At 67.3% G+C, this 52,846-nt stretch carries 64 protein-coding genes and 1 pseudogene (1 of these 65 cut by a window edge); 33 read left to right on the forward strand and 32 right to left on the reverse strand.

What is annotated here, in order from left to right; all coding sequences use genetic code 11:
• Positions 1-371: 371 nt before the first annotated feature.
• The 9 genes from JAN5088_RS15870 (at position 372) to JAN5088_RS15905 (ending at position 5,998) form a co-directional block, all read left to right on the forward strand.
• On the forward strand, positions 372-710 hold the full coding sequence (locus JAN5088_RS15870) for a DUF1419 domain-containing protein (protein ID WP_055683820.1): 339 nt from the start codon (positions 372-374) through the stop codon (positions 708-710).
• On the forward strand, positions 707-925 hold the full coding sequence (locus JAN5088_RS15875) for a hypothetical protein (RefSeq protein ID WP_144431860.1): 219 nt from the start codon (positions 707-709) through the stop codon (positions 923-925). The genes JAN5088_RS15870 and JAN5088_RS15875 overlap by 4 nt, the downstream gene beginning before the upstream one ends.
• Before the next feature lie 64 nt (positions 926-989).
• Positions 990-2,843 (forward strand): ParB/RepB/Spo0J family partition protein, encoded by a 1,854-nt coding sequence (locus JAN5088_RS15880; protein ID WP_055683822.1) that lies wholly within the window; start codon positions 990-992, stop codon positions 2,841-2,843.
• 62 nt (positions 2,844-2,905) lie between these two features.
• Positions 2,906-3,511 (forward strand): hypothetical protein, encoded by a 606-nt coding sequence (locus JAN5088_RS15885; RefSeq protein WP_144431861.1) that lies wholly within the window; start codon positions 2,906-2,908, stop codon positions 3,509-3,511.
• Positions 3,504-3,773 carry a zinc finger domain-containing protein gene (locus tag JAN5088_RS15890; protein ID WP_055683823.1) on the forward strand — a complete coding sequence of 90 codons (270 nt, stop codon included), beginning with the start codon at positions 3,504-3,506 and terminating at the stop codon, positions 3,771-3,773. Before JAN5088_RS15885 ends, JAN5088_RS15890 begins: the two co-directional genes overlap by 8 nt.
• Positions 3,770-4,132, forward strand: coding sequence for a hypothetical protein (locus tag JAN5088_RS15895; protein ID WP_055683824.1), 363 nt, complete (start codon positions 3,770-3,772; stop codon positions 4,130-4,132). Before JAN5088_RS15890 ends, JAN5088_RS15895 begins: the two co-directional genes overlap by 4 nt.
• 438 nt (positions 4,133-4,570) lie before the next feature.
• Positions 4,571-4,738, forward strand: coding sequence for a hypothetical protein (locus tag JAN5088_RS18955; protein ID WP_158448498.1), 168 nt, complete (start codon positions 4,571-4,573; stop codon positions 4,736-4,738).
• A gap of 71 nt (positions 4,739-4,809) precedes the next feature.
• Positions 4,810-5,115, forward strand: a complete 306-nt coding sequence (locus JAN5088_RS15900; protein ID WP_055683825.1) for a helix-turn-helix transcriptional regulator — start codon at positions 4,810-4,812, stop codon at positions 5,113-5,115.
• 1 nt (position 5,116) lies between these two features.
• Positions 5,117-5,998, forward strand: a complete 882-nt coding sequence (locus JAN5088_RS15905) for a reverse transcriptase family protein (protein ID WP_055683826.1) — start codon at positions 5,117-5,119, stop codon at positions 5,996-5,998.
• Between the two features lie 202 nt (positions 5,999-6,200).
• Here the strand turns inward: JAN5088_RS15905 and JAN5088_RS15910 are convergent, their stop codons facing one another.
• A complete protein-coding gene (locus tag JAN5088_RS15910; RefSeq protein WP_055683827.1) occupies positions 6,201-6,437 on the reverse strand; it encodes a hypothetical protein in 237 nt (78 codons plus the stop codon).
• Between the two features lie 85 nt (positions 6,438-6,522).
• Entirely contained in the window at positions 6,523-6,948 is a 426-nt protein-coding gene (locus JAN5088_RS15915) for a thermonuclease family protein (protein ID WP_055683828.1), read from the reverse strand.
• A gap of 508 nt (positions 6,949-7,456) precedes the next feature.
• Here JAN5088_RS15915 and JAN5088_RS15920 point away from each other — a divergent pair.
• From JAN5088_RS15920 to JAN5088_RS15945, 6 genes are all read left to right on the forward strand, one after another.
• Complete coding sequence (locus tag JAN5088_RS15920) at positions 7,457-7,813, forward strand: single-stranded DNA-binding protein (protein ID WP_055683829.1); 357 nt, start codon at positions 7,457-7,459, stop codon at positions 7,811-7,813.
• A gap of 50 nt (positions 7,814-7,863) precedes the next feature.
• Positions 7,864-8,247: a TSCPD domain-containing protein gene (locus tag JAN5088_RS15925; protein ID WP_055683830.1), complete on the forward strand. Its 384-nt coding sequence runs from the start codon at positions 7,864-7,866 to the stop codon at positions 8,245-8,247.
• Positions 8,244-8,570 carry a hypothetical protein gene (locus JAN5088_RS15930; RefSeq protein WP_055683831.1) on the forward strand — a complete coding sequence of 109 codons (327 nt, stop codon included), beginning with the start codon at positions 8,244-8,246 and terminating at the stop codon, positions 8,568-8,570. Before JAN5088_RS15925 ends, JAN5088_RS15930 begins: the two co-directional genes overlap by 4 nt.
• A gap of 522 nt (positions 8,571-9,092) precedes the next feature.
• Complete coding sequence (locus tag JAN5088_RS15935) at positions 9,093-9,998, forward strand: ArdC family protein (protein WP_055683832.1); 906 nt, start codon at positions 9,093-9,095, stop codon at positions 9,996-9,998.
• Positions 9,999-10,048: 50 nt separating this feature from the next.
• Positions 10,049-10,396 (forward strand): hypothetical protein, encoded by a 348-nt coding sequence (locus JAN5088_RS15940; RefSeq protein ID WP_055683833.1) that lies wholly within the window; start codon positions 10,049-10,051, stop codon positions 10,394-10,396.
• Positions 10,393-10,614, forward strand: a complete 222-nt coding sequence (locus JAN5088_RS15945) for a hypothetical protein (protein ID WP_055683834.1) — start codon at positions 10,393-10,395, stop codon at positions 10,612-10,614. The genes JAN5088_RS15940 and JAN5088_RS15945 overlap by 4 nt, the downstream gene beginning before the upstream one ends.
• Positions 10,615-11,040: 426 nt before the next feature.
• On the opposite strand, the gene JAN5088_RS15950 is transcribed toward JAN5088_RS15945, so the two are convergent.
• The 4 genes from JAN5088_RS15950 to JAN5088_RS15960 all read right to left on the reverse strand — a co-directional run bounded on the left by JAN5088_RS15950 (position 11,041) and on the right by JAN5088_RS15960 (position 13,169).
• Entirely contained in the window at positions 11,041-11,250 is a 210-nt protein-coding gene (locus JAN5088_RS15950) for a hypothetical protein (protein WP_055683835.1), read from the reverse strand.
• Positions 11,251-11,279: 29 nt separating this feature from the next.
• On the reverse strand, positions 11,280-11,432 hold the full coding sequence (locus tag JAN5088_RS18960; RefSeq protein WP_158448500.1) for a hypothetical protein: 153 nt from the start codon (positions 11,430-11,432) through the stop codon (positions 11,280-11,282).
• A gap of 253 nt (positions 11,433-11,685) precedes the next feature.
• Positions 11,686-12,306, reverse strand: coding sequence for a hypothetical protein (locus JAN5088_RS15955; RefSeq protein ID WP_158448501.1), 621 nt, complete (start codon positions 12,304-12,306; stop codon positions 11,686-11,688).
• Between the two features lie 116 nt (positions 12,307-12,422).
• Entirely contained in the window at positions 12,423-13,169 is a 747-nt protein-coding gene (locus tag JAN5088_RS15960; protein WP_158448502.1) for a ParA family protein, read from the reverse strand.
• 709 nt (positions 13,170-13,878) lie between these two features.
• On the opposite strand from JAN5088_RS15960, the gene JAN5088_RS15965 reads away from it, so the two are divergent.
• From JAN5088_RS15965 to JAN5088_RS15980, 4 genes and pseudogenes are all read left to right on the forward strand, one after another.
• On the forward strand, positions 13,879-14,454 hold the full coding sequence (locus JAN5088_RS15965; RefSeq protein ID WP_055683838.1) for a helix-turn-helix domain-containing protein: 576 nt from the start codon (positions 13,879-13,881) through the stop codon (positions 14,452-14,454).
• Positions 14,441-16,873, forward strand: a complete 2,433-nt coding sequence (locus JAN5088_RS15970) for a relaxase/mobilization nuclease domain-containing protein (protein ID WP_055683839.1) — start codon at positions 14,441-14,443, stop codon at positions 16,871-16,873. Before JAN5088_RS15965 ends, JAN5088_RS15970 begins: the two co-directional genes overlap by 14 nt.
• Positions 16,866-18,509: pseudogene (locus JAN5088_RS15975) on the forward strand (type IV secretory system conjugative DNA transfer family protein); the annotation flags it as partial. The gene JAN5088_RS15970 and the pseudogene JAN5088_RS15975, both read left to right, overlap by 8 nt.
• A gap of 737 nt (positions 18,510-19,246) precedes the next feature.
• Positions 19,247-20,005, forward strand: a complete 759-nt coding sequence (locus JAN5088_RS15980; protein ID WP_082430060.1) for an ATPase — start codon at positions 19,247-19,249, stop codon at positions 20,003-20,005.
• A gap of 12 nt (positions 20,006-20,017) precedes the next feature.
• Here the strand turns inward: JAN5088_RS15980 and JAN5088_RS15985 are convergent, their stop codons facing one another.
• The 16 genes from JAN5088_RS15985 to JAN5088_RS16045 all read right to left on the reverse strand — a co-directional run bounded on the left by JAN5088_RS15985 (position 20,018) and on the right by JAN5088_RS16045 (position 35,457).
• On the reverse strand, positions 20,018-23,395 hold the full coding sequence (locus JAN5088_RS15985; RefSeq protein WP_158448503.1) for an HsdM family class I SAM-dependent methyltransferase: 3,378 nt from the start codon (positions 23,393-23,395) through the stop codon (positions 20,018-20,020).
• Positions 23,396-23,849: 454 nt separating this feature from the next.
• Entirely contained in the window at positions 23,850-24,920 is a 1,071-nt protein-coding gene (locus JAN5088_RS15990; protein WP_055683842.1) for a TrbL/VirB6 family protein, read from the reverse strand.
• Positions 24,921-24,929: 9 nt separating this feature from the next.
• Positions 24,930-25,337, reverse strand: a complete 408-nt coding sequence (locus tag JAN5088_RS18965) for a hypothetical protein (RefSeq protein ID WP_158448504.1) — start codon at positions 25,335-25,337, stop codon at positions 24,930-24,932.
• Positions 25,337-25,543, reverse strand: a complete 207-nt coding sequence (locus JAN5088_RS18750; RefSeq protein ID WP_144431863.1) for a DUF4177 domain-containing protein — start codon at positions 25,541-25,543, stop codon at positions 25,337-25,339. The genes JAN5088_RS18965 and JAN5088_RS18750 overlap by 1 nt, the downstream gene beginning before the upstream one ends.
• Positions 25,524-26,525, reverse strand: a complete 1,002-nt coding sequence (locus JAN5088_RS15995) for an ATPase, T2SS/T4P/T4SS family (RefSeq protein ID WP_055683843.1) — start codon at positions 26,523-26,525, stop codon at positions 25,524-25,526. Before JAN5088_RS15995 ends, JAN5088_RS18750 begins: the two co-directional genes overlap by 20 nt.
• Positions 26,525-27,955 carry a TraB/TrbI/VirB10 family type IV secretion system protein gene (locus JAN5088_RS16000; protein WP_055683844.1) on the reverse strand — a complete coding sequence of 477 codons (1,431 nt, stop codon included), beginning with the start codon at positions 27,953-27,955 and terminating at the stop codon, positions 26,525-26,527. Before JAN5088_RS16000 ends, JAN5088_RS15995 begins: the two co-directional genes overlap by 1 nt.
• Complete coding sequence (locus tag JAN5088_RS16005; RefSeq protein WP_055683845.1) at positions 27,952-28,686, reverse strand: TrbG/VirB9 family P-type conjugative transfer protein; 735 nt, start codon at positions 28,684-28,686, stop codon at positions 27,952-27,954. The genes JAN5088_RS16000 and JAN5088_RS16005 overlap by 4 nt, the downstream gene beginning before the upstream one ends.
• Position 28,687: 1 nt before the next feature.
• A complete protein-coding gene (locus JAN5088_RS16010; RefSeq protein ID WP_055683846.1) occupies positions 28,688-29,341 on the reverse strand; it encodes a VirB8 family type IV secretion system protein in 654 nt (217 codons plus the stop codon).
• A 22-nt stretch (positions 29,342-29,363) separates the two neighbouring features.
• Positions 29,364-30,179, reverse strand: coding sequence for a type IV secretion system protein (locus tag JAN5088_RS16015; RefSeq protein ID WP_199502169.1), 816 nt, complete (start codon positions 30,177-30,179; stop codon positions 29,364-29,366).
• Positions 30,179-31,324, reverse strand: coding sequence for a lytic transglycosylase domain-containing protein (locus tag JAN5088_RS16020; protein ID WP_055683847.1), 1,146 nt, complete (start codon positions 31,322-31,324; stop codon positions 30,179-30,181). Before JAN5088_RS16020 ends, JAN5088_RS16015 begins: the two co-directional genes overlap by 1 nt.
• Positions 31,317-31,457: a hypothetical protein gene (locus JAN5088_RS19115; RefSeq protein WP_199502176.1), complete on the reverse strand. Its 141-nt coding sequence runs from the start codon at positions 31,455-31,457 to the stop codon at positions 31,317-31,319. Before JAN5088_RS19115 ends, JAN5088_RS16020 begins: the two co-directional genes overlap by 8 nt.
• 5 nt (positions 31,458-31,462) lie before the next feature.
• Positions 31,463-33,826, reverse strand: a complete 2,364-nt coding sequence (locus JAN5088_RS16025; RefSeq protein WP_055683848.1) for a VirB4 family type IV secretion/conjugal transfer ATPase — start codon at positions 33,824-33,826, stop codon at positions 31,463-31,465.
• Positions 33,816-34,094 carry a VirB3 family type IV secretion system protein gene (locus tag JAN5088_RS16030; protein WP_055683849.1) on the reverse strand — a complete coding sequence of 93 codons (279 nt, stop codon included), beginning with the start codon at positions 34,092-34,094 and terminating at the stop codon, positions 33,816-33,818. Before JAN5088_RS16030 ends, JAN5088_RS16025 begins: the two co-directional genes overlap by 11 nt.
• Before the next feature lie 13 nt (positions 34,095-34,107).
• Positions 34,108-34,398, reverse strand: a complete 291-nt coding sequence (locus JAN5088_RS16035; protein ID WP_082430061.1) for a TrbC/VirB2 family protein — start codon at positions 34,396-34,398, stop codon at positions 34,108-34,110.
• On the reverse strand, positions 34,395-35,024 hold the full coding sequence (locus JAN5088_RS16040; protein ID WP_055683850.1) for a lytic transglycosylase domain-containing protein: 630 nt from the start codon (positions 35,022-35,024) through the stop codon (positions 34,395-34,397). Before JAN5088_RS16040 ends, JAN5088_RS16035 begins: the two co-directional genes overlap by 4 nt.
• A 49-nt stretch (positions 35,025-35,073) precedes the next feature.
• The gene (locus JAN5088_RS16045; RefSeq protein WP_144431864.1) at positions 35,074-35,457 is read right to left on the reverse strand and encodes a hypothetical protein; all 384 of its coding nucleotides are present in this window, start codon (positions 35,455-35,457) and stop codon (positions 35,074-35,076) included.
• A 171-nt stretch (positions 35,458-35,628) separates the two neighbouring features.
• On the opposite strand from JAN5088_RS16045, the gene JAN5088_RS16050 reads away from it, so the two are divergent.
• Positions 35,629-35,916 (forward strand): hypothetical protein, encoded by a 288-nt coding sequence (locus JAN5088_RS16050; RefSeq protein WP_233489825.1) that lies wholly within the window; start codon positions 35,629-35,631, stop codon positions 35,914-35,916.
• A 3-nt stretch (positions 35,917-35,919) separates the two neighbouring features.
• Here JAN5088_RS16050 and JAN5088_RS16055 read toward each other — a convergent pair whose 3' ends face one another.
• Together JAN5088_RS16055 and JAN5088_RS16060 are read right to left on the reverse strand one after the other, a co-directional pair.
• Positions 35,920-36,924: an alpha/beta hydrolase family protein gene (locus JAN5088_RS16055; RefSeq protein WP_055683852.1), complete on the reverse strand. Its 1,005-nt coding sequence runs from the start codon at positions 36,922-36,924 to the stop codon at positions 35,920-35,922.
• Complete coding sequence (locus JAN5088_RS16060; protein ID WP_144431865.1) at positions 36,917-38,512, reverse strand: RcgA family putative transporter; 1,596 nt, start codon at positions 38,510-38,512, stop codon at positions 36,917-36,919. The genes JAN5088_RS16055 and JAN5088_RS16060 overlap by 8 nt, the downstream gene beginning before the upstream one ends.
• A 155-nt stretch (positions 38,513-38,667) precedes the next feature.
• Here JAN5088_RS16060 and JAN5088_RS16065 point away from each other — a divergent pair, with 155 nt between their 5' ends.
• Together JAN5088_RS16065 and JAN5088_RS16070 are read left to right on the forward strand one after the other, a co-directional pair.
• Positions 38,668-38,865, forward strand: a complete 198-nt coding sequence (locus tag JAN5088_RS16065; protein WP_055683853.1) for a hypothetical protein — start codon at positions 38,668-38,670, stop codon at positions 38,863-38,865.
• 305 nt (positions 38,866-39,170) lie between these two features.
• The gene (locus JAN5088_RS16070; protein ID WP_055683854.1) at positions 39,171-39,776 is read left to right on the forward strand and encodes a recombinase family protein; all 606 of its coding nucleotides are present in this window, start codon (positions 39,171-39,173) and stop codon (positions 39,774-39,776) included.
• A 162-nt stretch (positions 39,777-39,938) separates the two neighbouring features.
• Here JAN5088_RS16070 and JAN5088_RS16075 read toward each other — a convergent pair whose 3' ends face one another.
• Positions 39,939-40,367 (reverse strand): MerR family transcriptional regulator, encoded by a 429-nt coding sequence (locus JAN5088_RS16075; RefSeq protein WP_055683855.1) that lies wholly within the window; start codon positions 40,365-40,367, stop codon positions 39,939-39,941.
• Positions 40,368-40,451: 84 nt separating this feature from the next.
• Here JAN5088_RS16075 and JAN5088_RS16080 point away from each other — a divergent pair, with 84 nt between their 5' ends.
• The 5 genes from JAN5088_RS16080 to JAN5088_RS19475 are packed head-to-tail and all read left to right on the forward strand — an operon-like array spanning position 40,452 to position 44,046.
• Positions 40,452-40,877: a hypothetical protein gene (locus tag JAN5088_RS16080; RefSeq protein WP_055683856.1), complete on the forward strand. Its 426-nt coding sequence runs from the start codon at positions 40,452-40,454 to the stop codon at positions 40,875-40,877.
• The gene (gene merF / locus JAN5088_RS19120) at positions 40,874-41,092 is read left to right on the forward strand and encodes a mercury resistance system transport protein MerF (protein WP_055683857.1); all 219 of its coding nucleotides are present in this window, start codon (positions 40,874-40,876) and stop codon (positions 41,090-41,092) included. Before JAN5088_RS16080 ends, merF begins: the two co-directional genes overlap by 4 nt.
• Positions 41,089-42,495 carry a mercury(II) reductase gene (gene merA / locus JAN5088_RS16090; protein ID WP_055683858.1) on the forward strand — a complete coding sequence of 469 codons (1,407 nt, stop codon included), beginning with the start codon at positions 41,089-41,091 and terminating at the stop codon, positions 42,493-42,495. The genes merF and merA overlap by 4 nt, the downstream gene beginning before the upstream one ends.
• Positions 42,496-42,506: 11 nt before the next feature.
• Positions 42,507-43,862, forward strand: coding sequence for a dihydrolipoyl dehydrogenase family protein (locus tag JAN5088_RS16095; RefSeq protein WP_055683859.1), 1,356 nt, complete (start codon positions 42,507-42,509; stop codon positions 43,860-43,862).
• 49 nt (positions 43,863-43,911) lie between these two features.
• Entirely contained in the window at positions 43,912-44,046 is a 135-nt protein-coding gene (locus JAN5088_RS19475) for a hypothetical protein (protein ID WP_267885393.1), read from the forward strand.
• A 43-nt stretch (positions 44,047-44,089) separates the two neighbouring features.
• Here the strand turns inward: JAN5088_RS19475 and JAN5088_RS16100 are convergent, their stop codons facing one another.
• The 7 genes from JAN5088_RS16100 to JAN5088_RS16130 all read right to left on the reverse strand — a co-directional run bounded on the left by JAN5088_RS16100 (position 44,090) and on the right by JAN5088_RS16130 (position 48,529).
• Entirely contained in the window at positions 44,090-44,881 is a 792-nt protein-coding gene (locus JAN5088_RS16100) for an acetyltransferase domain-containing protein (RefSeq protein WP_082430063.1), read from the reverse strand.
• A gap of 36 nt (positions 44,882-44,917) precedes the next feature.
• Complete coding sequence (locus JAN5088_RS16105) at positions 44,918-45,304, reverse strand: SpoIIAA family protein (protein WP_055683861.1); 387 nt, start codon at positions 45,302-45,304, stop codon at positions 44,918-44,920.
• Positions 45,305-45,320: 16 nt separating this feature from the next.
• Complete coding sequence (locus JAN5088_RS16110; protein ID WP_055683862.1) at positions 45,321-46,235, reverse strand: cation diffusion facilitator family transporter; 915 nt, start codon at positions 46,233-46,235, stop codon at positions 45,321-45,323.
• 18 nt (positions 46,236-46,253) lie between these two features.
• A complete protein-coding gene (locus JAN5088_RS16115; protein ID WP_055683863.1) occupies positions 46,254-47,006 on the reverse strand; it encodes a transglutaminase-like domain-containing protein in 753 nt (250 codons plus the stop codon).
• 71 nt (positions 47,007-47,077) lie between these two features.
• On the reverse strand, positions 47,078-47,404 hold the full coding sequence (locus JAN5088_RS16120) for a YnfA family protein (protein ID WP_055683864.1): 327 nt from the start codon (positions 47,402-47,404) through the stop codon (positions 47,078-47,080).
• 20 nt (positions 47,405-47,424) lie between these two features.
• Positions 47,425-48,039: a cation efflux transmembrane domain-containing protein gene (locus JAN5088_RS16125; RefSeq protein WP_055683865.1), complete on the reverse strand. Its 615-nt coding sequence runs from the start codon at positions 48,037-48,039 to the stop codon at positions 47,425-47,427.
• A gap of 61 nt (positions 48,040-48,100) precedes the next feature.
• Positions 48,101-48,529, reverse strand: a complete 429-nt coding sequence (locus tag JAN5088_RS16130) for a MerR family transcriptional regulator (RefSeq protein WP_055683866.1) — start codon at positions 48,527-48,529, stop codon at positions 48,101-48,103.
• A gap of 175 nt (positions 48,530-48,704) precedes the next feature.
• Here JAN5088_RS16130 and JAN5088_RS16135 point away from each other — a divergent pair, with 175 nt between their 5' ends.
• The 6 genes in view from JAN5088_RS16135 to JAN5088_RS16160 are tightly spaced (at most 31 nt apart) and all read left to right on the forward strand, a layout consistent with a single transcriptional unit that may run on beyond the window.
• Entirely contained in the window at positions 48,705-49,292 is a 588-nt protein-coding gene (locus tag JAN5088_RS16135; protein ID WP_144431867.1) for an SCO family protein, read from the forward strand.
• Positions 49,289-49,714, forward strand: a complete 426-nt coding sequence (locus JAN5088_RS16140; RefSeq protein ID WP_370736423.1) for a disulfide bond formation protein B — start codon at positions 49,289-49,291, stop codon at positions 49,712-49,714. The genes JAN5088_RS16135 and JAN5088_RS16140 overlap by 4 nt, the downstream gene beginning before the upstream one ends.
• A complete protein-coding gene (locus tag JAN5088_RS16145) occupies positions 49,711-50,370 on the forward strand; it encodes a DsbA family protein (RefSeq protein ID WP_055683867.1) in 660 nt (219 codons plus the stop codon). The genes JAN5088_RS16140 and JAN5088_RS16145 overlap by 4 nt, the downstream gene beginning before the upstream one ends.
• A 31-nt stretch (positions 50,371-50,401) precedes the next feature.
• Positions 50,402-50,863, forward strand: coding sequence for a copper chaperone PCu(A)C (locus JAN5088_RS16150; protein WP_055683868.1), 462 nt, complete (start codon positions 50,402-50,404; stop codon positions 50,861-50,863).
• Entirely contained in the window at positions 50,863-51,492 is a 630-nt protein-coding gene (locus tag JAN5088_RS16155; protein WP_055683869.1) for an SCO family protein, read from the forward strand. Before JAN5088_RS16150 ends, JAN5088_RS16155 begins: the two co-directional genes overlap by 1 nt.
• Positions 51,489-52,846: the 5' portion of a M23 family metallopeptidase gene (locus JAN5088_RS16160; protein WP_055683870.1), read on the forward strand. The gene runs 10 nt beyond the window's last position; only the first 1,358 of its 1,368 coding nucleotides appear in the window; it begins with the start codon at positions 51,489-51,491; its stop codon lies off the right edge, out of view. The genes JAN5088_RS16155 and JAN5088_RS16160 overlap by 4 nt, the downstream gene beginning before the upstream one ends.

Consider the following 52,846-nt stretch of genomic DNA (forward strand, 5'->3'; position numbering starts at 1 on the left):
AGAAGAGGCTTAGGAGACCCCCGCTCGCGGGGGTCGCGACGGCAGGGGGATTCGGACAAGCCGAACGCCCCTGCCCTTGCTGGTCCTCGCCTGCGGCTCGTCCGTCCGGGAACCGCCGGTTCCCCCACGCAAGGCCCCCGAGCGGCGTCAGGGGGGGTGTCCCCAACGACGGTCCCTCCCTTCGGTCGGGCTGCGTCGCCGGGTGATCCCCCTCCCCCCCCTTCCTTGTCGGGAACCTTGCGTGGGCCCCCCTCCTGCCCTCGCCGGGAGGCAGAGCTTCAGGAGAGGGCCGCGTTGCGGACCTCACCCGAAGCCCTGCCCCGATTTTCGGCACCAAGACCGAGAACGCGGCTCACCACAAAGGAAGAAAGATGGCTTGTTTCCAGAACATAGGGGAAGGCGTGGCCGACCGGGCCGCAACCTTCGCCCTGTTGAACCGTGGCTACGAACGCCACCAGCGCAGCGCGGGCCAGTGGTTCGAGACCACCCCCGAGATGTGGGAGTATTTCCTGAACATCCTGCCGCCGGTCAACTTCACCGGATCGGCGTTCGTCATGTCCGAGGCGGCGACCGAGAGCCTGTCGGATGCGTGGATCATGGTCGGCAAGAGGGCCTTCTGCCTGACCGTCCGCCACACGTCGCAATCGGACTTAATCGCCATGGTCGGGGCCTTCAAGGCGCATGTCCGAAAGCCGGAGGCGGTCGCATGAGCCGGGCCATGTGGACGCTCACCATCGACCACCCGGACCTGACCACCACCGAGGAGGTCCATGCCGAAAGCGAGGGCGTCCTGCGGATGCTGGGCCGCGCCCACCACCGGCAGGCGCAGATCGTCCCGGACCTGACCCTGACGGACCCGCAGGGCCACGTCGTCGCCAAGCTGGACCATTGGGCGACCGACTGGACCGACCAAGAGGGCGCTTGAGCCCGCGCCCCGTCCCATGCGGGCGGGGCACCCCCCAACCTCACCACCGACAAGGATCATCACCATGACCGACCAGACGAAGATCGCCGCCACCATCGAGAGCGTTCCCTTCGCGGACCTCTACCTGTCCGACCTCAACCCTCGCACCGTCGTCGCCGAGAGCGGCATCGAGGCGTTGGCCGAGAACATCCGCCGCCTCGGGCTGATCCAGAACCTCGGGGGCCTGCGCGACGGCGACGGCCCCCGCGTCGGCATCGTCGCGGGCGGGCGCCGTCTGCGGGCGCTGGCCCTGTTGCAGGACGACGCGCGGTTCCAGACCGTCGCCGTCCAGATCGCCCCCAACGCGGAGACCGCCAGCCTTTGGGCGACCTCCGAGAACGGCCAGCGCGAGGACCTGCATCCCGCCGACGAAATCAGGGACTACGGCGCGATGGATCGCCGGGGCGTGAGAGTCGCGGACATCGCCGTGGCCTACGGCGTCACCGAGAAGCACGTCTATCGCCGCCTCGCGCTGGCGGGCCTCCCCGAGCCCGTGCTGGACGCCTTGAAGGCCGGGCAGATCGGCCTGTCCCACGCCGCCGCCTTCACCGTGGGCGACGACGAGGCGCTTATGATCGAGGTGCTGGCGCGCGTCATCGAGGAGGCCAAGAGCCGGTGGGGCGGGCTGTCGGATCACCAGATCAAGACCATGCTGCGCCCGAACGCCGTCAAGGGCACCGACCGCCGCGCCGCCTTCGTCGGCGTGGACGCCTACAAGGAGGCCGGGGGCCAGATCGGGGGCGACCTGTTCGCGGACGAGACCCTGTTCGATGATCCGGCGATCCTGGACGACGTGTTCGCCGCGAAGCTGGACCGGTTGGCCGAGACCTTCACCGGCCCCGACGGCTGGAAATGGGCCGAGACCCATGGTGACGACTACCTGCCCTACGGGTTCATGGACGAGCGGAAATTCGGCCGCATCTGCGCCGCCCCCGGCGACATGACCGAGGACGAGTCCGAGCGTTACGACGAACTGGCCGAACTGGCGAACGGCGACGTGCTGGACGACGCGGGAGCGGCCGAGCTGGAGGCGTTGCAGCGCAAGGCCGATGGCGTGTTCACCGCCGAGCAGAAGGGCCATGCGGGCGTGATCGTCTACGTGCGGCGCGACGGGACGGTCGAGGTCATCGAGGGGCTGGTGAAGCCGGAGGACCGCGCCGAGGCGGTCGCGGCTGGCATCCTCGCGCCGTCGCATCACGCTAAGGACAAGGCGGAGGCCGCGCCGAAGTCGCCTATTTCCGACAAGCTGCGGGCCGATTTGGAGCGGATCGAGAAGGGCGCGCGGCAGACGGCCCTCTTGAGCGATCCGAAGCTGGCGCTTCACCTTCTGGCGTTCCACCTGTCGGGCAGGATGGGCTACGGCTACGCCTTCGGCCTGACCGTGAACCCGCCCGCGAACGCGCCCGAGACCGAAACCGGCTTCGCGCTCGACAAGCGCCTGTCGTCCATCGCCGACCGCCATGAGGCGGGGTTCGGATCGGAAGCCGCGAAGGACTTCGCCGCCTTCCGCAAGCGGGGCGACAAGAAGGTCATGGAGGCGCTGCACGGCTACGTCGTGAGCCTGTTGACGGTCCCGGACACCGAGTTGGGCGCGATGATCGACAAGGCCACCGCGCGGCGCACCCGCGACGTGTGGACCCCGACCGCCGAGAACTTCTTCGGGCGGGTCGGCGGTCCCTACCTCGAAACCCTGTGGCGCGACCTTCTGGACCTCGCGGAGGACCACCCGACCGCCACGACCTTCGCCAAGTTGAAGAAGGGCGAGAAGGTCGAGAAGTTGCACGACCTGTTCAACGACGCGGGCGTCCGAGCGGTCCATGGCCTGACCGAGGCGCAGCAGGACCGCATCGCGGACTGGCTTCCCGAAGGCATGGCCTGACGCCACCGGGGCGGGCCTCGCACCCGCCCCACCCCTCGCCACCCGAACCGAGGAACTGGACGATGCGCTTCAAGAGCTACCCCCGCAGCCCGTTCACCGACACCGCGCGCAAGCGCGGCCACCTTCGGCGCAAGCAGGCCGCCGAGCGCGAGGCCCTGCCGCTGTTCAGCGCGCAGATCGCCGCCGCGCAGCCGGGCGAGGACGAGGCGATGCAACGCCGAGCCGTCGCCTGGAGCCGAAGCCAGCAGGAAGACCGGGACCGCCGCGCGGGGAACTGGCGCCGTGCCCGTCGCGCCATCGCCGTCCGTCCCGCGCGCGAGCGGACCCTGATACGCCGCGCGTGGGACCGCGCCCCGTTCCCCGCCGATCCGAGCTACCTGCTCGACTTCCTCACCCAGATCGACCGAGGCCGCGTGGACCTCGCGGACGCGCTCTATGCGAGCCGGACCGATCCGTCCGGGCGGCGCTACGACCGGCTCACAATGCGGCCGGACCAGTTCGCCCGCCTGCGCGCCTTCGCCGACAAGCATGGTCCGGCGTGGCGGGACGCCATCGCCGACCTGTGGGACCGCAACCGCGAACCGGCATGGCTGACCAGCCTGCGCGTCTCGCATGGGCGGCACTGGCTCGCCCGCGTCTCGCTTGAGGACGGGCGCGTCCATGTCTGATTTCACCGCCTACCCGCACCCGGTCCTCGCCGTGCCCTGCCCTGACTGCCGCAGGCGGGCGGGGGCATGGTGCCAGCGCCCGTCCGGGCACAAGGCGAGCGACTTCCACCTCGCGCGGAAGGCCGAGGCGGATCGCGCCTTCATCGAGCGGCACGGACCCGATGCGAGCATCGTCAGGACCGCGGGCGGCTGGAGCATCGACCCGCGCGGGCGGGTCGGCATCCGCCCGACGCCCGAGCCGCGCCAAGGAAACCTGCTATGACCCGGACGCCCGGCACGCGGCTCGAATGGCACGACCTCGCGGGGTGGATGACGGCGACCCTCATCATCGGTCGCAGGCGGGCCACGCGCAGGATCGAGCCGTGGACCCGACACGTCGCCGCACTGCCCGCCGCAATGATCGCGCGCGAGGCCGATGCGGACCTGCTGCGCGAGGTCCGCGACCTCTTCCTGCGCGGGCCTTCGGGGCTGTGTCAGCCCCTTCGCGGGCATCGGGCCGAGGCCCCGCAGACCGCCCTCATCGTGGCGATCAACAACCGCCTGGCCGTCATCGCGCGCGAGGCGGACAGGATCGAGCCAGGCCCGAACTGGTTGGCGATCCACGGAGCGGATGGCACATAGAATCATCGCGCGGACGGCCATGCCGCCGCGCTTCCCCTATTCCTTGTGGTGAGGAATCCCTTGGCCCCGCTCCGGCGGGGCCTTTTTTCGCTATACGCAGACAGGCCAATTTATACGCTACTGGCTTAAATATCTCTGTCAGGGATATTGAACCTCCTTGGGTTCTGGACTATATTCGCCTTGTTGGGACGCTGGAGCTTCGGCAAAGGCCCGGAACAACGCCATTGAACTCAGGATCGGTTCGCCGGTCCGCGGGAGGGCATCGTGTCCTCCTACCGCCTGCCCCTCAGACGGCCGCCGTGTCGCCTGGGAGGGGGCGGCCCCCCCGGGATGGCCCGGGGGGGCCGCATATCGGACGAAAGGGGAAGTCTCTCCGAACCTCTGTTGGAGATGGCCCCCGGCGCACTTCCGCGACCGGGGCCAACAGAGGAGGCCAGCATGGCCCGAGAGACCAACGAGACGACCCCGCGCGGGACAACCGCCGATCCCATCAAGACCCGCAAGGGTTGGGACCGGCGTCTGCTAAAGGCGACCTTCTGGGGCGTCTGGGTGATCGAGAAAGGCTTTCGCCTGATCGCCTGGGCGTTCGGGGAGGGCGGTGGATGATCGGGGCGACCCGGCCATCTCGCCCAGAGGCTAACCGCGCGTCCTAAGTGCTCCGTAGGAAAGGGAAGAACATGTTGGGCGAGGCGCTCCGACTCATTCGGGTCTTCCACGACATGAAGCAAATTGAACTGGCCAAGAAGCTCGATGTGTCGCAGTCGCACCTGTCTGGGATTGAGCGCGGTGAGAAGATCCCGAGCCAAGACCTCGTAGCGAAATATGCGGACCTCTTCGATCTCCCGGTCAGTTCCATCTGGTTTTTCGATGAGAGCCTACGCGAGGGGCCGTCGCCAACTCGGATCGAGAAGGCCCGCGGCGTGATCGCAGACAAAGTCCTCGACTTCCTGCGCATCGTTGAGCGCCGTCGCGAGGCGCCCTAACATGCCCCGCAGCGCCAAGAGCTATGCCCTTGACCAATGCGCGCTCTATCGCTGCACTACCCGCAAGCGGCTCTTCAGGCTCTTGCAGACCAGTCCGACCAAGTACGCCGAGTTGCTTGCCGCACCGAACCTCTACCGCCCTATCACGAAGACAAAGAAGAACGGGGAGCCCCGTCTCGTTCATGCGCCGCGCCACGACCTCAAGCGTATTCAGAAGCGGATCAGCGAACTTCTGATGCGCGTGACGCCGCCGGAGTTTCTTAAATCTCCGGTGCGGGGGCGGTCGAACATAGACAACGCGGCGGCGCATCGCGGGGCGGCAGCGCATCGGCTGCTCGATATCGAGGACTTCTACCCGAACTGCACAGCCTCTAAGGCCTCGTGGTTTTTCGGAACCGTCCTGAAATGTCCGCCCGACGTGGTCGCGGTACTGACGTGGCTGACGACGAGACAGGGTTCGTTGCCACAAGGCAGCCCGGCCAGTCCGATCCTCGCTTACTATGCTTATCAGAACATGTGGGGGGAGATCGATGCGATCTCGCGCGCGGCGGGCAACACGCTGACGGTCTACGTCGATGACGTTACTCTGTCTGGCACCATGGTTCGGACAGAGACGGTCTGGGCGATCAAGGAAGCGCTTGCCAAACATGGCCATCGCACGAAGGAGCGCAAGGAAGAAGCGCATCTCGGCACGCCCGTGGTCGTGACGGGGGTAGTTCTACGCGATGAGGTGCTGCTCCTTCCCAATGTGCAACACTTGAAGCGTCACCGCGTCCGCAAGGCGCTCGAACGCATGCCGGAGGGACCGGAGCGGGAGCGCGCGGAAGCTGTCCTACAAGGCCATGAGGAGACAGAACGCCAAATTCTCGCGCGAAACACGTGACAGCACTAACCGGGTGCGCCCTAGCAGCACGGGACGGTTGAACGCCCAGCTTACGGTGTCACACGTTTCGATAGCATGGGCTCGCATTTTTGGAACGATATACGGACGGGGCTTAGACCCATTCGGAACGTCAAGATTGGTCCATGTTCGGCTTTCTGTATCCGACGGCGCGGCAGTCTGGCGAAGCGATCGCGCCAAGGACTTACCGCCGCGCATCCCCCTCCGGTTCGATCTTGTCGAACATTCTGTCGAGCAGGCGCAGCTCGGCCGCTTCGACTTCCGGGAAGAGTTCGAGCTGGCCCGGCAGACGCTCGAAGACCGTGCCCGGCTCCGCATCCTTGAGCAGGGCCAGCAGCTTCTCACGCGGATGGCGCAGGGCGAGGGCGGCGCCGCGCCTGGCCTTCAGAGAGGCCACGACGCGCCGGTGCGCGATCTTCACCGCCCGGCCTTCGTTGCTCCGGGCGGCCCATTCCGAGATCGAGGCCCTGCTTCGCCCGCCTCCGGTCCACCGTCTCGCGGGTCCATCAGCACCATCCCGTGCGACGGCCACCGTCATAGGCTCGCGCGAGACCTTCGCCGATCAGAACGTCCTTCACATCGGAGCCACCGATGAACAGGCGGGCTAAGCCCCGGTCATACCGATCCCGACCCGGCAGGACGATGAGATCGACCACGCGGCCCGAGTCGATCAGATCCGTCAGCCGCGCCGCGGCCGTCTCGCCGAGGGCGCGTTCATAGTCGCATCGGGGTTTCCACGTCTCGGGGGTATCGAATCCCACGAGGCGATAGCGTTCGCCGCGCACGTCGATCGTGTCCCCATCGACCACCCGCACCATCGACGGAGCGACAGGCTCCGCCCCGAGGCTTCCGGCGAACAGGCAAGAGGCCAAGACCACCAGCGCGAGACGCACGCGCCGGAACCGGCACCACCCGTCGAGCCGCATCGTCATATCGCCCACCTCCCGCCGCTCCCGGCTGTGTCGAGTCCCATCCGCCGAACCGGCATCCGATCCCGCCCTCCTCGTTCTCGCCATCGTGCAGACGACCAGGCACGAAGACCCGCCGATCCGCTTCGTTCACGCACCCCAGGCGACCGTCTTCGATCAGAAGTCCTCCCGTTCCGGCTTCGCCCGCCGCCCCGATCATCCTCGCGACTTGGCCTCCGCGATAGCTGACGGGGGCCGCCGACGTGCCTGTCCAGACCCGGCCACCAAATACAGAGCATCCCGGTTCCCATTCGTCTCCTCGGACGTGTTTCTCATCACGGAACATCGCTCGGGGGGCTCTTTGCGCCCGGCGTCCTTCGGACACCTTCAAGCAAAAATACGGTTTCCACACAAGATACCAGTCTGCTAGCATCCTTATAATCTTGTGCGAACCCTCCGCATTTTCCCTTGAGCGCATCGCCCCCCGGCGTGCCCGTTCTTCATCGAAACACTCAAACCAAGGAGACAGACCATGAGAACCTTCGCACAATTCGAGATCATCGGCCGGGTCGGGAAGCACAAGGACGTCGGCGGCACCCTCCGGGTCAGCATCGCGGCCGAATACGGCCGCAAGGACGACCGGGGCGACTTCCAGTCGAAGCCCTACTGGAACGAGGTCACGATCTTCAACGAGAACGTCGCCAAGTGGGTGCGCGAGAACACGCAGCCCGGCGATGTCGTCCGGGCCTTCGGCACCGTCCGCCAGACGCAGTGGGAGAACAAGGAGGGCGGGACCGAATACGGGATCACCATGGCGGCCGAGGACTTCGACAACTTCAGCCAGGACGAGCGCCGCCGGCAGGCCCGCAAGGGCGACCAGGACCAGTGACGGCCCGGGCGGGCTCCGGCCCGCCCAACCATCCGCCGCAGGAGAGCGCCATGACTGCCTACAAGAAGACGCCCGAGCCCCGGCACGACCTTCCCGACCGGCGCCTCTGCGAGACCCGCCGCGTCTCGACGCCCGAGGGCCACACCATCCACCTGACCGTGGGCTACGACCCAAACGAGCCGGACCGGCCCCGCGAGGTCTTCTACTCCGGCGGCTTCCGCTCGGGCTCGCAACTGGAGTTTCAGGTCCAGGACGCCTGCGTCCTGATCTCCCTCCTCCTACAGCACGGCCTCACCCCCGGCGCGGTGCTGAAATCGCTCGCCAAGACCGAGCAGCCCGGCCTCTGGACCGAAGGTGACGAGGAACCCGAGGCCGAGACCGTCCACGCCAGCCATGTCGGGCTCATCGTCGCCGAGCTGGCGGGCGCGGCATGACCTCCGGCTTCAAGGCGAACGTCGTCTTCGAGGCCGATCTGCCCGAGCGCCTCGCGGCAGGAGCCGCAATCGTCGTTTCCTGCACGGTGGCCCCGACGCGGCGCAGCGGCGGCTACAGGGGCGAATGGACCGTGCAGGTGGTCATGCCATCCGGTGAACGCCAGCAGCTCGTGACGCAGCGCACGCCCAGCGAAGCGCGGATCATCAAGACCCTAGCCGGCTTGGCCTCCCTGCTTTCCGACGCCGGTTGCTCCACCGTGAACATCCCGTTCCGAGCGGGCGGCGGCGCGACCAACAGCATCGAGTCCGCAGCGACGAGCTGACCCAAGGCCCCTGCCCTACCGGGCACCGGGCTCTAGTCGTCCCTTCGGTCCTTCCGGAGCCGCGCGCCCCCGTCCTCCCTGCCCCGGCGGCCCGCCGCTGACGCGCCGGCCTTCCGCCCTGCCCCGTCTCCTACGGAGCCGCGTCCTGGCGGGCGGGGCATGGTCGGCCGCGGCCGCGTGTCTCCGCCCTTCGGGTGACGATCCCTGGGGCACCCCGGACCCGGCCCGCGCGGCGCGCGGGCCGGCCGGGATCCTCGTGGGCCTTCGGGGTTCGGGCAAGCCGAACGCCGCTTCGGCCGTCCAGGGTGGAGGCGCAGCCTCCCCCCTCGGACAAGGGGTCGGGACGGGGCCGTGTCCTCGCGCGTCGCGCTGCGGGCCGCACCACCCCCGTCCCTCTCCCCTTGTCTCGCCCCCCTCCGCTCTCGGCGAGGCCAGGTTTGCAGGACAGCGGCGCCATGCGCCGTGCCTCCAAACCCGACCCACAGGGGCATCAGACCCCACCGACACCACAAGGAGAGACCCATGGCGAAAGAGCGTTTCGACATCCGGCAGCACGTCACGGATACGATCATCGCCCAGATCGAGGCGGGCACGCCCCCGTGGCGTCAGCCGTGGACCGGCGCGCGCACCGTCGCGGGCTTCCCGCTGCGCCACAACGGCGAGGGCTACAAGGGCGTCAACATCCTGATCCTATGGGCCGCCGCCCATGCCAAGGGCTATGCGTCCGCCCGCTGGATGACCTTCAATCAGGCCAAGGAACTCGGCGGCATGGTCCGCAAGGGCGAGCGGGCTGCGAAATCCGTCTTCTATGGATCGGTCGAGAAGGAGGACGACAAGGCCGAAACGGGCGAGGGGGCCGCGCGCCGCATCCACTTCGCCAAGGTGAACAACGTGTTCAATGCCGACCAGATCGAGGGCCTGCCCGAAGACTACTACGTCCGGCCCGAGCCGCCCCGCGACCTCGGGACCGAGGCCGACCCCGCGCTCGACGCATGGTTCGCCGCGACGGGGGCGCAGATCGAGACCAGCGCCGAGCCCCGCGCCTACTACCGCCCGTCCACCGACCACATCCACATGCCCCCCGTCGAGACGTTCCACAGCGCCGCCGGATACTACGGCACCCTTGCTCACGAGGTGACGCACTGGACCGGCGCCGAGAAGCGGCTGGACCGGATCAAGCGGTTCGCGGACCGGAAAGCCTATGCGTTCGAGGAACTTATCGCAGAACTCGGGGCCTGCTTCCTTGGCGTGCAACTTGGGATCGAGCCGCAATTCGACCAGTCCGCCGCCTATGTCGAGGGATGGCTGGACGCCATGAAGGCGGACCGCGACGTGATCTTTCGCGCCGCCGCCGAAGCCCAGAAGGCCGTCGATTTCCTCAACGCCAAGGCGAAGGCCGAGGACGACGGCGGGAGGGCGGCCGCGTGAGCGGCCCCCTGCCCTTCCCCAGCACCCCCACCGATCCGAAAGGAACGCCCATGACCATCGGCGAACTTGAGAAGCGCGCGGGCGTCGGCCCCACCATCGAGGACCGCGCCGCGTTCTGGAAACCCTTCCACCGCCTGCCCGCGACGGAGGTGATCGACGCGGGCGCGCGCGCCCTGCGCGGCGCCGCCCTGCTGGCCGAGCTGCCCCACGCCGGCACCCTGACCACCGAGCAGCGGATCGCGCTCGCCCGCTACGCGGTCTTGCGCGGACCCGACTGGAAGGAGGCGCTGCGCGGCGACTGGATGGCCGCGCGCAGCGAGCCGGCCCTGCACCGCTTGCGGAACACGCACGGCCCCGCGTGGCTGGCGGGCCTGGCCATGCCGGAGGCGCGGCCATGACCTCGAACCTGTCCGACCTCATCAACGAGACGCCGCGCGACCTCCTGACCGGCGAGCCCTATCCCGAGCCGACCGAGCCGCGCCCGGACGACGCGGAGATCGAGGCCATGCTGTTCGACCGCGCCTGCACCGCCACGGACGGATGCGAGGGCGTGGACCCGGACGGCACATGCTACCACGGGCACCCGTCCTGGCTGTTGCGTCTGGGTATCCTATGACCAGATGATCCCCAGAGGCCGGACGCCTCCCCGTCCGACGCTTCCACAGGCCCCCGCCCGACCTTCTCGGGCGGGGGCCTGCGTCTTGCGGGGGCGAAGAACGCGGCGGGCCAGTCCGCCGCGCTGCGCGTGCCGCCCTGGCCCGCGCGGCGCTCCGCGCCGCCCCAGTTGCCCGAGATTCGGCGTTCTGGCACAAGGGTCTGGAGAGGTGGGCGAACCACCCCGAGAGGCGGCGCATACGGGCACGCATATCGCGGCGGCGGCTGACGCCTGCCGCCGCGACTTCCGGTCAGGTGCAGGTGAACATCATCGGCTGGCCCAGCTCGACGGGCCGTGCCGCATCACCGACTTCCACGACCACGCTCGAATGGCTGCGGAACCCGTCCAGCAGCGCGGCCCACGCCCCCGGCCCCGCCTCGGCCTTGCCTACCCGGCCGTGGACCAGCTCCGCCTGGAGAAGGTCGCGGGCATGGACGCATCGACGTTGCCCCCGAAGTTGACTAGGAGGCCCGTCTGCGTCGTGCCGCCATAGACGTTGTTCGGATCGCAGACGAGCGCGAGCGACATCCCGCCATCCCGCGCCTGATAGAGGTCCAGGCCACGCTCGATCCCGTGTTCCCAGGCCGCGGACCGCATCCTCGGCGCACAAGCAGAACAGGCCCCCGTCATTCATAGATCACGTCCGACCGGGGGCCGTCCTTCCACATCGGAAACTCCCCCCCTTCCTTCCAACGATAGAGCCAGCCCACGACCGCCCGCGTCCGGGCGTCCCGGATGCGCTTGATCGCCCTTGCTTCTGTTCTGATCTTGCGTGGCATGGTTTTCCCTCATCCTCCGATGCACGGCAGGGCCTCCGGACACCGCACCACGCCATCGTGGATGCAGCGGTCAGGCCCCGCCTGACCGCCTGCCGAGCGGCGAGCGTGAGAGGTGGGGGGTGAAGCGAAATAGACAGGGGTGGTGCGGCCCGCAGCCGAAGGCGAGGACACGGCCCTGTCTATTTCGCTTCAGGGGGGAGGAAGCCTAAACTCCTCCCCCCTTTGTGGTATGGCTGGACAATCCGCTACGAGCTTATCGCCTCTGCTGGCGCAGCTCCTCGATCACGTCATCGAGGACGGACCAGAACAGGGTCTCGAATTGGCCTCGGACCATCGCGGCGTCCGACTTCACGCGCAGCGGATCGTGCACGTCGCGCATCGCATCAAGCATGTCGGCCGGGACATACTTGGTCGTAGAATAGGCCACCGTCATCGGCACCCTGTCCCCTTCCGGCATGGGCACGAATTCCGGGGTGGGATCGAAGCGTTTCATCGCTCGGCGCCCCGCGAGCGCCAGGACATCGCGCTGCGGCAGACCCCTCGCCACGAGAGGCTTCATCGCCTCGACATGCGCGGTCGTGACCGAGACCTTGAGCGACACCTTCCGCTTCTCGCCCGGTGGAGTGTCGTCTGCCGCACCATCCTTCGATTGCGCGGGGGCGGCATCCGGATGCTCTGCTTTCGCACGCTTGCCGGGCTTCGCAGCCGGTCGCGGGTTCTCGGCCTTCGTCTCCGGGATCGGATCGGGCGCCGTCTCGGCAGGTTCCATGCCCTGATCGGTCGCGACCTGATCGGGTGACGGTTCGGACGTCAGCGAAGCCGCTTCACCTTCGCCCGCAGGTGGCGACGGCTTCACGGGGGGGGTATCGTCCACAGGGGGTATCCGAACGCTCGCCGGCATCCCGTTCGGCAATGGCGGCCGTTTGGCCTGAAACGTGTGGGCATAGGCCGGATCGCGGCCTTCCACCTTCGGACGTCCACGACGCGGCATCAGATTTCCCCCATGATCTCATCGAGGATGTCGGAGGCTTCCTGCACCGCCTCATCGAAGTGCTTGACGTGGGAGCGTTCGAGACCGTTCTTCGAGGTCCGCTTCGCTTCCGCCAGATTGTGCAGGAACCCACCGGCCGCCGCGTCCAGATGTTGCTTGCGGAACATGAAGTAGGTCGGAAGCACGGGGAAGTTCTCCACGGCCAGCGTCTCGAATTCCTTCTCGGTCACGGTCGGCTTGGCCGTCGCACCCGAAACGACGACCCGAAGCGGAGGAGCAAGCTCCGGCTGGTCGATCCGATCGAGAAGGCCGGAATACCAATTCACCGTGTCGATCGTGATGAGATAGTCGGTCTTGCCGAGCTTCATCGGCACCACGAGAACGTCACTCTGCGCGGCCAGCTCGTCCGCCCAGGCTCCCGCTGCCCCTTGGGTGTCCACGAAGATCAGATCGACCTCTCCGGCTTCGTATGCCTCGTTCGCCGCCGCTTCGAGGTCTTCGGCGAATTCGAGCTGCCGGTAGGTGACGAGGGGCTCGTCTCTGGCGTATTCGTCCAGCCAGCGATGAAGGCCCTGCTGCGGATCGGCGTCGAGCGCTAGGCACCGCTTCCCCCGAGAGACCGCCGCGCTCATCAGCGCCTGGGTCAGGGTCGTCTTTCCGGCCCCGCCCTTCCGGGTCATCACCGTGATGACCTTCATGTCGTCGTTCGCCACCCGCTCATCCTCCACCGTCGAATCTTTCATCATCGACCCCAGTTCCGCCATGCGTTATCCGTCATGCGTCGTCCGTCGTCTGCTTGCCGTCATGCGTTCGACGTCACGCACCGTCCGCTTTCCGTCATCAGTAGCGCGTCGTCCTTCTTCCGTCACGCGCTTTCCGTTCTCTTTCTTCCGTTGTGCTTTAGGCGTCACGCGCCACGCGCCTTCCGCTACCTGCCAAGCGTTCCGCGTCGTCCGCCAAGCGTTGTCCGTCCTCCGTCCTCCGTCCTCCGTCATCCGCTGTCCGTCTGCGGTTAGGCGTCATCTTCCATGCGCTTTTTTCCCTCTGCTTTCCGTCTGCCGTCTTCCGTCATCCGCTGTCCGTCTGCGGTCATTCGTCTTCCGTCATCCTTCGAGATTGAGGACCGAGATCGTCGTTTCGGCGAGGATGGGTGATCGGATAGCCAGTAGGCGCCCGGAGAGGCGCTGGGAGGGGTGCTACAGCAGCAAGTCGATATCGCTTGGGGGTAGGGGTGCTCTTGAGAGCATAGGTGGCCCCAGAAGGGATAATCTGTCGGACCTTCAGCTTCGCTTTCGGTCGGTCTCACCCGCCGGGTTCGACGCGCGGACCCCTGGTCGGGGTCCGCTTCGATGGACTTACCTTCGTTTAGGCTTCGACACTCGCTGCCATCTTCGATTGCGTCGAAGCCTAAACGAAGGTAAGAGACTGGCAGGAAATAGGGGTTGTTTGTTCGCTATGCCTTCGCGCCGCCGCCTCACGCTCGATGAACGTCGCGCCATCGTCCGCGAAGCGGCGAAAGGCGTTGCAGCAAAGGAGCTTGCGGCGAAGCACGGCATCACGACGCGCACGGTCCACTACACGCTGAAGCGCGAAACAGACCGCCGCCGCGACGCCTCGCATCGGAGCGTCACGTTCTCCGTGACGCTCACGCCAGAGGAGGCGATGGCCTTCGATGCGGTCCTCACCCGGCACCAGATCGCCACCAGAGCCGATGGATTGCGCCGGCTGATCCGCGCATCGAACGGGGTGTTCCAGCCCGACGAGCACCTGGCCGAGGAGCTTCAGGGCTTCCGGGCGTCCCTCAACCGGGTCGGCAACAACATCACGCAGATCGCGAAGCGGTTGAACGAGGCGAAGCAGAAGGGGATCGCACCCGCCTTCGGCGTCGCGAGCCTGGACCAGATCAAGGGTCTAGCGATGTTCATCCGGTCCTTCGCCAACGAGATCGACCTGCTCGCGCAACGTCGGTCCAAGAGGATGACGTTGGCCGCGAACGCGGCCCTGGAGGAGCTGGCCGATGGCGCGGACTGATGCCGTCACCGCCGTCACGGGCGAAGTCTTCCGGGAGGGATGGAGCAAGGTGCGCGGCTCGACCCAGGGGCTCGGGTCCAAGCAACGGCAGATGGTTCGTGCGGCGCGCGGACACCGCGCGGCGGTCTTCAAGGCGATCCGGGGCGGCGGCACGCACACGAAGGCGCAGCTCGCCCGCCAGCTCGAATACCTGACCACCAAGTCGTCGCACATCATCGACAGCACTGGTGGATTGGACGGCAAAGCCACGCTGACGCGCCAAGAGATAAAGGACGTGGCGAACGAATTCTCGAAGAGGTGGGGGGAGGGGTTCAATCCCAAGCTCGGCCATACGACCCACATGCTCCTGTCCTATCCCGTCGGGACGAAGGGCGAGCATGTCCGCGACATCACGGCGGCCGTCGCGGAACGGTTCTTCCGAAACGAGCAGGGTCACTTCGACTACCTGATCGCCGTCCACGAGGACCGCGATCATCCCCATGCCCACATCGTCCTCAATCGACGGTCCGAGGAGGGCGAAATCTTCTACCTCGGGCGCGATCACCGCTTCAACTACGACGACTTCCGCTTGGCGATGGTGGAGGAGGCCGACAAGGTGGGCGTCCGCCTGGAGGCGACCCGCAGGGTCGATCGCGGCGTGCTGACATACCCGGCCCGCACGGGCGAGGTGTATGCTGCGAAGGAAGAGGGGCGTGCCCCGGTCGAACGCGAGCGCGTCGGCGAGGATCTGGCGCGCGCGGCGGCCGAGATCGCCACCGCCTCGAAAACTTACGGAGCCCTGTCCGCCGAGGCGTCGGTCGCAGGGCGGGAAGACATCGCGGACGCCTTGTTCCGCGCCGGGGAAATCCTCGCGCGCAAAGGTCAGCTCGAACAGACAGGAGACATCTACATGGCCAGCTTTGACGAGATGAAGACGGAACTCGCCGAGCGCAGCGAGCGCGTCGAGGCGATGGTGCGGGGACTCCCCGAGGCCGAACGGCCCGCGATGGAGGCGGAGGTCAACAAGCTCTACGCGGACATGGCGCACTTGCAGCCGATGGGAGTCCGGTCCCCCACGCTCACGCAGGCCCCGAGCGACACGGGCGTCTACAGCCAGGCGAACATCAACAGCGAGCTGACGGATCGGCTGCGCGAGCCCGAGACCCGCGCCCAGATCGAGACGGCGCTGCGCGGCACCGGCATTTCCAGCGAAACGGTCATCGCCCGCGTCGAGCAGGGGGCGAACAACGCCGCCCTGGAGCGCGAATGGCTGGCGCAGGACATGGAGAAGATCGCGCAGACCGATGGGCTCAACCTCGAGCGGCGCGAGGACGTGCGGATCGCGGCCGACAAGCTCGACGCGGTGCATGTGAAGCTCGGGACCGCCCTGGAGCGGGCCGAGGTGCTGCGCGACGACGGCGTGGTCGACGTCGAGGACCGGCGAGACTTCCACTACGACCGTCAGAGCGTGGACGACGTGAGCCGGGCCGTCCGCCAGGAAATGCGCCGTGACGGGGCAGGCGAGGCCCAGATCAACGAGCGCGGCTTCGAGATCGAGGCGCGCGCCGAGGCTCGGATCGAGCAGGAGCAGCGGGACTACCTGCGCGAGCGGCCCGAGATCATCGCCGCGCCCTCCGCCGTGCTGACCGACGAGCCGTTCGGCCGCAACGTGACCGACCGCACGGCCTTCGAGCGGGTCGCGCAGGAGACGGACGCGATCATGGCGCGGGCAGGTGAGCGCGAGAGCGTCGAGGATGCCGTCGCCCGCGATTTCAAGGACCGCTACCCGGACATGCCCGACCACCTCGCGCGCGGCCTCGGGCGGACCTACGCCCAGGCCGAAGACGTGCGGAACGACGAGGCCGTGCGGCGGGTGGCGTCCGAGCGGACGGACAGCCTCACCGAAGCGGACGGCCGTGCGGGCACCGACGCGCCCGCACGTCTCGCCACCGTCGAGGAACATCGCGACCTCGCCCGAAGCATACTGGCGGCCGAGCGCGCCGAAGACGCCCGGATGCAGATGCGGGAGGACTATGCCGGCGAGAAGGCGGAAGAAGACTGGCGCGGCGGCGAGGCCGATGACCGCGATAGCGAAGACCGCCGGCGCACGATCAACGACGTGGTGGCCCGAGAGCGGACGGACCCGATCCACGCCTCCATGCCCGACGCGGAGAGCAAGGCGGCCTTCCGCGGTGCGGTCGAGGGCGAGCTGTCCGACGAGCGGTTGGAGCGCCTGAAGGAGGGCGATGCCGACGCACTGGACGGGATCATAGACGACCGGCTGGACCGTCTCTACGCCGCCAAGGCTTACCTGCAATCGGACGCGACCACGGCGCATAGCGAGGCGCTGGACGAAGTGACCACGGAGATTTCCGAGGAGGTGGTGGAGGCGCAACGGCTCAAGCACGCCCACAGCGAGAAAGGAACGACCCATGGATAAGGGCAAGATCGCCGTCGGGGTCGTTTTGCTGACGCTGGTGTTCGCCGCGATGGGCTACGTCGCCGCGACCGCCTACCTGACCTTCCGGGACTACGGCATCCGGGCCGAGATCGACTTCTCCTGGGTCGCGCGAAGCTATCTCGACTGGCGGATCATCCGCCCGGACGACTTCCAGATGGTGAACCTCATCGTCGGAGGGTTCACTGCGGTCGGTCTGCTGGCGAGCGCGGCCTTGTCGGGTCAGGCGCTCACCCGGTTCGGGCAGACGCGCTTCCAGAAGGCGGCCGAGCTGAAGCGCAACGGGTTCATGGGCAAGCCGGGCACCGGCTTCGCGCTCGGGAAGATAAGAGGGGCGAAGGGGAAGGCCCAGCTTCTCAGCTCGAAGGTGTTCCCTCACGCCCTGGTCGTCGCGCCGACCGGCCGAGGCAAGACGTCCGGCTTCGCCATTCCGAACCTCCTGTTGTGGAAGGGCAGCACCGTGGCGCTCGACGTGAAGGGAGAGCTGTTCACGGAGACGTCGCGCCACCGCGCCGCGCATGGCGACGCGGTGTTCAGGTTCGCACCGACCGATTGGGCGGACCGCCGGTCGCACCGCTACAACCCGCTGCTTCGCATCTATCAACTGGACGACCCGGAGCAGCAGCAGATGGAGCTTCAGCTTCTCGCCACGCTGTTCCTCCAATCGGAGAACGACAAGGTGAAGGGCCTGCTGGAGGGCGGGATCGAGCTGTTCGTCGCAGCCGGCCTTCTGGCCTTCGAGCGCAAGAAACCGACCTTGGGCGAGATCTACCGGATCGCGTCCGATGGCGGTGACAAGCAGAAGGCGTATTTCAATCTCTCGACCAAGGTGGAGAACGAGGCGGCGAAGCGGATCTTCGTCCGTCTCGCATCGACCAACAACGACACGCTCACGTCCTACCTGTCGCTGTTGATGACCTCGGGCCTCAATCAGTGGTCCAACCCGGCGATCGACCGCGCCACGGAGGTCAGCGACTTCGACTTCCGCGACATCCGCAAGAAGCCCATGTCGGTCTACCTCGTCGTCGCTCCCAACATGGTGAAGCCGCTCGCCGCGCTGATCCGGCTGTTCTTCTCCGACCTCATCGCGTCGATCCAGACCAAGGAGCCGGGGGAGGGGGAGCCCTGGCCCGTGATGATCCTGCTGGACGAGTTCAACCGTCTCGGAAAGATGCCGATCGTCGTGGAGAGCATCGAGACGCTGCGATCCTATCGCGGCCACCTCGCGGTCATCACCCAGACGATCCCGGCGCTGGACGAAATCTACGGCGAGAACACCCGGCGCGCGCTCCAAGGCAACGCCGGCGTGAAGCTCTACCTCACGCCATCCGACGAGAAGACCGTCGAGGAGTTGTCGAAGGCCGTAGGCAAGACCACGAAGCGCGTCGTGACGCGCTCGCGGTCCATCGGCCGCAACCCTTTCGAGGGGCGCAGCATGTCCGAGCGCACGGAGGAGGTCGCGCTGTTGACCGAGGACGACGCGCGGCGGATGCCGCTCGATGACATCATCGTCGTCGTGGACGCGCAGATGCCGATCCGGGCGAAGCGCATTCAGTATTACGACGATCCGATGTTCCGGAAGATCCACGGCGCGCAGAAGGGCGAGCTGCCGCTTCCTCTGGTGAACCTCGCACGAAAGGGCGAGGACGGGGACGACAAGGACATCGGAGCGGGCAAGCCGTCAGAGGGCGGCGGCCCAACCCAAGAGCCGGCGCTGGCCGCGAAGGCCGAGCCCGCCGAGCGCGGGGCGAATTCCGCACCGATCACCAGCACGGACGCGCCCATGCCCGGAGAGGAGGACGCGCCGCGACCGAGCGCGGAGCCGGAGCCCATGCCAGCCCCCGCGCCAGGAGCGCCCAGCACGCCGGCCGCTGCCGAGCCGGTGCCCATCGCAACGGCGACCGTCTCGGCAGGAGGCGGCGCGGTCCGGATCAATTCCCGGCGGGCGAAGCAAGGCACGAAGACCATCGCGGCCGCGCGTGACGGTGGCCAGCGTGAAATGGACCTCGCCGTGCAACAGAACCTCGATCTTCGCCAGATCGCGGCGTCGGCGGACGCCGAGGCCGTCGTCGCGAAGGGGATCGCAGACTTCACCAAGCTGGAGGCCATCCTGACCGAACGGCAGGGCCGCAAGGAAGGTATCGAGACAACCCGTCCGAGGCCCCGCGTCGTGAAGGAAAACCCGGAGTTCATCGACCGCCAGCGCCAGGTCCTCGATGCCCGCCGCGCGGAGGGAATGAACATGATCGTCCTCGGGGAAGACGGCCGCATCCTCAAGATCGCGCCGGACGGCACGGAGACGGACGTGACGGCCGAGCTGGACCGTGAGGTCGAAAGCGCGGGCGGCATGAAGGCGTGAGCGACGGCCCACGTCCCGTTTTGCATGTCGTCGCCGGTCCCAACGGATCGGGCAAGTCCACCCTGACGGCAGGCGGGGCCTTGGGCGCGGGGCGGATCATCGACCCCGACGCGATCGCGCGCAGGATCGACCCCAAGCGGCCCGAGGCGGCGTCCGTCGCCGCCGGGCGCGAGGCGATCCGCCAGCAATCCGATGCCATCGCGGCCCGCGAGAGCTTCACCGTCGAGACGACGCTTTCCGGGGCCAGGACGATGAAGTTGATGGACGAGGCCGGGGAGGCGGGGTTCCGGGTCGAGCTGCACTACGTCAGCACCGGCGATGCGAGGATGAACGTCGGGCGGGTCGCGAGCCGTGTCGAGCAGGGGGGGCACCACGTCCCCACGGAGGACGTGCTGCGTCGGTTCGCGCGCTCCACGGAGAACCTTCCACGCGCGATCGCCAAAGCCGATTCCGCTACCCTCTATGACAGCTCCGGACCGGCCTACACCCGACCCGTGGCCGATCTGGACCGGGAGGGTTTCGCTTTCACGGAGACGGCCCCCGCCTGGGCCAAGCAGGCGGCTGGCGACGCGGCGCGGATCTGGAAGGCAGAGGCCGCGACGGTGAAGGAAGAGAGTGCAGCGATGATGCGTGAGGCCGAAGCGGACCACGCCCAGGGGAACATCACGGCCGAGGAGCTGGCAGACCTACGAGAGTTCCAAGCGACCCGCGACAGCCAGGCCGACCGCGACGGCCCCGGCGGCTTGCGCGAATAGCCTTCACCACGACTATCCGTAGCGGTTCACGTCTCCATGGTCGGCGTAGAGCTGCACCCGGAGGCCCCGCTGGGCGATCATGGGGCGCATCTGCGACAGGATTGGATCGTCCGTCATCGCGTCGATCATGTGATCCCGATGTTCGTCCGAAATCCCGCAGTGATCCGCGACGATCCGGTCGAGATCATAGAGCGCCTGCTGGTATCGCGCAGTGAGGTCGTCATCGGTCAGCGATCGGATGGCGGCGACGACCGCATCGAGGTTCGTTGGCACGGCGAGGCCCAGCACGTCGTCGCGGCATAGCTCCGCTTCTGGGTCGTCCTCGACGCGCCGCGCAAGATCGAACGCGACGAAGGTGCGGAGGGCCGCATCCGGCAGCTTGAGCCGGAAGAACAGATCGGAGCTGTTCACTTCGTTGCCGCTTTCACGGATGTGCAGGACCGGCACGGGCGTTTCGGAGACGTCGTTGAGGTCGATGCCCGCCACGAGCGGATCGCCGTCCACGACGAGCCGATTGACGGTCCGACCGTCCTCCGCGCCTTCCGCGATCAGTCGGTCGATCTCGCGGTAGCGGTCCGCGATGTCGCTGTCCGCGTTCATCACCGCTTCGCCGGCCGCACGCAGCTCCTCCAGACGTTCCAACGTCCTATCCGGCGGAATTGGGAGGAGCGTCAGTGTGCGTTTATACCAGTGGCACCCGAGGTCTTCGATGATGGAAGATCGAAGGATGCGTGCAGCGTAGAATTGAACCACGCGGCTAAGGAGATAAGCGTTCAGCGGGAATGTTTCGGTCAGCTCGACAATATGAGCCGTGTTCTGAAATCCCGACCCCGCGACGATTGGAGCCGCTGTTGGAAGCTGTGAGATTTCCCGCAAGGCGTAGGTGTTTCGATAGGTGAGTTGGTCCGCGTATGTGTAGATGTAGCGTGTGCTTTCCCTACGCGCAGTTGGAGACCACCGCCCCATTGGTTCGCCGAGAAGCCCTTGTGGGAAGATGTTCTGGCCTTTGTAGAGGTCGATGCAATCCGTCTCGCCTTCCTGACAAAACGCGGCGCCACCACCCAACTTTACGCCATAGTTGAACAGAAGCTCCGGACGATAGGCATACCGCTCACCGTTCGGCTCTTTCTCCCGGACCTCCACGATGCGGCCACGGTCGCGACGTGCCCAGACGACCCGCACGATCTCGCCCAGTCGGGGCAGCTCCGCCATCGAGGCCAGGGCCTCCGGATCGCCGGCGCCGAACTTCGTCAGCATCGCGTCCGCGCTGTCGTCGTTGGATCTCATCGCGGCCACCCAGGCGGGCAGGGCGATCGGTGCCGGCGTGTCCCCGTCGCCGCCAGCCCCACCGTCCCCAACTCCTTCCACGGGCGCTGTCACGGCGGGACGCAGGGCTTCCGGAAGATAGGCGAGCCTGTCGATCTGACATCGGCGAACCGTCGTCCGCGTGGCCCGGCCGAAGTCGATCACGTCGTCCACGAGCGCGGTCGGGCCGAGTTGGAGCATTTCCACTTCGTCGTCGGGCGAAGGTTCGGAACGCTCGATCACCATGATGATCGTCGCTCGCTTTACGCCCCGGAAGGTGGACTTCCCCAACCCTTCGAGGTCCGCCACGAGCTTGATGCGATAGCCTTCGAGAATCCGCCGAAGCGGCCCCGCATAGGCCGCTTCCGTCATTCCAATTGGCACGATGAAGGCAAGTCGTCCGCCCGGCTTCACCCACTGCCGCAGCGCCCGGTAGATGAAGTAGATCGACGTGTCGGTGTTCTTGAACGCGACCTCCGAGTAGGCATCGCCCACGCCGCCCGCGCCCGTCCTTTCGGAGCGAATGTAGGGCGGGTTCATCACGACTAGGTCATAGTCCCGTTGCGCCACCGCCTCGAACCCTGGCGGGATCAGAGCGCCCCCGCCGCGCTCACCGTTCACCAGGCGGAACGTCATGCCGGTTTGCGCGGCAGTCCCGGCCTCGTTCCCTTCGCCGAAGGCTCGGCCCATCGGATCGAGCGAGGACCATCCGCCATGAAGCGGGAGGCTCGGGAGGATGGCGCGAGCAAAGTCGCGCGTCTCTTCGACCGTCTTGCCACGAACCACGTCGATCAGATGCCAGAAGATCTGAATCTGCGCCAAGGCGATGGAGAAGGACGAAATGTCCAAGCCGTGCAGGCGCGCCACCACGGCGCGCACGTTCTCGGCGTTTACGGCCCCGGCGTCCGCGAGCTGACGAAGGCGCTGCACCAGGGCCTCCACGAGGAACGTGCCGGTTCCGCAAGCCGGATCGAGAATGTCGTCGTTGCCCGACCAGCCGGCCGCTTCGAGCATGAACCGTGCCACCTCGGGGCGGGTGTAGACTTCGCCCAACCGGCGACGCTGTGCGACGTCGAGATATTGGTCGTAGACGCCAGACAGAACGTCCCCTTCGACCGTCTTGAAGTTCCATCGCGATAGGATGAACGCTGATCGTTCGAGGGCGGTCGAGAGGGCGGGATCGTTCCGGGCGATCGCCCAATCCAGAAGGTTCGCGTCGAAGATCGAACGGAAGACCCCTTGGGCGTGACGGTAGGTCTGACGCATCAACTCTTGCATCGGCAGGTCGAAGTGTTCCGCGAAGCGCCAGAAGACGTCGATGCCGCCGTTGGAGATGTAGCGCACCTTGAAGAGGCCGTAGTCCTCACAGAACCGGATCGTCAGCATCCGGGAGAGGATCAGCGAACCCGTTTCGTAGGCGAGCGACTGGAGCAATCGGGCGTTCGGCTTCGACTTGTCCTTCTCAACCTTCAGAAGGCTCGCACCCTCGACACCCTGCCGCTCGCCGTAGTGCTGGAAAAGATCGTGTTCGAGGCGCAGCGCGTAGATGTAGGGACCGAGATCGGCCATCACGTCCTGTCGGCGGCGCTCATAGTCCACCACAAGGCCCTCATCGAGGGCTTCGCGGTGGCGCCGCTCGACCATCCGCTCGAACCGGATCGGGCGCTGTTCATCCGTCCAATCGAAGACGGCCTGACCATAGTCAGCAGTCATGGGTTCGAGGAGGCGGGACGCCTTCTTGAGGTCCGCGATACCCCTCGTCTCGATGATCTCCCTGACCGCCTCACGAAGAAGCTCTGCGGCTTCGCGCACCGTGTCGGAGAACTGCCCGCGCGTCTCTGGCTCGACGGGGAGGAAGGAGAAGGGCGTCTCGTTGCGTCGGAACCGTTCCAGCTCCGCCTCCAACGTCAGATGCTCCGCTGATAGGACGCCGAAGCAGCTCGCGAACGCTTCCGGGTCCGAAAGCTCTGGCCACGTCCATGATTTCGTGATCGCGGCGGCTAGGCCCGCCCTTGGCGCCAAGGACTTGGCAAAAGCGGCGCGGTCCGACACATCGAGGCGAGTGACGACGGCCTGGTCGATCAAGTAGAACCACTTCGTCCCCGCCTGGACGTAGGCCCTCTTCTCGCGGAGGATCGGAACGGGCGCCGCCTGAACTTGATCGTCCTTCTTGACCTCGAAGACCGCGATCGCATGGTTCGGGCCCTTCAGAACCTTCCCGTTTTCGGTGCGGTAGATCGCAAGGTCGGGCCGCTTGCGGGAGCCGTCCATCTTCGAGTCCACGACGACCTGACGATCTTGCAGTCCGACCCCATAGGTCGATCGCACGAGGAGATCGCGGATGTATCCGTAGAGGTCCGGCTCGCCGGCGTCGTTCGCAGTAATTTCACGGATCTTCTTCGCTAGGCTGGCGGTGCTCGGCATATGGTCCTTCGCCTTGTGGTAATCGTTCGATCACAGGTGATCGACCGGACATGACGGAGCAAGGCGAATCGTGGCGCCCGGTGGAGAAAGGCCCGCCGATGGCGGGCCTTTCTCGTTAGCGGCGGAGCCGGTTCGCTCGATCCTGCATCCGCTGGATCTTGGCCCCGGCACCCTCGGCGGGAGGCGGCGGAGGTGCCTCTTGCTGGGTCGGACCGGAAGGACGCGAGAACATTTGACCGGCCATCGACCGACCGCGAAGTCCGATGAGTTCAGGATAACTCGCGGTGCCATACTTCTGCCGCGCAACGGCCTGATTGCTTCCCGTAAAGCCACGACCAAGATCGACGGCACCACCGAGACCACTCGACAGAGCAGGCATGACGATGTTCCCCGAGATCGCCCGAACGAGGAAGGGGGTCGCAAGGATGAACCCCTTCGCCATGAAGACCATCATGAAGAAGGGCACGACGGCGCCGATCGTGCCGATGGCGTCAGCCGTCGTAAGTCGAGCGATCAAGGAGTTCGACACACCAATGATCGTCGCGAAGACTCCAGCGATGATGATGGGGTAGATCGCGAACGAGATCAGCGCCGAGAGCCAGCGCGCGAAGTAGTCCTTCGTGACCTCAAAGAGGGTCAGGAAAATCATGATCGGTGCGAGACCAATCAGGAGAGCGATCATCAAACGAGCCGCGATCAAGAAGAACGCCGCGAGGCCGCCGAGCAGCGATAGAAGAACCGTTCCGACAACGGACATGAAGCCGCCCGCTACCCAGTTCATTTCTTCACCGATGCCATTCATATATTCGGCGAATTTCTCTATTACCCTATCAAACTCTTCGGCAAAGGTGCCAGAAGGTCCTGGTGTTCCGCCACCGACGGATGCGACAAGTGAGCCAGCGATACTGTCGATGCCATTCAGAATCGCCGCGGAGAAGGAGTTGAATTGCGCCCAGTTCGTCGCAAATAGGCCGACGAGAGCGAGTTTGACAGCAAGCCAGAAGGCCGTCCTCCCGTCCATCGACCTGACCTGGAAAGCCATGTTGATGAAGACGAGGATGACGAGGAGCGTCATCGTAACGATCAGCACTGTCCCAACAGTTGAGGCGACGGCTCCGAATTGGGTTTCAGCGGCGTCTTCAAGATAGCTGTCAGCCGTCTCTACGAAGAATGTTACGATGCTCACTTGCTGCCCCTATTTCCACGTTCCAGCCGCGAGACAGATTTCGCGCGCGGTTCCACGATAGGCTTGGATTGTGTTGTCGTATGCCCTGCCATGTTCGCGAAGTTCGTGACGGTCCTCTATACCGGCGTAGTGTTCGAGATAATATTGAACAACGGGTTCCCACGAGGGATAGCGTTGCTCGCACCCGCAAGTGCCGCTTTCCACCACGTTATTGAACGTATATGCGCGATACATATCGCGGATAAAGATGACGCGGTGAGCGTCACGGAAGTCCATATTTTCAATAATCACCGGATCGGATGGCCGATTGGGGCATGACGCCGGGGCTTGATCCGCTGGTTCTGGAACAAGTTGAGCCGCAGCCGGGGACAAGCTAGCGACAAAAATTAATGACGTAAGGATGCTGTGTCTCAACATCAGGCCGCTTCTTCCGAGGCATCATGACCCTTTATCGTTTCCCGCTTCATGAAGACGAGAAACCCTTGCGGCTTGGCGTTGTGGGGGACAGCCGATACAACTTCCCATCCCATCGCACCCCATTCCCGTAGGGTATTTTCCATCTCGGCTGCTCCTTTCCGGCTTCCAACATCGAAGGTCAGCACCTCATGCTCGAACATCTTCATGGCCTTTCTCCTCATCGCTTTGGCCGGGCAGGTAGAATTCCGTGATGCCTCGATCGCCCAGGTTCCGGCCTGCCTGGATGATGACGTCGATCGAGCTTTCGATGTATCGTATCATATCCTGATAGGTCATAGGCACGTTCGTCTTCAGCGCGGCGATCGCCAGCCGTTGCACGGCGAGCTGCGGCGTCTCGGCATGGAGCGTCGTCATGGAGCCGCCATGCCCCGTGTTGATCGCCTCCAAGAAGGTCATCGCTTCCTGGCCCCGCACCTCGCCGAGGACGATCCTGTCCGGTCGCATCCGCAACGTCGAGGTCAGAAGCACGTCGGCCGACTGCATCGGCACGTCGCGGTTCGAGATCAGCGTCACCACGTTGGGTTGTTCGGGGATCAGCTCGGCCGCCTCCTCGATGGTGACGATCCGCTCCTCGGGAGGAACGTAGGACAAGACCTTACGGGCCGCGACCGTCTTTCCGGTCGAGGTGCCGCCCGAGACGATCATGTTGAGCTTGTGAGCGACGCAGAAGCGGACCGCTTCGTAGATGTCGCCGTCCCGGACGACCTTCCGCAGCTTGAGGTTCTGCGCCCGGCGTTCCTCTTCGAGACTGCGTTCCGCCCCGTAGAGCCACTTGAGTTCGATCCGGTCGAGCGGCAGGGTCGAGAAGAATCGGAGGGCGACGGAGTGTCCCTTGGCAACCGCCGGCGGCAGGATGACCTGCGCCCGGATCGGACGGCCCTTATACTCGATGGAGACCGAGACGATGGGCTTCTCCTTGCCGACCCGCGTGTCGGCCGCCGACGCGATCTGGCTGCACAGATCCTTCACCTCGACCTGGGAGAGCGAAACGTCGAGGGACCGCATGAAGCGGTCCCCCTGATACTCGCCCCAGACCTTGGCGTCAGGGTTGATGCAGATTTCGATTACGTCGTCGGTGATCGCACCGCCCAGCTTGTCGAGCGAGGCTTCGAGGTAGGAGGAGGCCATCAGAAGATCTCCAGATCGCGGTCCACCATGACGGAGATCGTCGCACCCTGATCGACGTAGATGACAGGTCCGAGGGAGAGTTGATCCGACAAGGCACCCCGGCTCGCGTTGCGGAAATCGTCGCCCACGTCGGACGCCACGTCCGATCCCGCTCGCGAGTTGATGGAGCCGGCCGCCGCGTCCGTGCCCCCGGAGATGAGGGAGATAAGGGCAGAGCCCCCGAACCGTTGCCGCGCGCGGTTGTCCACGAAGCCGGTGACGCCGGAGCGGCCGAGTTCGTCGCCGCCGAACGAGCTGATCGTGACCGACTGGTTCGACGGCAAGATGATGCGGTCCCATCCGACGGTGACACGCTGTTCACCGACGCTCGCACCGCTGCGGTATCGGCCGATGAGCCGCGCGCCGCGGGGGATCAGCGTCCGCGCGCCGTCGAAGGAATGGACGTCCTCGGAGATCGTCGCCCGGACCTGACCGGGGCTTGAGCTGTCGATTGCGGTCTCAAGCACCGCCTGGATCATCGTCCCTTGGGGAACCGTGTTCGACGGGTTCGCGATCACCTCGGCCTGCGAGACCTGGGCGGGACGAGCGCCGTTGAAGACGAAATCCGCCCCTTCGCTGAATATGCGATCTTCGAGGCCACCCTCGCCACCTCCATCGCCGCCGCCGAAGGCGATCGTCGGGGAGTCGATGCGAGCCTGCTGGAACGCCGCTTCCTCGGCCCGCCTCCGCTCCAGCTCGGCGATCCGGGCGGCCTCGTTCTCGCGAAGCCGGCGCTGGCGCTCCGCTTCCTCGGCCGCGAGCAGACGTTGCCGTTCACGCTCCGCCAGTTCCTCTTCCGTGGGACCGGACGGGATCGGCGCCGGGGGCCTGTTCTGGGCTTCCAGTCGCGCCGCGTCGAGGTCCAGGCGAAGCTGGCGAAGCTGACGATCGCGCGCCGACAGTTCCTCTTGGAAGGCGGACTGCGCGTTCTCGGACGACGCCTGCAATGCCGAAATCTGCGCGGTCAGGGCCTCGATGGCGTCGGCCGCAGCCGTGTCCTCTTCGACCACCGGCTCCGGGGCGTTGCGGATGGCCTCGATCTCGGCCTGCAACGCTGCGAGCTGGGCCAGGAGTTCGGCGTTCGGCTCCGCCGGCGGTGCCTCCACGACGACGACCTCCGGCTCCGGGGCAGGGGCGGGAACGAAGGGCTCGATGGCCCCGAAATCGCCGCCGTCCGTCTGGAATTCGTCCGGGGTGGCCGTGGGCATCGGCACCTCGGGATCGTCCTGTAACGCGAGATAGGCCGCGGCCCCCAGACCACACAGGACGATGACGCCGAGGATCGCCACGACGGGGTTCGGGCGGTTCGGGCCGCCCGATCTTGTATTGCCGCCGCTGCCTTCGAGTTCCCGCAGGCGGCGTTCGATTTCCTCGTTGCTCGTGTCGCTCACTTGAAGACCCCCCCGGTGTTGGAGGCGAAGTCCTGCGCGGAGATGCCCCTGCCATTCATGACGATGCAGACGACCTCATCCCCGAGCCGCAGCACCCATTGCTCACTGACGCCCGAGACGCGCAACACGCCGTCCTCGACCTGCTGGCTGTTGACGGTCCGCTCACGTCCGTTGCGGTAGCGGAAGACCGCGGGAACGGGCGAGTTCGGAGCGAACCGGAAGTAGGTGAACGTGCCATCGTCCCACACGGAGACCGGCGTGAAGTCGAAACTGTCCGAGGCCGAGTAGTTGTAGTTCGGGGCCTGCTGCGCGACCGCCGCGACGCGGCGGGCGGCCTGTTCCTGCGGATAGCGAAACTGGACGACGTAGAAGGTCGGCGAGGCCGATTCCGTGACGTGGAAGTAGTAGCTGCGCCGGTTGGTGTAGACCGTGATGTTGGTGCTGACCGCGCGCGCGTTCGGCTTCACCGCGAAGGCGCGGCCACCCGGCACCCCGTCGAGCTGAAAGCCTTCCGTGTCGCCCGCGATGATCGAGCGGATGGTTTCGCCCTGGCCGAATTCGATGGAGGTCACATGCGTCAGGCTCACGCTCAGCCGATAGACCTGGCCCTCCTGATAGGTGGCGACCCGGACGCGCTGATCGTTCGGCCCGGCGCGCGGGACGTATTCCGCGAGCGCCGGAAGGGTGCCGAGTCCGAGGACGACGGCGATCGTCGTGGCGAGAGCCTTCATCCTAGTTCTCCCTGCGGTCGGAGCTGATCGCGTATTCCGTGACGGTGAAGCCGAACGGGTTGGTCCAGACCTCATCAATCGACCGGCGTTCCTCGGGCCGAAACTCGAAGAGCATCGTCGCGGTGAAGAGCCCGTTCTGGACGCCCTGCGGCGAGGTCAGGCGCTTTCGGATGCGCGCCTGCGCGCGGTTCGAGCTGATCCGCTGGATCGACAGCACTTCCACATCGAGGCGCGCTTGCGGGCCGTAGAGGTCCGGCGGATAGGCGTCGTTCGCGCTGTCCCAGGTTCGGCGAAGCGACGCTTCCGCCGCCCCGTCAGAGCGTTCGAGGATGCTGCGAACCCGCAGGTCGTTGTCGAGCTGGTTGTAGGTCTCGCGGTCGACCACGTAGCGGTAGACCATGGCCTCGATGACGGCCTCGTTGGCTGTGATCGAGCTGGCCCCGACCGAGGCGTTCGGCAGCGCCATGCCCGTGTTCGGATCGTAGGGCACCACGACCGGGGGCGGATCGACGTCGAGGACGGAGACGGCAGCGGCCGACAGGCATCCGACGACGCCGAAGACCAGACCGGCGAGGCCGAGCTTCTGCCAGAGCCGTTCCCGGCGCCGCGCGCCGTAGATCAGCTCCTCTTCGACTATTTCCTGTTCGTGCTTCACTGATCCGCCCCTTGTCCTCGATTCAGTCCGCCGAGAGGTCCGGCAGGGTGAAGTCCATGAACTGCTGTTCCTCGGCGATCGTCGCGGCGTCGATGACGCCCATCTGGCCCGCGCCGACTGTCTGCACGGCTTCGAGCTGCCACATCGCCACCATGGCGATCGCCAGCTCCGCCGTGACGCGGGTGTTGAGGTCCACGCTGTCCTTCAGCTCCTCCATGTCGCCGATCATGCCGACGAGCCGGTCCACCCGTTCGAGCGACTGGCCCGCATCCGAGTAGCTGTTCTGCGCGGCGGCGGACGTGACGGCCCCGGTGGTCGCGGCCTGCGCCGTGCGCTCCGCGCCGGGGGTGCCGCTCGACGCCATTTCCGAGAGCGTGTCCTCATCGAAGCCCGCCTCAGCCAGCACCCGCTCCATCTGCGTCCTGATCTCGCTGGATCCACTTCCCGAGAGGCTCGACCAGTCGCCCGACTTGATCGCATCGACCGTGGCGAGGATGTCACCAAATTCCTGATCGAGGATGCCGTTCAGCTCATCCTCCATCTCGGTGCGGATGATCTCGGGCAGCTCCATCAGGCCGGTCAGGGCCGCGTAGGTTTCCTGAAGCTGGGCATACTGTTCGCGAAGCGTGTCGAGCTGGGCGAGAAGCTGGGTGATCTGTTCGTTCTGCAACACCTCATCGGTGAGCATCTGACGAAGCTGCTGGATTTCCTGCGCGATGTTCTGGGTGTCCACCGTGGGGACGCCCTGCGCCGACGCCGGCAACGCCATCGCGCCGAGGACGACGGCGGCGGCCGTCGATCGAAGAAGGGTCGGGATCGTAAAGCGACGGGTCGTCATCAGAAGTCCTCCAGGGTGAAGTCCATGAATTCCTGTTCCGCGAGCTGTGCCGCCGCGAGCGCCACCTGTTCGGCGCTCAAGGGCTTGGTCCGCGAGGCGAGGAGGCGCGTGCGCGCCGCGATCAGGCGGACCAGTTCGGCCCGCGCGTAGGTGTTGAGCGCCATCGACTCTTGCAGGTCGGTGGTGGTGCCGATCCGCTGGACGATCCCGCGAACCCGCTGCGCGGCCATCTGGACCGACTGCATCGAGTTGTTGCCATAGAAGCTGGCGCCGGCCCCGGTCATCGAGAGGGCGGAGTTCGCCATCAGCGCGGGGTCGATGGTTCCGAGCGCGTCGATCCCGCCGACGCGCGCGAGGTATTCGTTGTATTTCTGCGGGATGACCTGGACATAGTGCTGCGTCTCTTGGAACGGCGGCACGCCCGAATACTCGATGATCCGGCCCGGCCCGGCATTGTAGGCCCCGAGCGCGTAGATGATGTTCCCGTCGAACATCGCGAGCATCCGAGCTAGATACCGCGCGCCGCCTTCCACCTGGAGGTATGGGTTGTCGTAGTAGGCGGGGTAGATGCCGAGATCGCCGGCCGTGCCCGGCATGATCTGCGTCAGGCCGAACGCGCCCACGGGCGAGCGTGCGCCGATGGTGAACCGGCTTTCCTGCCAGATGAGCGCCTGCAACAGGCACCTCCACTGGACGACGGACAGGCCCGCCTCGCCGACCCCCGCGTAGCCGTGGGTGTCCTTGGCGACCTGGATGATGAGCTGTTCGATGTTCAGCGCCGCGTCGCCGAACATCTGTTCCCCGGCGGGGTTCGTGTCCACCGGGGCGTAGAGCGCGTCGGCCGAGGCGGCGGGATCGCCGTCGCCATCCTCCATCGACGTGACCATTTCAGGGATGCCGCGACCCCCGAGGGAGGTCTGCGCGTCGAGGATGCGTTCGAGGACGGCGAGCTGTTCGCGCTCGATGTCCTCGATCTGCGACTGAATCGCCACCCTTTGCTCCTGACGGGCGATGTCCGCTTCGCGTTCCGCGTTCGCCGCCGTGTTCCGGACGATCAGGCCCGCGTCCACCGTGGGCACGCCCTGCGCGAGCGCGGGCAGCGCCAGCACGAGGCCGATCGCCGTCAGCGAGCGGAGGCTAGCCATCGACCGGACCCCCGAGCGGGGTGAAGCTGCAATCCCCACCGTCTTCCATGGGCAGGAAGTTGAAGCAGTTGGCCTCAACCGGCTGATAGGACGCGCAGCCCGCGAGCGCGGCCGCGACGACGATAAGCGCCATGATCCTCATTCTTCGACCCTCCAGAAGTCCTTGCGTTGTCGGTAGTCCGCGCCCACCAGTTCCTCGCCCTTCTCCATGCCGCCGAGGACGGTCAGGAGGGGGCCGAGAGGGCTAAGGTCCGCGTTGACCACGACGGAACCCTGGTCGTCGCGCACGAGGGCGAGACGGGAGTTGCTGCCCGTGTTGAGCAGCACGTCCAGCTCCTTCCCGTGCAGGTTCAGCATCGCGTAGTCGGATGCGCTCGCCCGGATGTTCGGGAGCAGGATTTGCGTCGGCACGGCTTCAATGATTGTCTTGCCGGTCCGCGTCTGTTCGAGCTGGGAGGCATACTGCGTCATCATCACGACGACGGCGTTCTGCTTTCGGGCCGTCACCAGCCAGTTCGAGAGCCGTCCCGCGAAGTAGGGGTTGTCGAGGGCCTTCCACGCCTCGTCGATGACGATGACGGTCGGCTTGCGGTCCTCGATCACCCGCTCGACGCGGCGGAAGATGTAGGAAAGGACGGCCATCCGCTCCTTCTCGCTGTCGCTGTCGAGGATGCCCGTGAGGTCGAAGCCCACCACGTCCCCGTCGAGCGAGAAGGTGTCCTGCGCGTTCTGACCGAAGATCCAGCCGTAACGTCCGTCCGCGGTCCATTCCCGAAGCCGATCGTGGAGATCGCCGCCATCGTCGGCCGAGACGAAGAGCGAGGCGAGGTCCGACCAGTTCCGAAGGTCCTCCGAGGCCGTCGCGTTCTGACGGATCACCTCCTGGATAATGTTCGTCTGCGCGGGCGTCAGCGGCTTGTCGGAGCGGTGGATCAGCGCCGCGAGCCAGTCGGAGAGCCACGCCTGGCCGCGTTCGTCCGTCTCCGTCTGGAGCGGGTTCAGGCCGGTGGCCGACCCCGCCTCGATCGCCGCGTAGCGCCCACCGTTCGCCCGGACGGCCATTTCCAGCGCCAGGCGGTAGTCGAAGACGAAGACGCGCGCGCCGGCCCGGCGGGCCTGCGTCATCAGGAAGGCGGAGATCGTGGACTTGCCCGATCCGGGACGCCCGAGGATCAACGTGTGACCGCTGGTCGGCTCCTTCGTCGGCGAGCCCTGTTCGTGGTAGCTGAACCAGTAGGCCGACATATCCGGCGTCGGGAACATCGTGATCTCGGTGCCCCAGGGCACCTCGTGGCCGCGCTTGCCGAGCGGCGAGCGATGGAAGGCCGCGAAGTCGGCGAAGTTGTGGTTCGTGACGGCGGCCTTGCGGCTCCGCTTGGCCCCGTTGCCGGGGTGCTGCGCGAAGTAGTGCGTCTTGGCCGCGAACGCCTCGGAGACGAGGTTCACGCCTTCCGTGGCGGCGGTGTTGCGGACCTCGCCCGCGATGCTGTCCAGGCGTTCGAGCGTGTCGGCGAAGACCGTCACGCTCATGTGGTGTTCCCCGAAGGAGAGGCGCTTCGATTCCAGATCGTCCAATGCGTCTTCGAGTTCGGCCGCGAGGGACCGCGCGCCGTCGTCGGAGGCGCGGCGCAGGCGTTGCTCGCGCTTGATCCGGCTCGCCATCAGGTTCGAGTTGATCGGCGTGAAGCTGTGCGTCACGACCATATCGACGGGCAGGTTCAGCTCATCGAACATCGTGCAGGACGTCTTCGGCGGGTAGTTCTTGATCGCGAAGCTGGTCCCGAAGCGGCGGCCCACGGCCCCGTCCGAAATCTCGAAGACGCGGCCCCGGAAGGTGACGCGCGTGTTCGACACGTCGTCGGAGAGATAGCCATACTTCGAGCGACGGTAGAGCGGGAGTTCCTGGCCCGTGTTGAGCCCCCCGAGAAAGCCCAGCAGCTCGCCCTTCTCGGCCGAGAGGAGGCGCGGGTCCATCGAGGCGAAGGTCGATTGCAGGAAGCCCACGACCTCGCCCAGGCGGCGCATCCGCTTCTCGGTCTGGTCGCGCAGGGCCTTCATCGACTTCTTGCCCGAGAACGGCACCTTGGAGCCGAGCGGCGGGCGATGGATCACGGTCAGGGTCAGCGTCTTGTCGCGCAGGTCGCTGCGGAGCAGGCCGTCCATCCAGCGACGATCGACGGCCGCGGCGAAGTCGTCGCCCGCGATGGGGGCGAGGTCCGGGTCGATCGCCTTGGAGACCTTGTGAACGTAGAAGGCGAATTCCGGGCCGATCTGGGAAATGATGGACGCGAACAGCGAGCGCGTCCGGTCTAGATAGTCGTCGTCCATGGTGGAGCTGTTCACGCCCTCCAGGCGGATGCACTGGAACAGCTCGTTGCCGCGCAGCCGGACCGTCACGTCGTCCGCGAGCGAGACGTAGGGGAGCATCTGCGTCAGCGGCTTCTCCTTCTTCCACCACTCGGGAAGCAGGGTCAGGGGATCGAAGGCGTCGTCACGGGGCATAGGAGTCGCCTCCATGGATGGAGCGGTTCTTCGTCGGCGGGGTTTCCTGCATCGTCGTGGCGACGACATCGAGGAAGTGAGGATCCCAATCGGCCAGCTTCCAGAGCGCGCCGTAGGCTGCGATGCCGATTGGGATGAGGGTCCAGTGCTGGACCCAGAGGAAGATCAGGACAGTCCCGAACAGCCAGACCATCGCATACATGATGGGCAGGCCGACCAGCTTGGGCGGCTGCACGAGGCCGAGGAAGAGACGGGATTGTTCTGCCATGATCTTCGCTCCGTCAGGTGGTCCAGATGGCAGCCACGATGGTCGGGGCGGCGGCGATGCCCGCAATCGCCACGACGACCCAGAGGGCCTGGCGGAAGTCGAGGATGCCGAAGAGCCACGACAGGAAGACGCCGATCAGGGCGAGGGTGCCGATCACGATGCCCAGCGGGCCGGTGATGGCATCCACGATCCCCTGAAGGAGCGTCTGCACGGGTGACAGGTCGATGCTTTGCGCCATCGCCGGGAAGGCGACCACGACCAGCATCGCGGTCAGCGCCACGACGAGGTTGATGTTGGGTTTCACGAATTCTCTCCTTCGAGCCTGTTGAAGACCGCCAAGACGCGACGGACGTGGTTTTGGGTTTCCCGATAGGGCGGGATGCCCCCGTGCTGCTCGACCGCGCCGGGACCGGCGTTGTAGGCCGCAAGCGCGAGCCGAGCGTCCCCGAATTCGCCGAGCATCATCGCGAGATACCGGGCGGACCCATCGAGGTTCTGTCGCCAGTCATGCGGATTGACCCCGAGGTCGGCCGCCGTCTCCGGCATGAGCTGACCGAGACCGATGGCACCCACGACGCTGCGCGCGCCGGGGTTGTAGGCGCTTTCGATCTCGATGTTGGAACGGAACAGGATGCGCCATTCGGTGACGGACAGCCCGGCCCGGCGGAGACCGGGATGGCTGGCATAGCGCAACGCCGTATTTTCGATGGCGGACAGGATCTCCGGGCGCGGCGCGCGGGGGGCGCGCGCGACGGAAGCTACGCGGAAGTCGCCCGCGGACGCATCCGCGTCCTGCCCGCCCTTGCGGCCCCGGATCGTCAGCCCCGTCTCGGCCGAGCCTTGGCCGATGCCGTCGTTATAGTTCCGGGTGAAGGAGCTTTGCGGGGCGGAGGCGGTGAGCGACCCGTCCCCCTGCATCACCAGCACCATCCCCTGTGCCGACGCGCCCGTGGCCGTCAGCAACAGGAGCGCGAGCGCACTAGCTGGCGGAGCCGTTGTCCGCTTGGGAGACTTCGTTCGGGAGGGCTTGGATCGAGCGTCCGCCTTTATGGAACGGGACGTGGACGTGGGTAAAGCCTGTACGGTGCATGAAGGTCGAGAGGCCGTTGATGGTCTTGAAGACCTTGAGCGTGATAACCTTGTCGCTGTCGGCCTTGAGGCGTCGAGGTATGTTGACGAGCAGCTTTTCGACTGAGCGTTCTTGATCCACGACGCGGATGATCCACTCGCCATACCAGACGGATGCTTTGGTGTAGGCGTCCTCCCGGCACACAATTTCAGCTTGATAGCCCTTCGCCAGAAGTTGGCGGAACCTAGCTTCCGTGACCACATTCGGCGCTTCTTTTTCCAGATCAGTCACCACGCCCGTGGTCCCTCCCATGCGTCGGACCAGGGCACCCTCCTCGGGCACCCTGAACCTAAATCCTTATAATGAGGTAGCACAACCCATAAATATTTGGGTTGCGCCCGCTCGCTCACTGCATCACTGTTAGGGGGGGCGTTCTTGGATTCAAAGCGGAACGGTGGGCATTCTATGATCCGGCAAGCCGCGTCATGGGCCGTAGCCCTTATATTCTTTTCGGTTCTGGGTGTTTCAGCGTCCGATGCGGAGACGTGCCTCGCGCCGTCCCGGCCATTCGTTCCGAGCGATCCGGCGGATGCACGGGAATATGCCGACCTGATCCGGCAGGATTTCGAGACCTACCTTGCAGAGATCCAGGGGTATTTCCGCTGCTTGGATGCCGAGCGCGTCCGCGCCTTCAACGAGGCCCAGGAAGTCTCCGAAGAATACGGCCGGTTCATCGAGACCGTCCGGCGCTGACCGTCAGTGCCGCTCCGCGAGCGTGGAAGCCATGCTGCGGCCTGCCCACAGGATGAAGGGCGGCAGCGAGAGCGAATAGTGGCCGCAGTCGAGGCGAAGGACATGCGGCTCTCCTCCCGCGTCTTCGACGGCGGACACCAGCCTTTCGGACAGTTCCGGCCGGACCACCGTGTCCCGCTTTGCCAGCACGAATTGCAGCGCGAGGTCCGGGCGCGCGAGCCTTCCGGCGTGGCGTTCAAGATCGAGAGGTGCCCATGCCCGGCGGAGCTGGTCCAGCTCGACCTGTCCCTCCAGGCTTTCGCGGATGTGGCGTGTCGCCCGCCCGGTCCACGTCATGTCGGCGAGGCTGCCCGCCGACAGGAACAGCCCCGCGCAGCCCACCAGGCGGTCGTGGGAAGCGACGAGACCCGCCACCCACGATCCGAGGCTCATCCCGAGGACGGACACCCGTTCGTATCCGGCGTCATGAAGGATCCGCACGAGCGCCCGGCCATCGAGAACGGCCTGCCGCATCGAGCGCAGCGTGCGGCCTAGGTTCGGGCTTAGGATGTCATCGACATTCGCCGCGCCAGGACGCTTCCGCTCCATGTGATACGGCATCGCCATCTGCGCGACCGTGATCCCTTGGCGGACGAAGAAGCGGGCAAGGGGCTTCGACCGCTCATCCGCGTTCCAATGGTGGAACACCACAAGCGCGTGCTTCGCCCCTTCGGCCCGTTCCACGGACGCATGGACCGTGTTGTTCGCCGCCACGTCGCTGTCGAGGTTCGACGGAAAGCTGATCGAACCATCCGACCAGCGAACGTCCTCCCTGGAAATGGGCCGAAGGTCGAAGAACGACGGGTCGCCCGCCGCCTGTTCGGCGTGGACGGCGAGCGCCTCCAGATCGGCAGACTCAGCCTCCGGGAAAGCCAGTTGGAGATCGACAGTCAGCCGGGACCGTTTCTTAGACTCGTCGCCGCGCCGCGCCCGGCGTTCGTCCCATAGGTCGAGAGCCTTGTTAAACACGGCGGCCCTCCGACTTCGCTCGCCCCCCATTCGACCCGTAGGTCGGGTCGAATAGCCCGTAGAGGCAGAGCAGCACCGCCAACCCGAGGAGCAGGGAGAATCCTCGGAACGCACCGGTCAGGAGGTATCCGGCGGCGATCAAAGCCAAGGCGGCGGCCATTCGCAGCGAGAGGTCGGCAACGCCCGCCGGGATCGCGACCCTGACGATGCCGTAAATCATCACTGCGCAGGTCGGCAGCGCCACAAGAAGGCTCGTGTAGTGCATCACGAAGCCGTAGCCATCAGAAGGGATCGGATTCGAACCCCACCTGACCGCGAGCATGTCCCCGAACAGCCAGGCCCAGACGTCGAGTGCGTCCGAGGGAAGGTAGCGGTTCTGCACAGTCATGCAGATTGCGACAAGCAGGCCCGCGGCGGTGCAGCGATATAGCCCTTTCAGGATGACGCGCGCGATGTCCTCCCTGACAGGAGCCGTCGCGTCCTGTCCTTTGGCGACGTCCCAGTAGTCGTCCGCAAGGATGTAGAGCAGGATCAGGCCAGCGAACATCACGTAGAAGCACACCGCCATGTAGAAATAGGCAAGACCGGAGAACACGACCGCCTCCGGCACGGTCACCACGTCGGGCCGGACGAGCGCGACGGACGCCCAGTCGATCGGCCCGTCTTCCATGCCAGCGCTAAGGGGCAGGAGCCGTGCGCCGATCCACTGAACCCCACCCGCGAACCCCAAGCAGATCAGCAGCACGGCCCAGAACGTCGGGTTGGATCGCGCGACGTTCCGCAACCATGCTTCGACTGCGGAGGCGCGATCTGCATCCGGCAGGAGGGCGGCCCGTCCGTGGGTGCGCCAGAAGGACACGAGATGGCTCGCGAAGATGACGAACAGCGGCAGGAACAGCATGAAGAGGAAGGACCAGTTGGTCGCCCAGTGAAATCCCACCTGTTTCTCGACCCCGTCCTGCCGGACGTAGGTGATGCTATGATTTCCGATGAAGTAGCTGGCGAACTGGAGCGCCGTCGCCCCGGCGAAGATGGATGCCGGCAGGTTCAACGGTCCGCCGAGGCCGTACAGCCGTTCGGACCATCCCGCCAACCCGCGGACCCGCCTCGAAACGGGCGGCGCGGCGGCGCGGGTTGGGGGACCACCGACGCCGTCTTCATCAACTTCGTGTCCATCCGTACCTGACGGGGCCGGCTGCGGCTGGACATCCTCGAGCGCTTTCCGGCGTCCGGCCCGCCTCTTCGCGGTCAGACGGGATTGCGACGCGGTCAATTCCCTCTGCCACGCGCTCGTCGCCTCAGGATCGCTGCATCCGAAGATCCGCGCGAGCCATCGGATGTTTTCCGCGCTCACCCCTTTCTGGTTGTCTTGAAACCAGAGCTGAACGGTCCGAGGCTCTATGCCCTTTCGGTTCGCGTCGATCCGCGTGATCGCCTCTGCTAAGAGGTCCGGCGTCCATGGACCCTCGGGCAAGCCCCCCGCATCGACCGGCCGACCGGCACCGGACGCTGCCAGAAGCCTGAACAACGTCTTGAAGTCGTCTTCGCCGTCGTCTGGCGGGACGAAATATCTTCCATTCAAGATCAATGCATTACAAGACTTCGTTTCGTCTCGTTTCGGTCTTCTTCGTAGTGTCTCGTGATCTAGGCTGGGAAAGGGGGGCATCTACCACCGCAAGAGGGCCAAATCAGCGCAGGCATCTGCCGTGCCTGCGCTCCATGCCGTCATTGGGGGACAGCACGATGGGACGACACCAGCGACACGACCAGTTCGACACATTCGGGAAGGGCGATCGGAAGAAGCGTGAGCAGGCCCGCGCGATCAAGCGCGTCCGCGATCGCGACACGCGCGAGATCGTGGGCTACCTTTATGAGTGGAACACGGGCCAGCTCAACGTCATGTGGACGGGCGACGTCCGTACGAACGTCGTCTACGAATGATGCACTGACGGAGCGGTCACCGAGGTATCCTTCGACGAGGCTCTGATGGTGTGTCCGCCCTTCGATAGTATCGGTGTGCTAAGGTGAACCAGCGACGATTCACGGAAGAGAGCCGGCTAGGCCATCGAATGTCCGGTTGGGATCGTGTCCGCAAGCCGGTCGATCAGCGGACGCGTCGAGGATCGCGTCGAGCGAGCCCGCGCAACCAAGCGGGGCAGGGCGACCGCATTCTCACAATGGTGGTCCGTTGACATTCTCAGTGACGGGGGGTCTATCGCTACGGGCTGCTACCCGGAGCCTGCGTCATGACCACCACCCGCATCGGCTACGCTCGCTGCTCGACCCACGGCCAGGATCTTGCCGCGCAGCGCGAGGCTCTGATCGCCCTCGGCGTGCCGGAGGATCGTATCTATACCGATGAGGGGATGACCGGTACGAACCGCGCCCGCCCTGGTCTTGGCCAAGCCCTTGCCGCCGTGCGGGAGGGCGACACCTTCGTGGTGCCCAAGCTTGATCGGCTCGCCCGCTCCGTCCCCGACGCCCGCGCCATCGCCGACGAGTTGGAGAAGCGTGGGGTGAAGCTCGCCTTGGGCCCTTCCGTCCACGACCCCACCGATCCGATGGGGCGGATGTTCTTCAACATCCTCGCCACCTTCGCCGAGTTCGAGGCGGACCTGATCCGCATGCGGACCCGCGAGGGCATGGCGGTGGCAAAGTCCAAAGGGAAACTGAAAGGCAAGAAGCCCAAGCTGTCGGACCGCCGGCAGGCCGAGCTGCGACGGATGTACGACACCGAGGAGTACTCGATCTCCGACCTCGCGGAGGTCTTCGCCGTGTCGCGGCCGACGGTCTACCGGGTGCTGGCCCGGACGAAGGCGGGAGGGGCAGGGGCCGCGGGCGGAGTTGGGTGAACACCTTCGAGCGGTTCGCGAACGTCGCTGCGGACGTCCCGCATGGGTTTAGACCCCGCCATGAGCCCGTCGCGGAAGGGTGGAAACAACCCTACTGGAACGCCGTTCGCAGACCGCGACGTTTCACTTCGTGATCGCCTTGGGGCGCACTTTACCGAACCGTCACCCGTCCATCAGCGCGTCGATCACGGCGCAATCCGGGACCTGCTCTCCAGAGCATCGCGCCGAGACGTCCGCAAGCGTCCGCTCGAGCCGCCGCAGCTCCGCGATGCGGGCGCGGACGCTCTCCAGATGGCGCAGCGTCGTTTCGCGCACCTCGGCGCAGGTGATGCGCTCGCCGTCGACCAGAGACAGCAGGCCGCGCACCTCCTCGATCGTCAGGCCCAGCCGCCGGGCGCGGCCGATGAAGCCGAGGCGGCGGACGTCCTCCTCCCCGTAGAGGCGGTATCCGTTCGGACCCCGGTCGGGCTCGGGCATGAGGCCCGCATCCTCGTAGTAGCGCACGGTCTCGATCCCGCAGCCGGCACGGTCGGCGAGGCCCTTGCGGGTGAGGGGGCGGCCGGGGGAGGGGCTCGCAGCCGTGTCGCGCATCGTCGTCTCGCTCCTTGACCCTGTAGCTGGTGCAGACCCTACATCACCTTGCGAACAGGATCGAGAGACACCGGACCCGCCGACATGCCCCCCGACGCCGCCCCCGCCGACGCGCCGTGCGAACCGGCCCTGAACGGCCCCGCCTTGCTCGGGATCGGGGGCGCCGGGCTGGCGGCGCTGCTGTCGGCTTCCTGCTGCGTGCTGCCGCTGGCGCTGTCGCTCGTTGGGCTGGGCGGGACATGGCTGACAGTGCTGGGCCCGTTCGTCGTCTGGCGCGTGCCGATCCTGGTCGCGGCCGGCCTCGTCCTCGCGGTCGCCTGGATCGTGATGGCCCGCCGGGGACTGCGCCGTGTCCGCCCCCGCGCCCTCGTCGTCGCGGGGCTGGCGACCGTCTCGCTCGGCCTCGCCGCGACGACGCCGCTCTGGGAGCAGGGGGCGCAGCGGGCGCTCCTCGACCTCTACTACGCGCGCCTGGATGCACGGGCGTCGGATGCGGAGGCAATGCCATGAGCGACAACAAGCTTCTCGGGATCGGGCTCGTCGGCACGGTCATCGCCGCCCTGTGCTGCTTCACGCCGGTCCTCGTCGTCCTCCTTGGCGCGGTCGGGCTGTCCGCCATGCTCGGCTGGCTCGACTACGTGCTGCTGCCCGCGCTCGGGCTCTTCCTCCTTCTGACCCTCTACGCCCTCTGGCGGCGGAGCCGTCGCATGAAAGGCACGTCATGACCGATACCTACGATCTCGCCGTGATCGGCGCGGGCTCCGCCGGCTTCTCGGCCGCCATCACCGCCGCCGGGGAGGGGGCGAAGGTCGCGCTCGTCGGGCACGGCACCATCGGGGGGACCTGCGTCAACGTCGGCTGCGTGCCGTCGAAGACGATGATCCGGGCGGCCGAGGCGCTGCACGCCGCCCGCGCCGCCGGGCGCTTTCCGGGGCTGCACGGCGAGGCCGCGCTGACCGACTGGTCCGCGCTCGTGGGGGCGAAGGACGATCTGGTCGAGACGCTGCGGCAGTCGAAGTACGCCGACCTCCTCGCCGACTACCCGAGGGTGGACTACCGCGAGAGCCGCGCGCGCCTGGGCAATGGGGGACTGGTGCTTGAGGGCGGGGATCGCCTGTCCGTCGGACGGGTCGTCATCGCCACCGGATCGCGCCCGGCCATGCCGGACGTGCCGGGCCTGGGCGACGTGCCGTTCCTCGACTCGACCGCCGCCCTCGCGCTCGAAGAACGGCCGCGGTCCCTGATCGTGATGGGCGGAGGCTACATCGGGTGCGAGCTGGCGCAGATGTTCGCCCGGCTGGGCGTGGAGGTCGCGCTCGTGACCCGCTCGCGCCTGTTGCCCGAGGCGGAGCCGGAGGTCTCGGAGGCCCTGACCCGCTACCTGCGAGACGAGGGGATCGCCGTGCATGACGGGCTGACCTACGACCGGGTGAATCGGACGCCGGATGGCGTGGCCCTGCGCCTGCGGACGAACGCCGGCGAGGACCGGAGGCTCGCCGCGCAGCATCTCGTCGTCGCCACGGGCCGGGTGCCCAACTCGGACGGAATGGGGCTGGACGCGGCCGGCGTCGCGCTCGCCCCCCGGGGCGGGATCGAGGTCGACGACCGCCTGCGCACGACGCGGGACGGCACCTATGCGGCGGGCGACGTCACCGGCCGCGACGCCTTCGTCTACATGGCGGCCTACGGTGCCAAGCTTGCCGCGCTCAACGCGCTGAACGGCGACGCGCACCGCTACAGCAGCGAGGCGATGCCCTGGGTCGTCTTCACCGATCCGCAGGTCGCGGGCGTGGGCTTGACCGAGGCGGCGGCACGGGCCAAGGGGATCGACGTGCGCACCTCTGTGGTGCCGCTCGACCACGTGCCGCGCGCGCTCGCCGCCCGCGACACGCGCGGTCTGGTCAAGCTGGTCGCCGAGCGTGGCACAGACCGCCTGCTCGGCGCGCAGATCATCGCCCCCGAGGGCGCGGACGCGATCCAGACCATGGTGATGGCGCTCAAGGCGCGCATGACCGTGGCCGAGCTGGGCGAGACGATCTTCCCCTACCTGACCACCGTCGAGGCCTGGAAGCTCGCCGCGCAGAGCTTCGACCAGGACGTCGCCAAGCTGTCCTGCTGCGCGGGTTGAAGGAGAATCCAATGACCAAGACGTACGATCTCGTGGTCCTCGGCGTCGGCATGGCCGGCCTCACGGCCGCCAACCGATGCGCCCGGGAGGGCTGGTCCGTCGCGGTGGTCGATCCGCTTCCCTATGGCGGCACCTGCGCGCTGCGCGGCTGCGATCCGAAGAAGATGCTGCGCCGCGGGGCCGAGGTGATCGAGGCCGCCCGCATGATGGCAGGGCTCGGCCTGCGCGAGGGCGACCTGACGATCGACTGGGCCGAGCTGATGGCACACAAGCGCAGCTTCACCGACGCCGTGCCGGGCAAGATCGAGGGCGGTCTGGACGACAAGGGCGTGGCGACCCTGCAGGGCCCCGCCCGCTTCACGGGCGAGCGCACGCTCGACGTCGACGGCCGCGCGATCGAGGCCGGGCACGTCCTGATCGCCACGGGCCAGCGCCCGCGCGACCTGGGCGTGCCGGGGGCGGAGCTGGCGACGGACTCGACCGACTTCCTGGAGTTGGACGAGCTGCCCCGACGCATCGTGTTCGTGGGCGGCGGCTACGTGTCGATGGAGTTCGCGCACATCGCCGCACGGGCGGGCGCGGAGGTGACCGTCGCGGACAGGGGCGAACGGCCGCTGAAGGCCTTCGATCCCGACCTCGTGGACGCGCTGGTCGCGCACTCGCGCGGGGTCGGCATGCGCTTCGAGACGGGCGCCGAGCTGCTGGGGATCGAACGGCGGGGAGCGGACCTCGTGGCACGCCTCGCGCGGGCGGGCGAGGGGTTCGAGGTCGCGGCCGACCTCGTCGTGAACGGCGCGGGCCGGGTGCCCGAGATCGACGGTCTGAACCTCGACGCGGCGAATGTGGCGCACGGGCCGAAGGGCGTCACCGTGACCGAGCACCTCCGCTCGACGACGAACGAGCGCGTGTTCGCCGCCGGCGACGCCGCCGACACGGCCGGCCCGCCGCTCACGCCCGTCGCCGTGCACGAGGGCAAGGTCGCGGCCTCCAACATGATCCGCGGCGACCGCATGGTGCCGGACTATCGCGGCGTCCCAAGCGCGGCCTTCACCTTGCCCGAGATCGTCCGCATTGGCCTGAGCGAGGATGAGGCGCGCCAAGGCGACCGCGAGGTCCGGGTGGCGGCGAACGACACCTCCGGCTGGTACTCCAACCGCCGCGTCGGTGCATCGGTCGGCATGACCAAGGTCATCACCGACGCCGAGACGGACGAAATCCTGGGCGTCCACCTCCTCGGGCACCACTACGCGGAGGCGGCGAACCTGTTCGGGCTGGCCATGCGCTCGGGCCTGAAAGCGCGCGATCTCAAGCGGATGATCGCCACCTACCCGACGGTCGGCTCCGACGTCGGCGCGATGCTCGGGTGACGCGCCCCGATGCCCGATCGGGCAGGCGGCTGATGAAGGAGACGACGGCATGATGACCGACGGATGCATGATGGACGGGATGGGGGCGATGATGGGCGTCATGGGGGCCGGGATGCTCCTGGTTACCCTCGTGCTCGTCGGGATCGGCTTTGGGATTGGATACGCGGTGGCCAAGCGGCGCTAGGGCCATCAAGGCGTTCCGTTCGGACCGTTCCAACGAGTCTGCATCACTGGATTATCCCCACGAGCGGGATCAGCACGCCGAGCAGTATGGGCTGGTGCACGAGGTAGATCGCGAGGCTGTGCCGGCCGAGCCAGGCCATCCACCGCGCGGCGCGCCCATCCATCGGCCGTGCCCGAAGTGCCCAGCCCTGCACGAGGGCCAGGCGCGTGGAGGCCATGCCGAGCAGCGTCAGTCCGATCCATGGGAAGACGGGGACGAAGTCGTTGCTGGGCGGGGGCGCGACCGCGAAGCCGGTCCATGCCAGCCAGCGCGAGTCGAACGCCGACGACGTCCAAACGAAGCCGAGGGCGTAGGCTACGAGGCCGAGCAGGGCGATGGCGGCGGTGGGCAGGCGCAGCGCAAGGGCGCCGACGAGGCTCGCCACCGCGATGGCATGCAGGATGCCGTAGTAGACGAAGGTCTCCGGGAATGCGGCACGGGTCACGAGCGTGATGGCGAGCGCCGCCGCGAACAGCACGGCGAGGCGCCGCAGGAATGCGCGCCGCCGGAACCCGCCAGTTGACGCCAGCACTAGGCTTACCCCGACCAGCGCCATGAAGGTGCCGGCGAGCGTGCGACCGAACAGCAACCACCACGGATGGGATGCGATCCAGGCGGGGATGACGCCGAGAAAGGCGAGGTCCCAGACGAGGTGGAACAGCACCACGCCCGCGATGGCGATGCCGCGCACGACGTCGACGACGTCGAGCCGAGGGAGCGCGGACGAGCGAACGGCCGCCTCCCGCACCGACGACGCGCGAGCGCCGGCAGAGAGTTCATTGGATCGTCGGGTCATGTCGTTCTGACGTAGCAGGCCTAAGCGCATGACGGCTCAGCCTGATGCGCCGGCGGCCCCGACCCCTGAAGCGGCCCAAGCGATCGCGGCCTCGCGCTCCTCCGGCGCGAAGCAGCGCAGCTCGGCGCGGGTGAGCGGGTCGCCCGCCTTTGTGGCCCATTCGATCCACGTCTCGTCGGCGACGAGCGCCACGCGCGCGAAGTCGCCTGCGTGCCGCGCGTCGAGCTTCATGTCCGCCCACAGCGCCGACGAGCTCTCGTAGCCCTCGAACGCGCCCATCAGGATCACGAGCGCCGGCCGGTCGTGCCGGGCGACCTGCCGGTCGATCCAGGCGTGCATCTCGTCCAGGTCGCGCTCGGACAGCTTGCCCGCGCATGCCAGCGCGACGACCCCCGGCGCGTCGATCGTGACGTCCTTCCACATTGTCCTTCTCCCTATCTCACCCGTGCCCGTAACGCTCGGCGTCCTCGTGCTTATGGTCCGAAGGCTCGAACTCCAGCGTCGAGTGCGCGATGCCGAACCGCTCCTCCAGCCGACCCTTGATCGCGCGCTTGATGTCCTCGACCTCGTCCCAGCGAGCGTCCGGGACGACGACATGAGCGTCGAGCGCGGCCGCGTGCTCGCCCATCTGCCAGAAATGCGCGTGGTGGACCTCCGCCACGCCGTCCACCTCCTCGGCTGCCGCGATCACCGCGTCGGTGTCGACGTCCGGCGGGCTGCCCAGCATCAGCGTGCGGATCGGCCCGCCGATCTCGGTCAGCGCGAGCCAGAGGATGTAGGCAGCGATGCCGATGGTGATGGCCGGGTCCACCCAGTAGAGGTCGTAGAGCAGGATCAACGTGCCGCCCACGATCACGGCGACCGAGGCCAGCGCGTCCGACAGGTTGTGCAGGAAGAGCGCGCGGATGTTCACGCTGCCCTTCTGCATCGAGTAGGTCAGCAGCGCCGTCAGCGTGTCCACGGCAAGCGCCACGCCACCCAGGATCACCACCGTCCAGCCCGCGACCTCCGAGGGCTCGATCCATCGCATCACGCCCTCGTAGAGGAGGTAGACGCCGATCAGGACCAGCGAAGTGTAGTTGATGAGCGCCGCCACAATCTCGACGCGGCCGTAGCCGAAGGTCATCTTCGCATCGGCCGGGCGGCGCGCGATCTTTCGCGCCCCGAAGGCGATGACCAGCGAGGCCATGTCCGAGAAGTTGTGGATGGCGTCGGCGATCAGCGCGAGGCTGCCCGACAAGATGCCGCCCACGATCTGCGCGACGGTGAGCAAGCCGTTCGCCCAGATGGCGACGGCGACCCGGCGGTCGCCGGAGGCGGGGTCGATATGGGCGTGGCCGTGGTCGTGGGGCATGACGGTTCCTCGGATGCCTCAGGCCGGGCGCTGCGCATGCGCGTGGCCGGGGATGGCGGGAATTCGGCCCGCCCGGATGCGGCGCACGCGGGCGTTCATCCAGTGCCGGATCGCGTGACGATAGAGCAGGCCGCGCAGGAAGCCGAAGGCCTGGCCATGGGCGGCGTAGAAGGCATCGGGCGTGTCGAAGAGACCGAGATCGTCCTCAATGCCCGTGCGCTGGATGTAGGTGTCGTCCCCGGTCCAGGCGACGGGCGGGCGCGACAGGCAGTCCGTGCCCGCGCCGTAGCCGCAGAGCGCCTCTCGCTCGCCTCCGAACCGGTCCTGCAACGCCTTCAGGAATTCGCCGTCCAGGATGAAGCCCTCGAGGTTCACCCAGCGGCCCCCATCCGCGATCTCGACCCACGAATGCAGGATGCGGTCGGGCGCGATCGGGTAGACGGCTTCCGGCACGACGCCGCGCTGGAGCGCCTTGTGGATCGTGAAGCCGTGCAGGCGGCACGGGATGCCCAGAGCCCGCAGCAGCGCCATCAGGAGGGTGCCCTTGGTGTTGCACTGCCCGTAGCCGTCGGCGAGCACCCGGCTCGCCGGGATGTCGTCGGCGCGGTTGTAGCCGAAGGCGATCTCGTCCCGCACGAAGTCGTAGGCCGTGCCGATGCGGTCATGCGCGGACAGGGCGCGCCAGCCGCGCGCGTCGATCAGCGCGGTGATGGCCGGATGGCCGTGATCCAGAAGCGGCGTGGCCGCGAGCAAGGGATCAGCGGGGGGCATAGGAACTCTCCTCGAATCGTCTGTCGAGGAGCGTAACAGCTACAGCAACTGTAGATTCAAGCCATGCTATTTCATGCACCACGCGGCGCAGCCAGGATGATCGCCGCGCCGACGAGGCAGATCATGGTGCCGATCAAATCCCACCTGTCCGGCCGTTGCCCCTCGGCCAGCCACATCCAGAGCACCGAAGCGGCAATGTAGACGCCGCCGTAGGCTGCGAAGGCGCGCCCCGCCGTCGCGGTCTCGACCTGAGCGAGCAGCCACCCGAAGATCGCGAGCGCGAGGAGGCCGGGCACCAGCCAGAGCGGCGAGGCGCCCAGGCGCCACCACGCCCAGATGGCGAAGCAGCCGGCGATCTCGGCCAGCGCGGCCAGTGGATATGCGATCGCCGCGGGCATGTCAGGCGCCGATCCGCGTCCTATGCATCCGGGCCGTCATGCACCGCCTTGTGGTGCTCGCCATGCGCGTCGCGCAGGATCTCGACGCCGCCCCACGCCGCGATCGCCGCCACCGCGACGCCGACCACGAGATCGGGCCAGTTGCCGCCGAGCCAGGCCACAAGCCCGCCCGCCACGAGGATGCCGAGATTGGCCACGAAGTCGTTGAGGCTGAACGTGTTGGCCGCGCGCACGTTCACGTCCGGGTCTTGGATGCGGCGCAGCAGGAGGACGCAGGCCAGGTTCACAGCCGCGGCGATCACTGCCATCACGATCATCACCGGGCCGAGCGGGTCGGAGCCTTCGAGGAAGCGGCGTCCGGCGTCGAATAGTATCCCGATGGCGAAGAGGATGAGGAGGCCGCCCGACACGTTCGCCGCGCCGCGCTTCCACCGGCCGGACCGGGACATCGCGAACAGGCTGAGGGCGTAGACGAAGGCGTCGGAAGTGTTGTCGAGCCCGTTGGCGATCAAGGCTGAGGAGTCGCCGAACGCACCGGTGCCGAAGAAGCCCAGTGCGATGGCGACGTTGAGGATGAGGACGATCCAGAGGATGCGCCGCTGCTGCGCGTTTTGCGGCCGGATCGCCTCGCTCATGCCGATCCTCCCGGTTCGGGGGCGAACGGGCATGGGGCCGGGACCGTTCCAGAGGCGATCCTCACGCCCCGATCTCCTCGTGCTGCGTCAGGCATTCGGAATGGTCCCGCAGGACCTCGAGGACCCGGCACTCAGCCACGCTGTCGCCGTCGCAGTCGTCCACCATGCGCTTGAGCTCCTTGCGCAGCGCCCGGAGCCGCTCGATGCGAAGCTCGACCTGCCGCAACTGCCGTCGCGCGATCGCGTCGGCATCGGCACAGGGACGCGAGGGGGCGTCGGAGAGATCCAGCAACTCGCGGATCGCGTCGAGCGGGAAGCCGAGCTGGCGGGAGTGTCGGATGAAGGCAAGGCGGTCGAGGTCGGCGTCGTGGTAGCGGCGCTGGCCGCCGGACGACCGGACCGGCTCGCGCATCAGGCCGATCTGCTCGTAGTAGCGGATCGTCTGGACCTTGGTCCCGGTCCGCTTCGACAGGGTTCCGATCGTGTGCATGGCCGCCCCTACGTCTACACTCGCTGTAGGTTCTAGGCGGTCCGATACCCGGAGGCGAGGGCGGCTTCACGGTTTCGTGACGCGATGCCGCACGGGGCGGATCGCCTCTTGAACCTCTACCCGCTGTAGGTCCTATCTCCGCGCCCGAGATGATACGTTCCCTGATCCGATGAAGATGGCCCGGACCATCGCCTGGTCGCTGGTCGGCTTGGCCGTGCTCGCGTTCGGCGCGTCGTGGCTGTGGACGGACCGGCGCGGGGGCGGGCCGGGTGATCCGGCGTTCGCGGCCGCGTTCGAGCTGACGGATCACTCCGGCATGATCCGCACGCAGGAGGACTTCGCGGGCCGGTGGATGCTGGTCTTCTTCGGCTTCGCGAACTGCCCGGACGTCTGCCCCACGACCCTCGCGGAGGTCGCGGCCGTCATGGACGGCCTGGACGAGGATGCCGGCCGGGTCCAGCCGCTCTTCATCTCGATCGATCCCGAACGGGACACGCCGACCGCGCTCGCGGCGTTCGTGCCGGCCTTCGGCGCGGACATCGTCGGGCTGACCGGCACGCCGGAGCAGATCGCGCGGACGGCGGACGGCTTCCACATCTACTACGAGAAGGTCGAGGAGGCCGCGGCGCCGGGCGGCTACACGATGGGCCATTCCTCACAGCTGTTCCTCTTTGGCCCGGAGGCAGGCTACGTCCGGTCCTGGCCCTACGGCACGCTGGCCGAGGAGATCCTCGCCGACTTGAAGGAGCACCTCGCGTCATGATCTCCAAGGTCGGAGGAGAGGCCGCGCTGGCGGCCGCCTGGACCGTCGCGCTCGTCGCGTCGCTGTCCGTCCTGTTCATCGGCGAGGTCCTGGGTCAGATGCCCTGCCTGCTCTGCTGGTATCAGCGCGCCTTCATGTTCCCGCTGGCGATCGTGCTGGGGCTCGGGCTGTGGTGGCGGGACGCGCGGGTCGGGCGCTACGGCATCGCGCTGGCCCTTGGCGGCGGGGCGGTCGCGCTCTGGCACATGGGGCTCTATGCCGGCCTCGTCCCCGAGCCGATCCAGCCCTGCACCGCGACCGGCCCGTCCTGCACCGACGAGAATCAGCTGGTCCTCGGCATTCCCATCCCCCTCCTGTCGCTGATCGCCTTCGCGCTCGTCGCAGGCCTTTCGGCGCTTTCCCTCAAGGAGACTCGTTCATGAACCGCAGACCCCTGATCCTGGGCGTCCTCGTCGTCGCCCTCGCGGCTTTCGTCGCTGCGGCCTGGTACGCCACCCGGCCCGCCCCGGTGGTCGCCGCCGCATCCGTCCCGGCCGAGCAGGCGGAGGCGCTGCTGCGTCCCCACGCACCGATCCTCGGGCCCCAAGACGCGCCAGTCACCATCGTCGAGTTCTTCGACCCGGCCTGCGAGGCGTGCCGCGCGTTCCACCCCATCGTGAAGGACATCATGGCCGAGCACGGCGACGCGGTGCGGGTGGCGATACGCTACACGCCGTTCCACGGCGAGGCCTCCGAGGAGGCGATCCGTGTTCTGGAGGCGGCCCGGATGCAGGGCGTCTACGAGCCCGTGCTGGAAGCCGTGCTGCGCGAGCAGCCCCGATGGGCATCGCATGGCGCGCCGAACGCGGACCTGGTGCTCGACATTGCCGCCTCCGCGGGCCTCGACCCCGAGCTCGCGCGCGATCAGATGCGGGCGCCGGACGTCGTGGGCATCCTCAACCAAGACCGTGCCGACGTCGAGACCGTGGGCATCCGCGGGACGCCGACCTTCTTCGTCAACGGCAAGCCGGTGGAGCCGTTCGGCGAGGCCACGCTGCGCGCGCTGGTCGCGGCCGAGGTCGCGGCGGCCGGGTCCTGATCGCGTGGGTAGGGTGCGAGGAGGAGTCCGCATGAACCGGATAGCCATGGCCGCGCTGGCGGCTCTGACGGCGGCCGCGGGCCTGGGCCCGGCGCAGGCCGGTTCGGAGGACGTCGTGGTCGAGAACGCCTGGGCCCGCGCCACCATCGGCACGGCCCGTCCGGGCGCCGCCTACCTGACGCTTCGCAACGCGGGCGATGCGACCCTGACGCTGACGGGCGTCGCCGCGTCAGCCGCCGCGCGCGCCGAGATCCATCGCAGCGTTACGGACGAGAAGGGCGTCAGCTCCATGATGCCGGCGGGCGAAATCGCGGTCGGCCCTGGGACAAGCGTCGCGCTGGAGCCCGGCGGACTGCACGTGATGCTGATGGGCTTGAGAAGCCCCTTGGACGAGGGCGACGGGTTCGAGCTGACGCTGACGTTCTCGGACGGCGGCGAGGTGGCGGTTCCCGTCGCCGTGCTCGGCATCGCCGCGCGCGGGCCCGGGGGCTGATGCGGCGCAGGACGATCCTCGGCACCGGCGCGGGCGGCGTCGCCGCGCTCGGGCTGACGCTGCTGGCGGGGTGGTGGCAGGTGGACGGACCCGGCGCGCCCGATGCCGCCGGGGATCCGTTGCCCCTGCCGCTCACGGCGATGGCGTTCGACCTCGTGGACCATGAGGGACGCCCCGTCGGTCCCGAGACGCTGGTCGGGCGCCCGACGCTCCTGTTCTTCGGCTTCACCTGGTGCCCCGATGTCTGTCCCACGACGCTGGCCGACATCTCGGGCTGGCTGGACGACCTGGGCGACGAGGCCCGCGACATGAACGTCGTCCTGGTCTCGGTAGACTCGGAACGGGATACGCCGGAGGTGCTTGCGGAGTATGTCGGCTACTTCCACCCGGCGATCCGCGGCTGGACCGGGCCGCCGCGAGAAGTTAGCCGGGCGCTCGACGGCTTCCGGGCGCGGGCCGAGAAGGTTCCGTCCGGGGACGGCGACTACACGATGAACCACACCGCGGGCGTCTTCCTGTTCGACGCGGCGGGCCGGTTCGTGAGCGTCATCGACTATCACGAGCCGAGGGAGTTCGCAGTGCCGAAGATACGGCGCGCGTTGAGGCGGAACACAGAGGGGCAGACATGAGATTGAGATACTTGGCCGCGGGGCTGACCGTGGCGGGCGGCGCGTCGATGGCGGCGGTCGGTATAGCTTCGTTTGGAAAGGAGCCCGTCCCCGCGGCACTGGCCGCGGCGGCCGCTTGGCAACCCGAGATGCCGAGGCTTACGCCGCCGGAGACGCTCGCGCTGGACCTCGTCGCCCTGCCCTCGGACCTCCCGCCGGATGTCCGCCCCCCGGTCGTCCTGGCCGCGGCCGCCGCCCCCGCGCCGGTGCTGGAGGTCGAGCCCCCGCTGCCGACCTGGTCGCGCGAGGTCGCGCCGGGCGAGACGCTCGACGCGGTGCTGGCGGAAGCCGGCCTCGCCGCGGCGGACCGGGCGGAGGTCGCGCTCGCCTTGGGCGCGGAGTACGACCTGCGGCGGCTGCGTCCGGGTCACGGGGTCGACGTGGCCATGACGCCGGAAGGCGGGCCCCGTGCCGTCACCCTTCGCGTCGACGACGGCGTGCGGATCGAGGCGCTGTTCGGCTCGCGGCCGGTGGTCCGGGTGACAACCCCCGAGCCCGAAATCGTGTCCCTGGCCGGCGAGACGCGCGTCGAGTCCTCGCTCTTCATGGCGCTGGACGCCGCCGACATGCCCGCCCGCTTCGCCGTCGACCTCGCGCAGATGCTGGGCGGCGCGGTGGATTTCCGTCGCGACCTGGGCGGCGGCGAAACGCTGCGCGTGATGTGGCGCGAGGCGCGGGTCGGGGACGACCTCGTGGGCCAGCCCGAGATCGCCTTCGCGGCGCTCGACCTCGGCGACGCGCTCTACGAGGTGGCCTGGCCCGAGGACGGGACAGGTCGCGCGACGATCTACCTCGACGGCGAGGTGCAGCGCGTCTTCGCCCAGCCCGTGGAGGGCGCGCGGCTCAGTTCGGTCTTCGGCCGCCGGGTCCACCCGGTCTTCGGCAACGTACGGATGCATACGGGCGTCGACTTCGCCGCCGCGCGCGGTACGCCGGTTCGCGCCACCGCGCCGGGCCGCGTTTCCTTCGTCGGCTGGCGCGGCGGCTACGGACGCGTCGTCGAGATCGCCCACGGCCCCGAGACCATGACGCGCTACGCGCATCTGAGCGCGGTGCCCGACGGGCTGGCCGAAGGGCAGCGCGTGGCGGCCGGGGACATGATCGGCCGCGTCGGCGCGACCGGGACGGCCACGGGGCCGAACCTGCATTACGAGGTGCGGGTGGACGGACAGCCGACCGATCCGCTGTCGGACGAGCGGCTGGCGGAAGCGGCCGAGCACGACGGGCAGGGCGACGTGGCACTCGAGCGGCTGGCGGAAGCGCGCGCCACGCTCGAGGACGCGCTCACCGATGCGTCGCCCGATGATCCGAACGA

The organism is Jannaschia rubra (assembly GCF_001403735.1).
GTDB classification, from domain to species: domain Bacteria; phylum Pseudomonadota; class Alphaproteobacteria; order Rhodobacterales; family Rhodobacteraceae; genus Jannaschia; species Jannaschia rubra.

Bases quoted from the DNA above. Each gene is read 5' to 3' on its own strand.
- JAN5088_RS15995 (WP_055683843.1), bottom strand. From the start codon at position 26,525: ATGGCCTCCTCCTACCTCGAAGCCTCGCTCGACAAGCTGGGCGGTGCG.
- JAN5088_RS15965 (WP_055683838.1), top strand. From the start codon at position 13,879: ATGCCTTCGCGCCGCCGCCTCACGCTCGATGAACGTCGCGCCATCGTC.
- JAN5088_RS16015 (WP_199502169.1), bottom strand. From the start codon at position 30,179: ATGACGACCCGTCGCTTTACGATCCCGACCCTTCTTCGATCGACGGCC.
- JAN5088_RS15925 (WP_055683830.1), top strand. From the start codon at position 7,864: ATGACTGCCTACAAGAAGACGCCCGAGCCCCGGCACGACCTTCCCGAC.
- JAN5088_RS16145 (WP_055683867.1), top strand. From the start codon at position 49,711: ATGAACCGCAGACCCCTGATCCTGGGCGTCCTCGTCGTCGCCCTCGCG.
- JAN5088_RS18955 (WP_158448498.1), top strand. From the start codon at position 4,571: ATGGCCCGAGAGACCAACGAGACGACCCCGCGCGGGACAACCGCCGAT.
- JAN5088_RS16105 (WP_055683861.1), bottom strand. From the start codon at position 45,304: ATGTGGAAGGACGTCACGATCGACGCGCCGGGGGTCGTCGCGCTGGCA.
- JAN5088_RS15880 (WP_055683822.1), top strand. From the start codon at position 990: ATGACCGACCAGACGAAGATCGCCGCCACCATCGAGAGCGTTCCCTTC.
- JAN5088_RS16040 (WP_055683850.1), bottom strand. From the start codon at position 35,024: ATGGTGCTGGTGATGCAGGGGGACGGGTCGCTCACCGCCTCCGCCCCG.
- JAN5088_RS16020 (WP_055683847.1), bottom strand. From the start codon at position 31,324: ATGGCTAGCCTCCGCTCGCTGACGGCGATCGGCCTCGTGCTGGCGCTG.
- JAN5088_RS16005 (WP_055683845.1), bottom strand. From the start codon at position 28,686: ATGAAGGCTCTCGCCACGACGATCGCCGTCGTCCTCGGACTCGGCACC.
- JAN5088_RS15940 (WP_055683833.1), top strand. From the start codon at position 10,049: ATGACCATCGGCGAACTTGAGAAGCGCGCGGGCGTCGGCCCCACCATC.
- JAN5088_RS16100 (WP_082430063.1), bottom strand. From the start codon at position 44,881: ATGACCCGACGATCCAATGAACTCTCTGCCGGCGCTCGCGCGTCGTCG.
- JAN5088_RS16080 (WP_055683856.1), top strand. From the start codon at position 40,452: ATGCCCCCCGACGCCGCCCCCGCCGACGCGCCGTGCGAACCGGCCCTG.
- JAN5088_RS15900 (WP_055683825.1), top strand. From the start codon at position 4,810: ATGTTGGGCGAGGCGCTCCGACTCATTCGGGTCTTCCACGACATGAAG.
- JAN5088_RS16150 (WP_055683868.1), top strand. From the start codon at position 50,402: ATGAACCGGATAGCCATGGCCGCGCTGGCGGCTCTGACGGCGGCCGCG.
- JAN5088_RS16025 (WP_055683848.1), bottom strand. From the start codon at position 33,826: ATGCCCCGTGACGACGCCTTCGATCCCCTGACCCTGCTTCCCGAGTGG.
- merA (WP_055683858.1), top strand. From the start codon at position 41,089: ATGACCGATACCTACGATCTCGCCGTGATCGGCGCGGGCTCCGCCGGC.
- JAN5088_RS15945 (WP_055683834.1), top strand. From the start codon at position 10,393: ATGACCTCGAACCTGTCCGACCTCATCAACGAGACGCCGCGCGACCTC.
- JAN5088_RS15935 (WP_055683832.1), top strand. From the start codon at position 9,093: ATGGCGAAAGAGCGTTTCGACATCCGGCAGCACGTCACGGATACGATC.
- JAN5088_RS15970 (WP_055683839.1), top strand. From the start codon at position 14,441: ATGGCGCGGACTGATGCCGTCACCGCCGTCACGGGCGAAGTCTTCCGG.
- JAN5088_RS16130 (WP_055683866.1), bottom strand. From the start codon at position 48,529: ATGCACACGATCGGAACCCTGTCGAAGCGGACCGGGACCAAGGTCCAG.
- JAN5088_RS15920 (WP_055683829.1), top strand. From the start codon at position 7,457: ATGAGAACCTTCGCACAATTCGAGATCATCGGCCGGGTCGGGAAGCAC.
- JAN5088_RS15875 (WP_144431860.1), top strand. From the start codon at position 707: ATGAGCCGGGCCATGTGGACGCTCACCATCGACCACCCGGACCTGACC.
- JAN5088_RS16115 (WP_055683863.1), bottom strand. From the start codon at position 47,006: ATGCCCCCCGCTGATCCCTTGCTCGCGGCCACGCCGCTTCTGGATCAC.
- JAN5088_RS18960 (WP_158448500.1), bottom strand. From the start codon at position 11,432: ATGCCACGCAAGATCAGAACAGAAGCAAGGGCGATCAAGCGCATCCGG.
- JAN5088_RS16030 (WP_055683849.1), bottom strand. From the start codon at position 34,094: ATGGCAGAACAATCCCGTCTCTTCCTCGGCCTCGTGCAGCCGCCCAAG.
- JAN5088_RS16120 (WP_055683864.1), bottom strand. From the start codon at position 47,404: ATGCCCGCGGCGATCGCATATCCACTGGCCGCGCTGGCCGAGATCGCC.
- JAN5088_RS15960 (WP_158448502.1), bottom strand. From the start codon at position 13,169: ATGATGAAAGATTCGACGGTGGAGGATGAGCGGGTGGCGAACGACGAC.
- JAN5088_RS15870 (WP_055683820.1), top strand. From the start codon at position 372: ATGGCTTGTTTCCAGAACATAGGGGAAGGCGTGGCCGACCGGGCCGCA.
- JAN5088_RS16125 (WP_055683865.1), bottom strand. From the start codon at position 48,039: ATGAGCGAGGCGATCCGGCCGCAAAACGCGCAGCAGCGGCGCATCCTC.
- JAN5088_RS16065 (WP_055683853.1), top strand. From the start codon at position 38,668: ATGGGACGACACCAGCGACACGACCAGTTCGACACATTCGGGAAGGGC.
- JAN5088_RS19475 (WP_267885393.1), top strand. From the start codon at position 43,912: ATGATGACCGACGGATGCATGATGGACGGGATGGGGGCGATGATGGGC.
- JAN5088_RS15950 (WP_055683835.1), bottom strand. From the start codon at position 11,250: ATGCGGTCCGCGGCCTGGGAACACGGGATCGAGCGTGGCCTGGACCTC.
- JAN5088_RS16140 (WP_370736423.1), top strand. From the start codon at position 49,289: ATGATCTCCAAGGTCGGAGGAGAGGCCGCGCTGGCGGCCGCCTGGACC.
- JAN5088_RS15890 (WP_055683823.1), top strand. From the start codon at position 3,504: ATGTCTGATTTCACCGCCTACCCGCACCCGGTCCTCGCCGTGCCCTGC.
- JAN5088_RS18750 (WP_144431863.1), bottom strand. From the start codon at position 25,543: ATGAAGATGTTCGAGCATGAGGTGCTGACCTTCGATGTTGGAAGCCGG.
- JAN5088_RS15905 (WP_055683826.1), top strand. From the start codon at position 5,117: ATGCCCCGCAGCGCCAAGAGCTATGCCCTTGACCAATGCGCGCTCTAT.
- JAN5088_RS15915 (WP_055683828.1), bottom strand. From the start codon at position 6,948: ATGACGATGCGGCTCGACGGGTGGTGCCGGTTCCGGCGCGTGCGTCTC.
- JAN5088_RS16110 (WP_055683862.1), bottom strand. From the start codon at position 46,235: ATGCCCCACGACCACGGCCACGCCCATATCGACCCCGCCTCCGGCGAC.
- JAN5088_RS16135 (WP_144431867.1), top strand. From the start codon at position 48,705: ATGGCCCGGACCATCGCCTGGTCGCTGGTCGGCTTGGCCGTGCTCGCG.
- JAN5088_RS15885 (WP_144431861.1), top strand. From the start codon at position 2,906: ATGCGCTTCAAGAGCTACCCCCGCAGCCCGTTCACCGACACCGCGCGC.
- JAN5088_RS16050 (WP_233489825.1), top strand. From the start codon at position 35,629: ATGATCCGGCAAGCCGCGTCATGGGCCGTAGCCCTTATATTCTTTTCG.
- JAN5088_RS16070 (WP_055683854.1), top strand. From the start codon at position 39,171: ATGACCACCACCCGCATCGGCTACGCTCGCTGCTCGACCCACGGCCAG.
- JAN5088_RS15930 (WP_055683831.1), top strand. From the start codon at position 8,244: ATGACCTCCGGCTTCAAGGCGAACGTCGTCTTCGAGGCCGATCTGCCC.
- merF (WP_055683857.1), top strand. From the start codon at position 40,874: ATGAGCGACAACAAGCTTCTCGGGATCGGGCTCGTCGGCACGGTCATC.
- JAN5088_RS19115 (WP_199502176.1), bottom strand. From the start codon at position 31,457: ATGGCGCTTATCGTCGTCGCGGCCGCGCTCGCGGGCTGCGCGTCCTAT.
- JAN5088_RS16095 (WP_055683859.1), top strand. From the start codon at position 42,507: ATGACCAAGACGTACGATCTCGTGGTCCTCGGCGTCGGCATGGCCGGC.
- JAN5088_RS16155 (WP_055683869.1), top strand. From the start codon at position 50,863: ATGCGGCGCAGGACGATCCTCGGCACCGGCGCGGGCGGCGTCGCCGCG.
- JAN5088_RS15895 (WP_055683824.1), top strand. From the start codon at position 3,770: ATGACCCGGACGCCCGGCACGCGGCTCGAATGGCACGACCTCGCGGGG.
- JAN5088_RS16075 (WP_055683855.1), bottom strand. From the start codon at position 40,367: ATGCGCGACACGGCTGCGAGCCCCTCCCCCGGCCGCCCCCTCACCCGC.
- JAN5088_RS18965 (WP_158448504.1), bottom strand. From the start codon at position 25,337: ATGTTGAGACACAGCATCCTTACGTCATTAATTTTTGTCGCTAGCTTG.